Genomic DNA, 44,078 nt, shown 5'->3' on the forward strand with positions numbered 1-44,078 from the left:
TTGGGGGGGAGGGGGTAGTCCTGCCCCCTGTCCGGCAGCCACCATCAGATGCGCCGCGCTTGATTTCAATCAGGGCCACGCGAAGAGGAACGCCCGAAGATGTCTGCCATGAGCTTCCACGTTGACGAGAGCGAGGACACTGCGCTGCAGGCGGCATTGCTGCGGCAGCCCCGGCACGTGCTGTTTCCGCCGGCTGACCAGTTCAGCACCGGCTTTGGCGAAAGCGGGTGGCGCGCCGCCGTGCGCGCCAGCAACGAGCACCTGATTCCGCGTGGCTTGACGCTCGGCTTCCAGGCCGGCCGTGGCGGACGCGATGCGCCACCGCAGGCGTATCTGGATACCCTGCTGCTGGCGCTGCGGCTGCAGGCCGACGCGCTGGCCGAGGACCGTGAAGTGGTGGCGATGGTGCTGCAGCTGGGGCTGGCCGAGACGTTGCCGCCGCCGCAGCTGGGCCAGCTGCTGGATGCGGTGCCGCAGCACCTGCGCACCGTGGCGCGGCCCCAGGTGGAGGTGCGGCTGGACGCAGGCAGCGCGCTGGCGCCGGCGCAGCTGCGTGCGGTGGGCTGCACCCGCTTGAACGTGATCGATCGTGCCGATGCACCGGGGCCGACCCTGCTGGCACAGGCGCGACAGGTGGGCTTCACCGCGCGCTACTACCAGTTGCGGGTACCCGGCAGCGAGGACGCCGGCTTCATTGAACGGCTGCACGAGGTGCTGGCCGAGGCGCCGGAGCGCATCCTGCTGCCGGCGCCGTGTGCGCTGCCGGAACATCCCTCGGCCGTCCATTGGCTGCAGGCCTGGCGCCTGCTGCGCGCTGCGGGTTATGAACCGATCGGTGGCGATCACTATCAGCGCGGCGATCTGCCGAACCCGCACGGTCCGGGCGATGGCCAGCGCCATTGCGATCTTGCCGGTGTGCCACGCCGCGACCGCAGCGATTTCATCGGCCTTGGGCTGTCCGCCTGCAGCCAGATCGGCGAGGTGTTCTACCGGCTGGAGGACGAACTCGGCGAATGGCGTGCGCGGCTGCAGGCCGGGCACATGGGCGTGTCTGCCGGGTTGATCCTGTCCGAGGACGAGCGGTTGGTGGCCGAAGTGGCGCAGAGCATCGCCTGTGACCACGCCCTCGATGCGGCTGCCTTCGAGTGGCGCAACGATGAACCGTTCGAGGAATGTTTTGCCGAACAGCTGCCCGCGTTGTCGCCGTTGCTGGCACGCGGCTGGGCGCAGTGGGATGCGCGCGTACTGCGCCTGGCCGAAGAAGGGCGCCTGCTGTGGCGTATGATGGCCGCATGCTTCCGGCCGGCGGCCGCCATCGCTTGAGTCTTGCCCCGATGTCTTCAATTCCGCCTTCGCAGGGCCGTCTCGGCCGGGCCACACCCAACCCCGCCGCCGCCGATGATGGCGACGCACTGCACTTCTGCAGCACCTGTGCGTTCTCCGACGCATGCATGTCGCAGGGTTACGACAAGACAGCACTGGGCGATCTGCACGTGCTGGTGGACCATGTCGGTCCGTTCCATGCGGGTGACTACATTTTCCGCGCTGGCGAATCGTTCGATTCGATTGCTGCGGTGCGCGCTGGCATGGTCAAGACCTTCGTCGATGACAGCCAGGGCAACGAGCAGGTGCTGGGCTTCAGCCTGCCGGGTGAAGTGATCGGCCTCAACGCGATCCACGGTTCACGCTTTCCCTGCAATGCGGTGGCGCTGGACACCGTGCACCTGTGCCGCATCTCGTTCCCCAAGCTCAGCCTGTTGGCCACCCGCATGCCGGGGCTACAGGCCAAGCTGTTCAGCCTGCTCAGCGCGGAGATCGGCAAGGTCGCGACCCTGGCCGCCAACCACCGTACCGAAGAACGCATGGCTGCGTTCCTGCTGGACATGTCCGAGCGCTACGCGCGGCGCGGCTTTTCCGCCAGGCGCTTCAACCTGACGATGGCGCGTACCGAGATCGCCAATTACCTGCGGATGGCGCCGGAAACCGCCAGCCGCGTGCTGCGCCGCCTGAGCGATGATGGGATCATCGCGGTGAAGCAGCGCGAGATCCTGCTGCTGCAGCCCGAGCGCCTGGCAGCGCTGGCGGTGGCCGACGAATCCGATCCGAACTGAACCTGGCCGGGAGCCGACGATGAAGCGAGCTGGACTGTTGTTGCTGGGCCTGCTGGCCACGGTGCCGGCCTGGGCGGCCGAGCTGACGGTGTCGGCGGCATCAAGCCTGACCGAGAGCTTCCGCGAACTGGGCGCCGCCTATGAGAAGGCGCACCCGGGGACCAAGGTGGATTTCAACTTCGCCGCGTCCGGCGTGCTGCTGCAGCAGATCAGCCGCGGCGCGCCGGTGGATGTGTTCGCCTCGGCCGACGAAACCACGATGGACCAGGCCCAGCAGCAGGACCTGCTGGCGGCCGGTACCCGCGAGGTGTTCGCGGTCAATGCGCTGTGGGTGGTGGTGCCGCCGCAGGCCAAGGCTGCGCCGCATACCTTGAAGGACCTGGCCGGTGCCGGTGTGCAGCGCATCGCACTGGGCAACCCGGACAGCGTGCCGGTCGGCCGCTATGCCAAGGGCGCGCTGGAAGCGGCGGGCCTGTGGCCGTCGGTGCAGGGCAGGATCATCACGACGCAGAACGTGCGCCAGTCGCTGGATTACGTGGCGCGGGGTGAAGTGGATGCCGGCTTCGTCTATGCCACCGATGCGCAGGCGATGCCCAACCGCGTGCGCCGTGCCTTCGCGGTGCCGGTGCCCGGGCGCATTGCCTATCCGCTGGCCGTGATCAAGGCCAGCCCACAGCAGGCGGAAGCCAGGCGCTTCACCGCCTTCTTGCGTTCGGCACAGGGCCAGGCGATCCTGGTCAAACACGGGTTCGGCAAGCCCTGAGGCATGGATCTGGACTGGAGCGCACTGTGGTTGTCGCTGAAGGTGGCCGGCTGGGCCACCGCGATCAATCTGGTGCTGGGCGTGGCACTGGGCGCATTGCTGGCGCGGCGGCGATTTCCCGGCCGTGAGCTGCTGGATTCGCTGCTGACCTTGCCGATGGTGCTGCCGCCGACGGTGCTGGGCTACTACCTGCTGGTGCTGATCGGCCGCAATGGCCCGATCGGCGCGTGGCTGCAGTCGTGGTTCGGTATCAACCTGGTGTTCACCTGGCAGGCTGCAGTGATCGCGGCGGCGGTGGCTTCGCTTCCGCTGGTGTTCAAGCCGGCGCGCGCGGCGTTCGAGGAAGTGGACGGGCAGTTGGAACAAGCCGCACGCACGCTCGGTGTGTCCGAAGCCGCGGTGTTCTTCCGCATCACGTTGCCGCTGGCTTGGCGTGGCATTCTTGCCGGGCTGCTGCTGGCATTCGCACGCGCCATGGGCGAGTTCGGTGCCACGCTGATGGTGGCGGGCAGCATTCCGGGCCGCACGCAGACGCTGTCGATCGCCATCTACGAGGCGGTGCAGGCCGGTCAGGATGGCAAGGCCAATGCGCTGGTGATCCTGACCTCGGTGGTCTGCATCGTGATCCTGTTGCTGGCTGCGCGGCTGGTGGGCGGGCGTCGCCGGGAGCTGCGCGATGTGGCTTGACCTGCAGGTGCAGCGTCGCCTGCAGGCGGCCGGCCAGGATTTCGTGTTGGACGTATCGCTGCAGTGCACGCAGCGCCAAGTGGTGTTGTTCGGGCCCTCGGGCGCCGGCAAGAGCCTGACCTTGAAGGCGGTGGCCGGGCTGCTGCGGCCGGGCCAGGGTCATGTGCGCGTGCAGGGGCAGACCCTGTTCGATGCGGCCACCGGCGTGGATCTGCCGCCGCAGCGCCGCCGGCTGGGCTATGTGTTCCAGGACTACGCGCTGTTCCCACACCTGAGCGTGCGCCAGAACGTGGCGTTCGGGCTGCAGAAGGGCTGGTTGAATCCGGGGCTCGGCCAGCGTTTCGATGCGGTGGAGCAGTGGTTGCACGCCTTCCGCATCGACACGGTGGGCGATCTGCTGCCCTCGCAGGTCTCCGGTGGCCAGCGCCAGCGCACTGCATTGGCGCGCGCCCTGGTGACGCAGCCGCAGGCGCTGCTGCTGGATGAGCCGTTCTCCGCACTGGACCACGACCTGCGCCAGCACCTGCGCCAGGAGCTGGAAACGGTGCTGGACCGGACCGGCATCCCGTTGCTGTTGATCAGCCATGACCCGCAGGATGTGGCCATGTTCGGCCAGCAGGTGGCGCGCGTGGTGGACGGCCGCATCGTCGGCGATTGACCGGCGCCTGTAGAGCCGAGCCCATGCTCGGCTGCTCTGCGCGACACCGCCAACAGCGGCCGAGCATGGGCTCGGCTCTACAGGATCAAAGGATCAATACAATTCGCAGTGCGTGCGGCCTTCGCCCCGCAGTGTGTCCCAGTGTCCTTCACCACCGATGGCATCGATGGCCTCGCGCACCGCGCCTTCCAGGTGGCGCTTGCTGCCGCACAGGTACAGATGCCCACCGCGGGCCAGGACGTCGCGCACTTCGCTGGCGCGCTGCTGCAGCACATGCTGCACATAGACCTTTTCGGTGCCATCGCGCGAGAACGCGGTATGCAGGCCGGCCAGCACGCCACGCGTGTGCCAGTCCTGCAGCTGGTCGCGGTACAGGTAGTCGTGCTGGCGATGCTTCTCGCCGAACACCAGGTGCACTTCACGTTCGCAGGCGTTGGCCTGCAGCTCCTGCATCAGGCCCATCAGCGGTGCGATGCCGGTGCCGGTGCCGACCAGCAGCAGCGGCGCTTCGCCGGTGTCAGGTAGATGGAATCCGGGGTTGGAGCGGCAGTACACACGGGCATGGTCGCCGCCATGCAGCAGGCTGCCGGTGGCAGTGCCGAAGCGTTCGCGGCCGCGCAGGGTGTAGCGCACTTCGCGCACGCATAGGCTCAGCTGGTCGTCGCACGGGTGCGAGGCGATGGAATAGGCGCGCGGCAGCCGCGGTGACAGCAGTTCGCGCAACCGGGCCAGCGGCACGCTGTCCGGCGTGGCGTGGTCCTGCAGCACATCCAGCAGGTCCAGGCCGTGCAGGTAGGCGTCCAGTTCACGCTTCTGGCTGACCTTCAACAGGTCCTTCAGCAATTCGCTGCCACTGAGCCGGGCCAATTCGCGCAGCACCCCCTTGCTCAGCAGGCGCAGCTCGCGGTCATGCAGGGCGGCCACGGCGGTGGTGTCGCCGTACCAGGTGGCCAATGCCTGCAGCAGGGCAGGATCGTTCTCGGGTACTACGTGCAGGGTGTCGCCCGCGCGATAGGCCATGCCACTGCCGGCAATGTCCAGTTGCAGGTGCCACGCGGCCGGGTCGCTGCTGTTCAGGCGGCGACGCTCGAGAATGGGGGCGGCAAAGGCATTGTCTTCGCCATAGGCGGTGACCTGCAGGCGCAGGTCCTGGCCAGCGCTGAGGTCACCCTCCAGCACCTGGCCCAGCACCGGCTGCCATTGCTGGAAGAACTGCTCGTAGCCCAGATCGGCGTCCACGCGGTGCAGCAGCGGCTGGGCCTGGCGCTCGCTTAGTGCTACATCCAGCGCCTTGGTGAAGCCGCAGAAACTGGGGTAGCCGGTGTCACCCAGGCCGAACACCGCATAGCGCAGGCCGCGCAGCGTCGGGGTCTGGCGCAGTGTTTCGAAGAACTGCTCGCCATTGGCCGGCGGTTCGCCATCGCCGAACGAGCTGGAGATCGCCAGCAGCACATCGCCGTGGCCGAGACTGGCCACGTCGATGTCGTTGAACGGGAGCACCTGCGGCCCGTGCGGCTGCAGGTCCGCGCCCAGGCGCTGGGCCAGGGCGCGGGCGTTGCCCGACTCGGACGCGAAACCCACCAGCAGGCGGCTGAAGGGCGTACTGGCCGGGAGGGCGTTCACGCGGCCTCGTAGAAGTCGTCGAACTTTTCCTTGCTGAACTCGACCAGGTCGTAGTTCTGCATCAGGTCGTTCACCACGCGGCGGATGCTGATGTACGAGGTGATGTTGCCGTCGGCGTCGAACAGCGGCTGCACGGTGGTATCGACCACATAGAGCACGCCGCCCTTGCCGAGGTTGGGCACGATGCCGGTCCAGGTCTTGCCGGCCTTGATGGTGTCCCACATGTCCTTGTAGACCGCCTTGGGCACATCCGGGTGGCGCACGATGCTGTGCGGCTGGCCGATCAGTTCCTCGCGGGCGAAGCCGGTGAGCGTGCAGAACAGGTCGTTGGCATAGGTGATATTGCCCTGCAGGTCGGTGGTGGAGATCACCATGACGTTCTGCATGGCGTTCAGAAGCTGGACGTTGTCGGGGGTGTAGCTCATCGCAGGGTCCTTGTGGATGCCGGTAACGCCGGCGTGTTCGGGTCCTGCATAGAAATACGCCCGCGCGGCGGCGGGCGGTTTGACATTGATCAAGCGGATGGCGCGATGGACTGCGACCGGGTGTCGCAGGCGCGGGTTCGAACTGTAGAGCCGAGCCCATGCTCGGCTGCCGTTCGCACAAGCCGAGCGTGGGCTCGGCTCTACAGGAGGGGTGAGCGCCTCAGCCCATCAGATAGCGCAGCACGCCGGCCGAGGCCACGCCGATCAGCACCGTCGGCAGCATCGACAGCCGCGTGGCGGCCAGCAGGGTGATCGCCAGCGCGCCGAGGTCGGCGGGCTTGTCGGCGACGAAGTCCGGGGCGATCACCGAGATCAGCACGCAGCCCGGCGCAGCTTCCATCACCGTCACGGCGCGCTTGCTCAACGTGCGGTTGCGCAGCGCGAGGAAGCCGACGATGCGGGTCAGGTAAGTGGCGGCGGCCATCAGCACGATGGTCAGCACCGAGGTCCAGTGGATCAGTCCATTGAAGATCATTCCGCGTCCTCCGCCAGCAGCCAGGCGGCCGCCAGGCCGGCCAGTGCGCCGCTGGCCACGTACCACGCGCCCGGGATCAGCAGGTAGGTGGCGGCGGCCACGATCAGGCTGACCAGCCACGGCCGTGCTGCCTTCATGCCCTGCCACATGCTGCGCAGCAGCACCAGGAATACCGCAGGGAAGGCCATGTCGAAACCGTAGGCATGGATGTCGCCCAACATCGGGCCGACGATCGCGCCCAGTGCCGTGCAGGCCACCCAGACCGTGTACAGCCCTGCCGAAACGCCCAGGTAATAGGCCAGGCTGAAGCCGAGCGCACGGCGGCGCGCATCGGCCACGCCCATCGCCCAGCTCTCGTCGCACATGAAGAACAACGCCGGCAGCACCCGGCGGCGCGGCAGATGCTGCAGCAGCGGGGCCAGGCTGGCGCCCATCAGCAGGTGGCGGCTGTTGACCAGCGCGGTGATCGCCACGATCAGTGCGATATGCGGCGGCGAGGTCCACAGTTCGACGGCGGCGAACTCCGAGCCGCCAGCGAAGTTGAGGCCGGTCATCAGCGGCACTTCGAGTGCGCTCAGGCCCTTCTGGGCGGCCTGGGCGCCGAGCACCAGGGCGAAGGGAATGAAGCCGATCATCACCGGCACGGCGGCACGCAGGCCGCGCAGGAATTCGGCACGCGGGGCGGTATCGCAGGTGTCGGGCAGGGGGAGGGTGGTACGGGCGTCCATCGAACGGCACAACAAGGTGGGGGTGGCCCATGCTAGCGGTCCAATCGCGAAATCGGGTTGCGTTGATGCCACTGGATTCTGGATGATTGAAATTTCATGCGGCTGAAGGCGTCCAGGGCGAAATTGCATGCAGTATCAACTCGACAACCTCGATCGGCGCATCCTCGACGCCCTGCAGCGCGACGGCCGCCTGCAGAACCTGGAGCTGGCCCGGCTGGTCGGGCTGTCGCCGTCGGCCTGCCTGCGGCGGGTACGGCTGCTGGAGGAGGGCGGCTACATCGACCGCTACGTTGCCCTGCTGAATGAGGCCAAGGTGGGCCGTGGCTTCACGGTGTTCGTGCGGGTCTGGCTGCGCGGGCAGGACGAGGACACCACCAACCACTTCATCAACAGCATCAAGTCTTTCCCGGAAGTGCTTGAATGCCATCTGATGGCGGGCGACTGCGATTTCCTGCTGCGGGTGGCGGTGGCGGACCTTGATGCCTACCGGCAGTTCCAGATGCAGCACCTGAACCGGATTGCCGGGGTGCAGAACACCAAGACCGAGATTCCGATGCAGCGGATCAAGCAGACGACCCAGCTGCCGCTTTGAGGGATGGGTGGTTGCGGCCGGGTTGCACCCGGCACCCGCGGGTAGTGCCGGCCGCTGGCCGGCAACCTCAGGCGCAACAGCAACAGCAACAGCGATTCTCCGTGGGGCGGCGGGGCGGCATGGCCAGGCAGGACACGCCGTAAACCCTTCCTTGGGGGCTCGATGGCGCCATCCATGGCGCCAACGGTCCTGCCTGGCCATACCGCCCCGCCGCCTGACAGTTTCCGCGATCTGTCGGGGTCGGATCCCGTGCGCAGATGAACCTGTCTGCTCGGTTCATTGATTCCTGATGCATGACTGGCGCCACGGAGTCTGCCTCGGCGTCAGCCGTGGCGGCGGTCATCGCAATGACATCTGGCACCGGTACGTTTTGAGCCCGCTTGCGGGTCGCGCGCGGGCCGGGGTTCCGGTCGTGGTGCGCGTCCACTGCAGCTGCTGTCGCTGCCGAGGGTCATGTGTTCTACGTCAGGGGGCTGAATGGACACCATGCGGTCAGAACTTGGAAGGTGGCCATCGCCGCATGGCTGCTGCTGTCCTTTGCCGCCGCCGCGCAGGACGGTGTTCATGCCTACGACATCCCTGCGCAGCCGCTGGAACAGGCGGTCGAGCGCTTCAGCGTCATCAGTGGGTGGTCAGTGATGTACCCGGGCGATCTTGCCGCAGGCCGCAGCAGCCATGCGCTGCGCGCCAGCCTGGCGCCGCTGCCTGCGTTGCAGGTGCTGCTGCAGGACTCCGGTATCGAGGCCGAGGTGATCGGCGAGCAGCGCGTGGTGCTGCGCCGGGGCGCGCCCTCGGCCGCTGAATCGGGTGTTGGCGCCGAACTTCCCGAGGCCGAACGTCGGCGTCTCTACGGCGGCCTGCAGCAGCGGCTGCGTGCGGCGTTCTGTGACGACCCGGAGATCGCGCCCGGCCGCTATGCCGCGACGCTGCGCTTCCGCATCGACGGCGCGGGCCAGGTGAGCGAGCCCGAGCTGCTGTCCGGCAGTGGCAGCGATCGCCGCGATGCTCACCTGCTGCAGGCAATGCAGGGCCTGGTGCTGGCGACCGAGGCCACCGCGCTGCCACAGCCGGTGACGCTGCAGATCCTTCCATCCGGCACCGACCACGACTGTGGCGGGCGCGCGCCCCTTCCATGACTTCAAGGATTCGAACATGAGCAACGGTACGGCTGGGGCAGTTGACCTGATGGACCACCTTCTGGGTGCCTACGATGAGTTGAAGCGCCGGCTGGTGCGCAAGCTGGGCTCGGAAGAGCTGGCTGGCGACGCGTTGCAGGACACCTGGATGCGCCTGAGCGCGCGCCGTGACCGCCTGGACGCCGTGCAGAACCCCGCGGCCTACCTGCTGCGCATGGCGATGAATACCGTGATCGACCGCCAACGTGCGGACCACCGCCTGCTGAGCCTGGAGGAGGTGGATACGCTGATGGACATGGCCGACCCGGCACCCGGCCCGGCGCAGGCGGCCGAACTGGACTTCGCGCTGGAAGACATGGTCGGCCTGCTGCAGCGCATGCCCGAGCGCCGTCGTCGCATTCTGCTGGCAATCCGCGTCGATGGCCTGCAGCAGCGCGACGTGGCCGACCACCTCGGTGTGTCGCTGCGGCTGGTGCAGCGTGAGCTGAAGGCGGCCCAGGACTACCTGGCCGAGCGCAGCGGGCAGGGGCGCCAGGTGCGGTTCTGAGCGACGGCATCCGTCTACACTTTGACGCCGAGCAGAACCCCGCAGCGTGCGGGTCCGGCATGAGCCCCCATGGATCCTGACGATCGCCCGCAACGCCCGTTGGATGCCGTTGAGCGTCAGGCGCACGCGTGGGTGGTGCGGCTGACCTCGGGCGAGGCGACCGCCGCCGACGGGCGCCGGTTCCGCGCGTGGTGCGAGTCCGACCCGCGTCATCGTGAAGCGTTCGGACGTGCGCGCCGGCAGTGGGAGCAGGTGCGGCTGGCCGGCGAGCAGCTGCCCGCCGCCGCGCGCCAACCGGTCGCGCCGTCGCCGGCCCAGCGCTGGAGCCGGCGTGCCTTCCTGGGCGCGGCGATTGCCGCGCCGGCCAGTCTGGTGGTGGTGGCGGCGATCCGTCCGCCGCTGGGATTATGGCCCTCGGTGACGGCGATGGCGGCCGATTTCCACACCGGCACCGGTGAGCGACTGCAGATCGCGCCCTCGCCGCAGCTGAAGATCGAACTGGATACGCAGAGCAGCCTGCGCCGCCGCGCGGACACGCAGCGCGAAGGCTTCGAGCTGGTGCAGGGCCAGGCTGCGATCGAGACCCAGGCTGGCCTGCGCCTGGCGTTTTTCGCGGGCCCGGGCTGCGTGATTGCCGATGAGGGAGCGGTGCGCCTGGACGTCCGCAACACCCATGGCCAGGTGCGGGTGACCTGCCTGCAGGGCAGTGCCCGCATCGAGCATCCGCAGGGCCGGCTGCAGCTGCAGGCGGGCCAGCAGACCCAGTACGACGAGCGCCTCAGTGGTGTGGTGGCCGAGGCCGTGGCGTCGGAAGTGAGTGCCTGGACCGAGGGCATGCTGGTGTTCCGCCGCGCACCGCTGCGTGAGGTGGTGGAGGAGATCAACCGTTACCGCCGCGGCAAGGTACTGCTGGGCGAATCGGCGTTGGCGCGCGCACCGGTCAGCGGTCGTTTCCGCATCGATGATCCGGACGCGGCACTTGAGCAGCTGCGACTGACGATGTCGCTGGATCTGCGTCGCTTTCCGGGTGGCATTGCCGTCCTTGGATAGATGAAGACGCTGGCCGTGCGCACCGCGCAGGGCTGTTGCAAGCAAGGAGAAGCCAAGGATGCGCAACGAGACCATCGGTGTGCTGGATCTGCGTCGCAATCTGTCGGCGTTGCTGGAAACCACGCAGCGACGGCCGTTGATGGTGCATCGATATGGCTCGCCCTGGGTGTGCGTGGTGTCCGATGCGCAGTGGCAGCAACAGGCGGTGCTGCTGGATTTCGATCCGCAGTCGCACCCGCTGGCGATGCTGCTGCGCCTGCAGCAGCAGGCGCTTCCCCTGTCTGAAGCCGGTGCGTTGTCACCTGCGGTCCTCGCGCGCGCCCTGCTGTTGACGGGGGTTCATGGCATTGACGATCTGGCGCAGCTGCACGAGCAGGTGCTGCACCATCGGCTGTGGCACTGGTTCGTGGCGGGCACCCACGGTGTGATGGACAGCTGGCAATTGCCGGCGCTGCGCGTTGCGATGGGGGCATGGTGCGATGACGCGGAGATGACCGATGCGCTGGCCGCGTTCGCCGCGCGCAGCGACGTGGCGATACTGGCGCGCCGTTGCGGAGGCGACGCACCGCGACTGGAGCGCGAAGCCTGCAGGCAGATGACGCTGCGATGACGTTGGCGATGAAGCGCCACGCAGCGCACAGAGCTGCGTGTGCGCTGTCGCTTCACCTGCCTTGCTGACGTCTTCTCCAGAGTACGGCGCACCACGCGTCGCGGAGCACGGGCGGCGCCGATGGCAGACAGTCGCAGGATCAGCATGCTGGAGCTGGATCGTCACCTGAGCCAGTCACTGGAGCAGGCACGGCATACGCCATTGAACGTGCAGCGCTATGGGCACTCCTGGGTCTGGGTGTTGTCCAGTGACGCCTGGGCAGATGCGGCGCGCTGGGCGGCACTGGATGGTAGTGCGCACCCACTGGTGGCGCTGCGAAAAGCCATCGATCTGCAGCTGCGGCCCTGGCCCGAAGCGGCCATGAGCCCGCTGCCGCTTGATGCAGGCGATGCGCGGCTGCTGCAACGCGCGGCCCTGCTGGTGGTCATGCGCGATCTGAATAGTGCCCAGCGCGTGTACGACGACCTGCGCTATCACCAGGCCTATCGGATGTTCATCGGCCTCGATCATGGAACAGCGTGGTCTCCGATGCAGTGCGTGCGGCTGCTGCAGGCCTGCGCGCATCCGTTGCTGCGCGGCTGCATCGACGATGCGCTGGCCAGCGTACCGCGGCATCTGTTCGAGTCTGCATGTGCACCGGCTGCGCGTGGTTCGCCCGCACGGGCACACGCGCAGCGAATTGCCGGCGGATGTTTATCGTACTGACACATGCACCGCTGACCATGGCGCAGCGGTCTCTTCCAGGATGACGAGGGCGGAACAATGGCAAGGCAGGTTCGTGGTCGCAAAGCTCGGCAGAAGGGTTTCAGCCTGATCGAGATCATGGTGGTGGTGGTGATCATCGGCATCCTCGCCGCGCTGATCGTGCCGCGGTTGATGGACCGTCCCGACCAGGCACGCGTGGTGGCGGCGCGCCAGGACATCGCCGCATTGATGCAGGCCTTGAAGCTGTTCAAGCTGGACAACGGTCGCTATCCCAGTGCCGAGCAGGGCCTGCAGGCGCTGGTGAAGCCGCCGCAGGGCAGCGGTGGGTTGCCGGTGACGCCGTACCTGGATCGCCTGCCCAATGACCCGTGGGGCCATCCGTACCAGTACCAGATTCCCGGAACCCATGGCGACGTCGATGTGTTCTCGCTGGGGGCGGACAGCAAGCCCGGTGGCGACGCCGGAAACGCGGATATCGGCTCCTGGCAGCTGTGAGGCGTGCTGATGACAGCCCGGACGCGTTCGGTCTCGTGCACCCGCCAGCGTGGCATGGCGGTGATCGTCGCCCTGCTTGTGGTGGCACTGGTGGCGGTGATTGCCACGGCACTGCTGACCCGGCAGTCGGCCCAGTTGCGTGCGCTGCGTGGTGACCAGCTACGCGCGCAGGTGCGCATGGCGGTGGACGCAACGCTGGAGCGTGCGGCGCAGCAGCTGCGTGAGGATGTAAGGGAACAGCTGACCACGGTGCGCAGCGGGCGCTGGGCGCGCCCGTTGGAACTGCAGGCGCCGTTGCCGGTGCAGCTGCAACTGGTCGATGCGCAGTCGATGTTCAACCTGCGCAACCTGCTGGCACATGGCAGGCCGGACCCCGAGGCGCGGCGCGCGTTCATCGCGTTGTGTGCTGCACAGGGGCTGGGCCAGGGTGCCTGCGCATCCGCGGCGGACCACATCCAGGCGCGCCTGCGCGACGGTGACATCCAGGCACAGGCCCCACTGCCGCGCGAATCACTGATCGCGCAGGCACTGGCCGGTGCCGATCCGGTGGCACTGCAGGCGCTGGCGCGACGCACCGTGGTGCTGCCGGCGCAGACCCTGGTCAACGCCAATACCAGCGACCTGAGCGTTCTGCAGGCGGTGACGCCTGCGGTCGAGCCCGCACGGCTGCAGGCGCTGCTCGGTGAGCGCGACGGCGGTCATTGGCTGCTCAACCGCGGCGACATCGCCAATCGACTTCAACTGAGCAACGAACAGATGGCCGTGCTTCCCCTGGGTATCCATAGCGAGTGGTTCCTGGCAGTCGGCCAGGTGCAGGCTGACGGCAGCGCGGTTGATTTTCGCGCGCTGCTCTGGCGCGAGTACCGCGACGATGGCGTGCGTGTGCAACGCGTGTGGACGAGGATCGGCGCATGACCGTGCAGCTTCGGGTGCGCTTGCCGGCGCTTGAGCGTCTGCGCGCCGACAGCGCGGTGGACTGGGCGCAGCTGCACAAGGGCGAGGTGCTGGCTCACGGCCGCGACACGCTGGCGGCGCTGGGCCTGCGCCATCCGCAGGCTGCGGTGCATGCCTGCCTCGATCCGAACGACCTGATCCTGCTGGAACTGCAGTTGCCACCGTTGTCCGGGCGCCGTCTGCAGTCGGCGCTGCAGGGTGAGGTGGAGGCGATGCTGCTGGATGACCTGCAGGAGGTAGCGCTGGCCCACGGTGTGCAGGCGACGGACGGCACGGTTCCTGTGGCCTGGCTGGGCCAGCAGGCGCTCCTGCAGGCGCAGCAGCTGCTGGCTTCGTGTGCACTGCGGTTGCAGGCGCTGTATCCGACGCCGCTGCTGCTGCCCTGGCAGGACGGTCATGCCACGCTGCAGGTCAGCGGCGAGCACCTGCTGGTACGCAGCGGGCGCGACCGGGGTTTCGTTCAATGGTATGGCGGACGTGATGCCTGTGCGGTGATGCATGCGTTGGCAGTGCGCCTGCAACAGGCCGGCATGCAGGCCGTGCAGTGGATCGATGGTGTGCCGCCCACGTGGCCGGACAGCCTGCCGGCCACCGCCATCCCCCATGAACGGCAGGCCTCTGGCCCCTTGCCAGGCTGGTCATTGCCGCTGCCCGGGGCGAGCCAGAAAGCGCCGCGGCTTGCGATCGGGCTGGCATTGGCGGCGATGTTGCTGGCCGCGCTCGGTCTGCAGCTGCAGGTCTCGCGGTGGCGAAGTGAGGGCGAGGCCCTGCAACAGGACATGGCACGCCAGTTCAGCGCACGCTTCCCGGAGGTCACCGATGTGGTGGACCCGGTGTTGCAGGCGAGGCGAGCACTTGCGGTGCCACCGCCGGCGCCGCCATTGCCGCCGCTGCAGCGCCAGGTTGCCAGCACGCTGCAGGCGGTCCCGGAGCTGGCGGGGCAGGTGCGCAGCCTGCATTACCAACCGGGCCAGCTGGACATGGAGCTGGATGCCGATGCCCAGGCATTGGCCGATGATCCACAGCGACTTGAACGCTGGCAGCAGGCGGTGCAGGCGCAGGGCCTGCAGCTGGCGCGCGAAGCCGGTGGACGCCTGCGGGTGAACGGGGCTGGACAGTGACCACCCGAACCTTGCGACTGGGCGAGGGACTGGCAGGCCTGCAGCAACGCTGGCAACGCCTGCCACCGCGCGACCGGCTGATGCTGTGGGTGATGGTGGTGGCGCTGCTCGCGGCGGGTCTGTGGATGTTGTGGCTGGAGCCGCTGCTGAAGCAGCGCACGCACTGGCAGGCCGAGCTGCCGCGGCTGCAGGCACAGGCGCGTGTACTGGCACCACTGCTGCAGGCACGCGAGCGCCAGCAGCAGACGCAGGGGCAGCGCCCGACGATGGCCGGGTTGCGTGATGGAATCAAGTCAGCCGGCCTCGCCGACGGACTGCATATCGAAGCGCGCGACGGGCGTTGGCACCTGCAGGTGCACGCGGTGCCCGCTGACGCGCTGTGGAACTGGCTGCTGCCCGTGCTGGCCGATCCGGCCATCGAACTGCAGCAGCTGCAACTGACACGCACAGGGGATGCGAACATGCCGGCGGCGCGGATTTCCGGAAACATCGTGATGGCGCTCAACGTGGGTGCCCATCCATGAGGGCGATGCGCAGCCTTGCCTGCAGTACCGCACTGGCCTTGATCGTGTGCATGGCCCACGCACCGGCGTCGGTGCTGGCGCAGGACGCCCGCGATGAGCCGGTGCAGTTGAACCTGGTCGACACCGATATCGGTGGCGTGTTGCGCATGGCCGCACGCTTCACCGGCCGCCAGTTCCTGGTCGACCCACGGGTGACCGGCAAGATGACAGTGGTTTCCGATGGCCCGGTCAGCCGTACCCAGGCCTACCAGTTGCTGCTGGGCGCACTGCGCATGCGTGGCTTCGCCGTGGTAGAGAACGGCGGCGTCAGCCGGGTGGTGCCGCAGGCCGATGCCAAGCTGTTGGGAGGACGCGTCGGCACTGGTGGTGCCGGCGGTGAGGTGACCACCCGCACCTTCACGCTGCGCTACGAGAACGCAGCGGCGCTGGTGGCGGTGCTGCGGCCGATGATCAGTCCGGACAATCCGATCACCGCCAATCCGGGCAACAACACCCTGGTGATCACTGACTACGCCGACAACCTGGAGCGCATCGCACGGGTGATCGCAAGCGTCGATACACCGGCCGGCATGGATACCGATGTGGTGAAGCTGCAGCAGGGGATTGCCGTTGACGTCGCGGCGATGGTCGCGCCGCTGCTGGATGCGCAGGGCGCCGAGCCCACCCAGAAGGTGGTGGTGATGGCTGACCCGCGCAGCAACAGCGTGCTGCTGCGTTCCAGCAGCCCCGGGCGCACCCGCCTGGCGCGTCAGCTGGTGGAGAAGCTGGACCGTGCCCAGGATGAATCCGGCAACCTGCATGTGGTCTACCTGCGCAATGCCCAGGCCAACCAGCTGGCCGGTGTGCTGCGAGGCGTGGTGGCGGGTCAGAGCGATGCAGCGGCGATGGGCAGCAATGAAGGCATCACACCACTGCTGGGTGACGCCAACCGTTCCGCGCCCGCGCAGCCGTCGCAGCCGCAGCAGGCCAAGACCGGAGGCAATGCGCTGGAATCGCAGCGGCTGGACCCGAGCCGGCGTGACCCGATCGATGCGGGAAGCACCGGCTTCAGCCAGAACGGCATCTCGGTGCAGGCGGACGTGGCCACCAACACGCTGCTGATCTCGGCGCCGGAGCCGGTGTACCGCAACCTGCGGCGGGTGATTGACCAGCTCGACCAGCGCCGTGCACAGGTGCTGGTCGAGAGCCTGATCGTGGAGGTCAACCAGACCGACGCGGCTGAGCTGGGCGTGCAGTGGATGCTGGGCAATGGCCGTACCTTTGGTGGCACCCACTTCGGTGGTGCCACCGGCGGCAGCGGGCTCAATACCGGCGCGCGTACCACGCTGGACGTGCTGCCCAAGGATGGCCTGAAGATCGGCGTGATCGACGGCACCATCAACCTGCCCGGTGTCGGCCAGATCCTCAACATGAAAGCGCTGGCCACTGCGCTGCAGAGCAAGGGCGGTGCCAACATCCTGTCCACGCCGAACCTGATGACGCTGGACAACGAGGCGGCCAGCATCATGGTCGGCCAGACCGTGCCGTTCGTCAGCGGCCGCTACGTCACCGACGGCGGTGGCGGCAGCAACAACCCGTTCCAGACCATCGTGCGCGAGGACGTGGGCCTGAAGCTGCGCGTACGCCCGCAGATTTCCGAGGGCGGCACGGTGAAGCTGGACATCTACCAGGAAGTCAGCAGCATCGATGCGCAGAGTGCCAACAGTGCCGCCGGCATCATCACCAACAAGCGTGCGCTGGATACCAGTGTGCTGCTGGATGATGGCCAGATCATGGTGCTCGGTGGCCTGCTGGAGGACAACGTCAGCCATGGCCGTGATGCGGTGCCGGGCCTGGGTAGGATCCCGGTGCTGGGGGCGCTGTTCCGCAGTGATACGCGCAAGCGCTCCAAGACCAACCTGATGGTGTTCCTGCGCCCGCACGTGGTGCGTGACCCCGCCGCCGGCCAGCGTTTGACCCGCGACCGCTACGACTACATGCGCAATGCGCAGGCCGGTGCGCAACCCGTGCAGAGCTGGGCGTTGCCGGCGCTGTCGGCACCGCAGTTGCCGCCGCAGGACCTGTCTGTGCTCGGCCAGGGCAATGCGCGCGATGGCCAGGGCCAGCCGTTGCAGAACACCAGCCTGGCAGCGCTGTATCCGGCCGGTGACGGCGATGCTCAGCTGGTGCAGTTCGCACAGGGGCTGGACCCGGCGCGTGCCAGCCAGGGCGTGGCGCAGGTGCGGGCACTGGGCTTGCAGGCCTATGCCGAAGCGATGCCGGGCGAGAGCGGGCAGCGCCTGCGCGTGCGATTGCCGCGCGATCCGGCAACGCTGGACCCGGCACTGCAGCAGCTGCGTGGGCTGGGCTACACGCCGGAACTGGTGATTGGGCCGTGAGCGCCGCCGCGCCGCTGCCGTACGCCTGGGTGCGCAGCCATGGCGTGATGCTGTCCGAGGCCGGCGGCGAGCCGGTGCTGCTTGGCACCGCCGACACCGCGGCGTGGGCCGTGGCCGAGCTGCGCCGCCGGCATGGACCGCTGCCGTTCCAGACACTGGATGCCGCGACCTGGCAGCAGCGGCTGGGTGAGCAGTACCGTGACGGCGGTGATGCCGCTGCCGTGGTCGGTGCCGCCGAAAGCGAAGTCGACCTGGACCGGCTGATGCAGGACATGCCGGAGGTCACCGATCTGCTGGATGCGCAGGACGATGCGCCGGTGATCCGCATGATCAATGCGCTGCTGGCACAGGCTGCACGCGATGGCGCCAGCGATCTGCACATCGAGCCGTTCGAGACCCATTCGGTGGTGCGCTACCGGGTGGACGGCACGCTGCGCGACATGGTGCAGCCCCGGCGCGCACTGCATGCGGCGCTGGTGTCGCGCATCAAGATCATGGCCCACCTGGACATCGCCGAGAAGCGCCTGCCGCAGGACGGGCGCATCGCGATCCGTGTGGGCGGCCGGCCACTGGATATCCGTGTCTCCACGGTGCCGACGGGGCATGGTGAGCGTGCTGTGCTGCGCCTGCTGGAGAAGGATGCCGGCCGGCTGCAGCTGCAGCGACTCGGCATGGCCGATGACACCCTGGCCACGTTTACCGGGTTGATCCGGCAGCCGCACGGCATCGTGCTGGTCACCGGGCCGACCGGCAGCGGCAAGACCACGTCGCTGTACGCCGCACTGGGCCAGCTCGACAGCAGCACCAGCAACATCCTCACCGTGGAAGACCCGGTGGAGTACGACTTCGCCGGCATCGGCCAGATCCAGGTCAACGCGCGCATCGGCATGAGCTTTGGCACCGCGCTGCGCGCGATTCTGCGTCAGGATCCGGACACGATCATGATTGGTGAGATCCGCGACCTGGAAACCGCACAGATTGCGGTGCAGTCGTCGCTGACCGGGCATGGCGTGCTGGCCTCGCTGCACACCAACGATGCGATCTCGGCGGTGACCCGCCTGGCCGACATGGGCGTGGAGCCGTTCCTGCTGGCTTCGTCGTTGCGCGGCGTACTGGCGCAGCGGCTGGTGCGGCGGCTGTGCACGCAGTGCCGTCGTGCCGAGGTAGACGGCGAGGGTCGCACCGTATGGCGCGCGGTGGGCTGCGCGGCCTGCGCCAACAGCGGCTATCGCGGACGCACCGGCATCCATGAGTTGTTCGTGGTGGACGACCGCGCGCGCGCGTTGATCCATGAAGGGCAGGGCGAGCCTGCGCTACGAGAGGCGGCACGGCGTGCCGGCATGCGGACCCTGCGACAGGACGGCCAGCGCTGGGTCGACAGCGGGGTGACCACGCTGGAAGAAATCCTGCGCGTCACCGGCGACGACTGAGGTCTGCATGGCACTGTTCGACTACCAGGCTGCCAACGCGCAGGGCCGCATCGAGAAGGGTCAGCTGGATGCCGACAGCCCGCGCGGTGCGCGCCAGCTGTTGCGCGGGCGTGGGCTGACGCCTGTGCAGGTCAGCGCGGCGCGCAGTGCCGGCAGTGGCTGGGGCGCTCGGCGGCTGTCCGCCAGCGAGCTGGCCTGGGCCACGCGCCAGCTGGCCAGTCTGCTGGCCGCCAGCCTGCCGTTGGAAGGCGCATTGAGTGCGGTGATCGAGCAGGCCGAGCGCCCGCACGTGGCCCAGGCACTCACCGCGGTACGCGCCGACGTGCGTGCCGGCCAGCGCCTGACCGTGGCATTGGCCGCGCGGCCGCGCGATTTCCCACCGATTTATCGGGCACTGGTGGGGGCAGGTGAAGACTCCGGCGACCTGGCGCGAGTGATGGAGCGCCTGGCCGACTACATCGAAGAACGCAACGCGCTGCAGGCCAAGGTGCTGACCGCCTTCATCTACCCGGCGGCGATCAGCCTGGTATCGGTGGCGATCGTGATTTTCCTGCTCAGCTACGTGGTGCCGCAGGTGGTGACCGCGTTCGTGCAGGCGCGGCAGACGCTGCCGATGCTGACCCAGGTGATGCTGGCGGCCAGCGCCTTCGTGCGCAGCTGGGGCGTGTGGGTAGGGCTGGGCATCGCTGCGCTGGTGGTGGTGTGGCGGCTGGCGCTGCGCCGGCCCGAGCTGCGCCTGCGCTGGGACGCGATGCTCATGCGGGTGCCGATGGTCGGGCGCTTCGTGCTGGGGGTGAACAGTGCGCGCTTTGCTTCGACGCTGGCGATCCTGCTGGATGCGGGCGTGCCGCTGCTGCGCGCGTTGGAGGCCGCGCGGCAGACCCTGGGCAACGCGTTGCTGGCGCGTTGCGCCGACGACGTGTCCGCGCGCGTACGCGAAGGCGCTGCGTTGGGTTCTGCATTGAAAGTACAGAAGGTGTATCCGCCGATCCTGGTGCATCTGGTGGCCAGTGGCGAGAAGACCGGTTCGCTGGCGCCGCTGCTGGATCGCGCTGCGCAGACGATCTCGCGGGAGATCGAGCGTCGCGCGATGGCGCTGACCGCGCTGCTGGAACCCACCATGATCCTGGTGATGGGCGGCGTGGTGCTGACGATCGTGCTGGCGGTGCTGATGCCGATCATGGAAATGAATCAGCTGGTGCAGTGATGCGCAACGCGCAGCGCGGCACGATTTCGATTCTCCACACAATCCTCCACACCTTTTTCTGATCTTCCAGAGGTTTCTTAAGCGGCCTGTCATCGGCGCGGACCAGCATAGCCACGTCGCCGCAGAGTGGGCTGGGAGGCCCTCGGCGGCAGCAGGCGTGTAGTGACCGTTCCTCCCTTGGTGTTTCCCTTCGCAGTAAACCCTTCAGGAGAAGATCATGAACAAGTACAAGACCCTGGCCGCGCTGGTTGCCACCGCGCTGCTGGCCACTGCCGGTGCCGCTTCGGCCCAGACCGCCGTCACCGGCGGCGGCGCCTCGCTGCCGGCCGACCTCTACAAGGGTTCGGCTGACAGCATCCTGCCGGCCAACTTCAGCTACGCCGTGACCGGCTCGGGTACCGGCAAGAAGGCCTTCCTGGAAAACAACTCGGCGCTGTTCTCCACCACCGGTACCGTGCACTTCGCCGGTAGCGATTCGGTGCTGAGCAGCACCGAGCTGAACACCTACAACAGCACCTACAACGTGTCCGGCGATGCCAACCGCTACGGCGCCCTGGTGCAGATCCCGTCGGTAGCCACCTCGGTCACGATTCCGTTCAACAAGGCCGGTTCGGCCGTTGACCTGTCGGTGACCCAGATCTGCGGCATCTTCTCCGGCAAGATCACCAGCTGGTCGAGCATCGACAGCGCCCGCAGCGGTGCCATCCAGGTGGTCTACCGTGGCGAGAGCAGCGGTACCACCGAGCTGCTGGCCCGCTTCCTGACCAGCGCCTGCAAGCCGGCCGACGTCTCCGGTACCGCGCTGAAGCTGACCAATGGCGTGCCGGCTTTCTCGGTGCAGTCGACCTTCGCCAACCTGTTCACCACGGTTCCGTCGAACTTCGTCGCTGCCCCGGCCACCGGCGGCACCTCGGTGTACAACGCCGTGTACGCTGCCGATGGCCGCATCGGCTACGTCGGCCCGGACGTGATCCCGAGCCTGACCGACGCCACCAAGGTCGCCAAGGTCAAGGGTTTCTCGCCGGACGAAGTGAGCGTGCAGGCGACCTTGGAAACCGTCGCTCCGCCGACCGATGCCGCCGCTGAGAACCCGGCCAACTGGGTGCCGGTGTTCGGCAACCCGAACGCGGGCTACCCGATCGCGGGCTACACCAACTTCGTGTTCGGCCAGTGCTACAAGAACGGCACCGTGGGCGCCAACATCCGCGGCTTCCTGACCCGCCACTACGGCAGCACGGTGATCAACGGCGTGGAGCAGGGCCCGAACGACGCCGCCATCCGCGCGCACAAGTTCATCCCGCTGACCAAGGCCTGGCGTGATGCGATCCGCACCCGCTTTGCGACCGCCACCAACGCCGGGGCCGTGAACAACCCCAGCACCTGCTCGGGCATCGGCCGTCCGCTGTAACTGCGATTGCTTTGGTAGTTGCAGGAAACGCACAAGGGCGCCGGCAGCAATGCCGGCGCCTTCTGCGTATGTCCGCTGCATGACAGTGATGCGCCTGTCGCCTTCACGCCGCCGCCACCGTCTATGAGGTGCAGGGCGTGCCTGGCGCAGGCCCATCCGTACACGCCGCCGCCAGCGCGGCCCATCAGGTTGACGAGGTCCCCGATGTCGCACCCGCATTCGCCCACCGCCCATTTCCCTGCTGCCCTGTGGCGAAGCCACCCGATGGCCTGGGCCGTCGCAGTGGCCCTGGGCAGCGTGGTGGCTCCGGCCACTCAGGCCCAACAGGCGTTCAGCCCCGGCTGGTTCGCCGAGCGCGGTGCGGCGCAGGGCGCGGCCGCACAGAGCGGGCGCATGCCCAATGGTGTGCCGATCCAGTTCCAGCTACCCGCGCAGCAGCAGGATGCGGCACGGCAGAAGCTGCAGCAGTCGATCGACAATCTTGGTACGGCCGCGCAGGCCATCGCCCTGCAGCAGCGCCTGCAGGAACAGGCACGGCAGGCGCGCCGCGAGGCGGGATTCGTAGTGGCCGATGGCCTGGGCAAGGATGGCCTGAAGGTTGACGAGAATCCGTTGACGCGTGGCTGGATCAATGCGCGCGACGCGATCCAGTCGCAGGCGGCCGACGGGCGGGTGCTGGTCAACATCGAGCAGACCGCCGACCAGGCGATCCTGAACTGGGAAACCTTCAACATTGGTGGCAACACCACACTGAATTTCCTGCAGAACCCCGACTGGGCCGTGTTGAACCGGGTCAATGATCCCGCCGCAAGGCCCAGCCAGATCCTTGGCCAGCTGAAGGCCAATGGCACGGTGTTCGTGGCCAACCGCAACGGTGTGGTGTTCGGCAACAACAGCCAGGTCAATGTCCGCAATCTGGTGGCAGCGGCCGCACGCATCAGCGATGCGCAGTTCCGCGAGCAGGGCCTGTACAGTGCCGACGCGAACACCTCGGCGCTGACCGACGCCGTGGGCAAGGTCATGGTCGAACGCGGTGCGCGCATCACCACGCACGAACCGACCACGGCTACACGGGGCGGCGGTTATGTGCTGCTGGCTGGCCACAGCGTGGAAAACGCGGGCCAGATTGAAACCCGCAAGGGACAGACCCAGCTGGCCGCCGGTGACAGTTTCGTGATCCGTCGCGGCGTGGGAACCGCCCAGAACACCGCGTCCACCACCCGCGGCAATGAGATTGCCCCGCGCTTCGTCGCTGACAGCACGGCGGGCAGTGTTCGCAACAGTGGTCTGATCCAGGCGCGCGAAGGCGATGTCACGCTGGCCGGCCGCACCGTCGAGCAGGCCGGCGTTGCGGTTGCGACCACCACGTTGAACCAGCGCGGTACGGTGCACCTGTTGAACTCGGCGTCCGATGCGGCCGGCAGCGTGACCCTGGCCGCTGGCTCGACCACGGCAGTACTGCTGGAAGACGATGGCAAGAGCACGGCGCTGGACAGCCAGCGCAACGCGCTCATCAAGGAATCGGCCGAGCAGGACAAGCTGCGCGGTTCCAGCAACAGTGGCACCTTCGACAATCTCTCGCGCCTGCAGGACCGCCGTGAGCAATCCCGCATCGAAGTCGTCTCCGGCGGCGATGTGAACTTCCAGGCCGGTTCGCTGGCGGTGGCCACCGGCGGCCAGGTGATCGCCGACGCCAGCCGGCGCAGCTATCTGGATGATGGCGCGCGCGTGGACGTCTCCGGTGCGGTGGGTGTGCAGGTGGCGATGGAAAGCAACAACGTCAAGGTGAAGGTGCAGGGCAATGAGTTGCGCGATTCGCCGGACAACCGTGACAGCGGCAAGCTGATCAGCAGCGAGGTGTGGATCGACCGCCGCCAGTTGACCGAAGTTGCCGCCGGTACCGGCGGTTATGAAGGCACGCGCTGGTATGCCGGCGGCGGCCTGCTGGAAGTGGGTGGCTACCTGGACAATCAGGGGCATTCGATCAGCGAATGGGCGGCGCAGGGCGGCACCGTCCAGCTGGCAGGCAAGGAAGTGGTCAGCCACGCCGGTTCGCGCATCAATCTGGCCGGTGGCAGCCTGGATGTGCAGTCCGGCGTGGTGCAGCAGAGCTGGCTGCGTGGCCGCGACGGGCAGTTGTACCGGCTTGATGATGCACCGGCCGAGATGCTGTACGACGGTCTGTACCAGGGCTATGAAGTGAAGCAGGAGCGGTGGGGGGTGACCGAATCGTTCCGCAATCCGCTGGTGGCACCCACCCAGCGTTTCGACAATGGCTATACCGTGGGACGCGATGCTGGCCGCCTGTTGATCTCGGCGCCCACGGCCGTTCTGCAGGGCCAGGTGGATACGGTGGCCTTCCAGGGCGCACAGCAGACGCGCCGGCCCGATCAGGAGCAGGAGGGCTACGCGCAGGCACAGACGGCGGCGGCCCGCAACGCCCAGCTCTGGCTCGGGCGTTTCGACAACAGCGGGCGCAGCGCGGTGTTCGACTCGAATGTCCGCATTGGAGCGCTCCAGGCCGACACCCGGCCGTGGACGCTGCAGGCGCCAGTCGGGGAAGCACAGCGCAATACCGTGTGGCTGGACAGTGAGGTGCTGAGCGCCCAGCGATGGGGGCAGGTGGACCTCGCATCGGCCGGTCGTATCGACCTCGACGGCACGCTCAGGTTGCAGGAGGGCGGCCGGCTTGGACTCACCGCAAGCCGCGTCAACTTTGGTGGAACGGTGCAGATTGCCGGCGGGCAGGTGGAAGCCGGAAATCTGCTTGCGGCGCTTGGCGGGCCCACGGCATTGCTGACGTCCGGACGTGGTGCGGTGGATGTTGCGGCCGGCGCACGGATCGATCTTGGCGGCGGTTGGGGCAACGCGCTTGCTGCGCCGGATGGCGGTCCCGCACAGGCGTGGATCGACGGCGGACAGGTGCGCTTCAACAGCAGCCACGACATCCATGTGGGCGAGCGGGCCGCGATTCTGGTCGATGCCGGCGGCGCGATCGATGCCAGTGGCAAGGGGCGCGTAGGCAAGGGTGGCAGTGCCAGCCTGCTCGCGGCCAGCACCGAGGTTGGCACTGACGGCAGCGGACGGATCCGTATCGGCGAGGACGCACGCTTCAGCGCGCTCGGCAACGGCAGCGGCAACTTCACGTTGGCAACCGGCGGTGTGGTGTCCATCGGCGCGCCTGGCACGGATGCATCGGCGGCGTCGTTGCGATTGCAGCCAGCACTGTTCAGGAGTGGCTTCGCCGGCTATGACATCGCCGGTCACAACGGCTTGACGGTTGAAGAGGGTACCCAGCTGCAGGTCGAACGACCGGCGCTGCGCCTGGCCGAGGGCGCACAGCAGGCACTGGCCCGCGAGCAGGGCGTTCAGGCCTGGACGCCGTCGCTGTATGAGGCGGATCCGGCCAGCGGGCGTGTATCGCAGCGCGGCGGCGCGAGCTTGGCACTGCGCGCAGGGCATCTGCTGTCCACGGCCGATCTGCGCGTTGGCAAGGGTGCAAGGATCGAGGTCGATGCCGGCCAGTCGATCGAACTGTTCAGCGCCGGCAACCTGGACGTGGCTGGCGGTCTGAAGGCGGCCGGCGGCCGCATCCGCCTGGATGAGGCATTCGATCCGTCGGGCGTACGCGGCGATGCACGCCGCGAGCGCCAGTGGACAATCGCTGAAGGCGCACTGCTTGACGTGAGTGGCGATAGCGTTTCCCTGCCCGACGCGCGCCGGACATTGCGCGGACAGGTGCGCAAGGGTGGAACGATCGAGATCGGGGGGGCGCTGGACTGGGAAGACCAGGACAACGTACGCCACCTGCCGCCCGATACCTTCGTGGTGGTGGAGCGCGGTGCGCGGCTGGACGCGTCCGGTGCTTCGGCGCTGCTGGACATTGATGGCAGCGGGCGCACCCGGGTGGACAGCGATGGCGGCAGCATCGTGCTGCGCGCGGGCAATGCGCTGTACCTGCAGGGCGAACTGGACGCAGCAGCGGGCGGCGACGGCGCGCGCGGCGGCACCCTCGGTGTTGCCTTTGGGGGCGGCACCTACGGCAGAACGGCATTGGGCAAGGACGTGCTGGCGCCGCGGGTGATCTCGCTGACCCAGCACGCCGCGCAGACGGCGGACCTGCCTGCACGCCTTGAGTACGGCCATGCGGCACTGTCGGTGGAGCAGATCGAGGCCGGTGGTTTCGATCATCTGGCCCTGTTCGGCGACTTCCGCGCCCAGGGAGATGTCGATCTGCGCATGGACCAGAGCCTGCGCATCCATGGCATGAATGAGCGCGCCCTGGGGTTTGCGGAAGGCAACAGCGAGGGCAGCCGCCTGTTGCTGAGCGCGCCCTACGTGCGCCTTGCGCAGGGACGCTGGTGGCAGCCGGCGGGGGAGGGCACGCTGCGGCCGGTCGAGGCGCGGTTCGACGAAGGGAAGCAACATCGTTTCGATGTGAAGGCGAACCTGATCGACCTGCGCGACGTTAGCTGGCTGGCGGGCTTCGACCATGTCAACCTGGACAGCCGTGGCGACATCCGCCTGCTGGCACCGGCAGCCAGCAGCGCCCAGGAAACTTCGTTGTCGTCCCCGGGTTCGATCGATATCAGTGCAGCCCGTCTGTACCCGGCGGCCCGGGCGCGCGGGCGCATCGTCGCTGGCGTTGCGGACATCGGTCCGTCGGGACAGCCTGCCTGGCAGAACCCGGAGGCTGTATTGCGCATCCACGGCGTTGGCAGTGCCACGCAACCGGCACCGGATTCGGCATTCGGCCGCCTGGAACTGGTCGCGGCGACGGTGGTGCAGGGCGGCAACGTGCAGGCGCCGTGGGGCCGCGTCCAACTGGGTGGCGGTGAAAGAAGCACCAATCGCGCCAGCCGCGTCGACCTGCTGGGTGGCAGCGTGACCTCGATCAGTGGCGCCGGCCTGGCGCTTCCGTTTGGCGGTACCGTGGACGGTGTGACATGGCGCCGGAACGGCGCCGAGTTCGATGTGCTGGTTCCTGGATCGATCGATGCCCCGATCGGTGTGGACATCGTCGCCAACGCCTTCAACGGTGCCGCTGGCAGCATCGTGGATGTCTCCGGCGGAGGTGAGTTGACCGGCGCTGCGTTCGTCGCCGGGCGCGGTGGCTCGGTCGATGTCCTGCGGCATTCGTTGGCGGATGCCAATCCACGCTATGGCTTCAGTCGCGCGGGCAATGCGGTCTACGCAATCGTGCCGGGCCGAGCGGACGTGCAGGCACCGCTGGCGACCGGTGACGGCAGCGTCGATCCCCGTGTCGGCCAGGAGATCGTCATTCCGGACGGCGTGCCTGGACTCCCGGCGGGAACCTACACGTTGCTGCCGGCGAACTACGCATTGCAGAAGGGCGCATTCCGCGTCGAGATCGGCGCCGAGAGCGCGCTGGGCAACGTCTCGCCGGTGGCGACCGGCACCGGCTCCTGGCGCATCAGCGGGCACCGCGCGCAGGGCCTGGGCGGGGCGGTGTCGCCGTTGCTCACCGACCTGGTGCTGACACCAGCGGAGGCGGTTCGCCGCCACGCCGGCTACAACGAAACCTCCTACAACGCGTTCGTGCACGGCGTGGCCGAGCGGCGTGGCGAAGCGCTGCGCTGGCGGACGGTGGATGCCGGGAGCCTCAACCTGGTGTTCGGTGAAGGCGCAGGACGGTCGGGTACCCCGGCGGCAACCTTCCTCGGCCTGTCCCGCTTTGGCGCCGGCAGCAGTGACGGGCTCGGCGGCACGCTCTCGGTCAATCTGCGTGTCTCCAATGGTGCAGCGCTGGAGATCGCCAGCGAGGGCGCCGATGCCGCCAGCGGGCGCGGCGCTACCGTCTCCGATACCACGCTCAATGCATTCCGTCCGGTAACGATGCTGATCGGCGGCACGCTGCGGCGCGATGCAACCACCTATGCGCTGGAGGGCGGCGCACAGCACATCGTGGTGCGCAACGGCGTCAACCTGACGGCGCAGGAAGTGCTGCTGTCGGCCGCGTTCGGAGGCAGGGGTATCCTGGTCGAGCAGGGCGTTTCGATCGACACCCTGTCCCAGTCGGGCCCGTCGAGCGTGGCGCAGCCCACGGCGCCCTACCTGGTCGCGGGCGGCCTGCTTGCCGTGTCCAACCAGCGCCTGACGGCGCTCAGTGCACAGGGCGGAAGTGCCGGCGGGCCGGTAGCGATCGACATCGGCGGTTGCGAGGCGGACTGCAGTGGGCAGACCCGCTTGCTGTCGGCGGGCAGCATCAACGTGGTCACCGACGGCGCCTTGAACATGGGTGACTCGCTGAGCTATGGCACGCGCCAGCTCGGCCTGGGCATGTCCGCACTCAACCTGGGCAGCACCGAGGCCATTGCGATGGCGTCGGCGGCCGGCGGCCTGCCCACGGGCATGACCATGAACCAGGAGGTGCTGCAGCGGTTGCTGCGCGGAAACACCGCCATCGGCGCTCCCGCACTGGAGGCGCTCAGCCTGACCGCGCGTGATGCCATCAACGTGTTCGGCAGTGTTGACCTGGATACGCGAGATGGCGCGACCGGTCGCAGCAGCCTGCGCAATCTGGTGCTGGGTGCGCCGGCCATTCACGGCTATGCTGCCGCCACCGACCGCGCGCGCATCTTCGCCGACACGCTGGTCTGGGATGGGACATTGGCCGGCACCGACCTGCCCGGCGGCGAGCTGGCACAACCGCCCGGCGAGGCGATGGTGGGCCGGCTCGGCCAAGGGCAGCTGGAGATCAATACACGGGTGCTGGAACTGGGGCGTGCGCCGTTCACCCGCCCCAACTCGTCTGTGGCGGCCGGTCGCCAGGTGCTCGGCTTTGCCGGCGTTACCCTGGCAGCGTCGGACCGCATGCTGTTCTCGGGCAAGGGCAGCCTCGATGTGTTCCAGCAGCAGGGCGACTACCTGCCAGGCAGCGGCTGGCAGTTCAGTGGCGGCGCGCTGGACATCGTCACTCCCCTGCTGACCGGTGATGCCGGTGCGCAGCTGGCAATCCGCAATGGCGGTACGGTGCAGCTGCGCGGCGCCGCGGCGACCGCGGGCAGCGATGCGTTGGGTGCCGAGTTGTCCATCACGGCCGAACGCGTTGTGATCGACAGCAGGGTGGCGTTGGCGTCCGGCAGGTTCGAGGCCAACGCACGCCAGGGCGTGGTGCTTGGCAGCAATGCAGTGCTGGACATGGCAGGGCGCAAGGTCAGTCTGTTCGACGTGGACAAGTACAGCTGGGGTGGTGACGTGGCGCTGTCGAGCCGCGAAGGTGACATCGTTGCCGACGCGGCGTCGCGGATCGATCTTTCCGCTCGCAACAACCGCGGCGGCCGCTTGACCGTTGCTGCGCTGGGCCCGCAGGGCGGCCGTGTCGATCTGGCAGGTACGTTGCTTGGCGGTGCCAGCGGCCGCTACGACGCCGGTGGCACCGAAGTGCCCTATGACGGTGGCGAAGTGGTGGTGCGCGCACGCCAGTTGCAGGACTTCTCCGGGCTCAATACACGGCTTACCGCCGGTGGTATTACCGGTGGCCGGACCTTCCAGTTGAGCGAAGGCGACCTGGTGATCGGCGATGAGGTGAAGGCCCGCAACGTTGATATCAGCGTCGATGGCGGCAGCCTGCAGGTCAATGGCCGCGTTGATGCCAGTGGCGAACAGGTCGGCAGCATCCGCCTGTCCGCCCGCGACGTGCTGCGTATCGATGGCACATTGGACGCGCATGGCAGCGCCTTGCGCGTGGACAGCTACGGCAAGATCATCGACAGCCCGAACCGGGCCATGATCGAACTGACCTCGGCCAACGGCAGCCTGCAGCTGGGTGCGGCTGCCTCGATGGACCTGCGCGCCGGCACGTCGGTGGCCACCGGTAGCGGGCCGGGCCAGAACGACGGCCGCGCACGCGGCAGCGTCAAGCTCAACGTGCCCCGCGTGGGCAGCAACGATGCAGCGATCGAGGTGGCCAGCGGCATCCGCATCGCCGGTGCCGGCGACGTGCAGGTCAACGCCTTCCGCAGCTATGATTCGGCGCCTTTGGCCAGCGCTCCGGACGTGCATGGCCATCGTCCGCAGGTGATCAACCAGCAATGGTTGGATACGGTGGTGGATCCGGACAACAGCCAATGGATGAACGCCGCGCTGGACAATACCGGATTGCAGCAGCGCATCTCCGCACTGGGCAGCTATCGCCTGCGCCCCGGTGTGCAGATCATGGCGCGAACCAGCAGTGACAACCCGCGCGGTGATCTGGTCGTGGCCGGTGATATCGATCTGTCCGGCTACCGCTACGGACCGCAGTCGAACCGGGCCGATCCTGCGCGCCGTGGCTTCGGTGAGTCGGCCGCGCTGGTACTGCGTGCCGAGGGCGACGTCAATGTCTACGGCAGCATCAACGATGGGTTCGCGCCACCGCCTGCCAATCCCGATGAAGACGGCTGGGTGTTGCTGGAAGGACGCAGTACGGGTTCACCGAACACCGCGTTTGGCGGTGACCTGATCGTGCCGGGCGAGGGTGTCCAGCTCCAGGGCGGCACCGAGTTCCGCGCCGGTGCCACGCTGAATTATGCGCTGCCCTTCGAGGCGGTAACCCTGCCGGCCGGAACCGTGCTACCGGCGGAGATGGTGTTGTCCGGGCCGCTGCTGCTGCCGGCCGGTACCGTGCTGGGCGCGGTAGTGACCACAGACAGCGGACAGGTGATGGTGGCCGGCACCGTGCTGGCACAGGCGCTGGCGTTGCAGTCCGGTGCCCGACTGGGTGCCGGTTTCCGCCTGCGCACGCCGGCGCCGTTGGCCGCACAGGTGTGGCCGGCCGGCGTCGCCCTGCCCATGGCGATGAAGCTTTCAGGCGCGCTGAACCTGCATGCCGGTGCGATCATCCCGTCGATGACCAAGGTGGAGCTGCCAGGCGATGCACCGGTGAAGCTGCGGGCGGCCGATGCCAGCGGACGCCAGGGCCGCAACTGGGCGCTGGCGGCCATGCTGCCCGAAGGCACCACCTCGTGGGACCTGACCGCGGTGGCCGGTGCTGATACGACCGCCGCCGATCCGCGTACCCGGCGCTGGGGGAGTGACGGCAGCATCGTGCTGGCCGACAGCCACTACAGCACCATCGGTACGGTGACCACGACGACGGAATGGAAGGGCGACCGCGTGATCACCGTGGATGGCTCGCTGGATCTATGGGGCGATGAGTCGTGGGTCGGAAAACCCGTAGCGGATCTCGCTCGGGAGCTTGGCATGACCGAGAGCGATGTCTGTGATTCCGGACCCTACTGCGGTCCGGCCCCGCGCCTGGTCGACAAGGAAGGCTCGCTGGCATGGTGGGGCGATGAATCGTGGGTCGGCCGCCCGGCTACGGAGCTCGGGGCCGAGATGGGCATGTCGGAGGAAGAAATCTGCGCGGCGATGGGCTACTGCTATGGCGGTGGCACGTTGACTGAAGTCACGACCTATGGCAAGCGCCTGGGTGCACCGGCCTGGAGCGTCCTGCGCACCGGCAAGGGTGACCTGGCGCTGCTGGCCGCGCAGGATGTGCGCATGAAGTCCGGTTTCGGTGTGTACACCGCAGGTGCGCCGACGGCGCTGGGTGATGGCCGTGACACGCAGTTCACCCCGGGGCGGGCCCCAGTGCCCAGGAACACCGCGCTGCTGGGCCCGGTCCAGGCGTCCGGCCGCTACGATGCCGCCATCGCCACTTACCAGGCGTGGTATCCCGACCAGGGTGGCAATCTGCACGTGCAAGCGGGCCGCGATATCACCGGTGATACCTGGAGCGCGCGCGCAGAGGCGGGCACGCCGCAGCGCGACCAGGCCGGGCATTCCAGCGCCGCGGTGGGCAACTGGTTGTGGCGCCAGGGATCGGGCACGACTGCTGGTGTAGTGCAGAGCGCAACCAGCTGGTGGATCAATTTCGGTACCTACAGCACGGTGGGCCCTGAGCTGGATGCGACGCCTCGCCTGGTCGGCTTTACCGGTTTCGGCACGCTGGGCGGCGGTAATCTGTCCCTGGAAGCAGGCCGCCACTCGGGCGTGATCGCGCCGATGGGCAATGCTCTGGGATTGTTGACGGCGCCCCATTCCAGCGCGATCGTCGCGGCGGTCGGGTCGACCGGACGGGTCAGCAACGGTGAACTGCATCTGACGGGGGGCGGAGACCTGACGCTGCGAAGCGGCGGAGCGGTCAACCCCGGCCTGCGCGCAAGCGCGCAGCAGCCCGAGGGTTTCCAGCAGGATCTGGATCTCAACGGCACCGTGACCAATCTACGCGGCAGCACGCTGCTGCAGGCGGCGCGCATCGGCGGTCTCAGCGCGATACAAAGCAGCTACGGCACGTTGGGCCTGCACAATCCGTTCGTGGCCGACGCACCCGTTGCGATGGCCGGGCCGGTGCTGGTGCTGGGCGATTCCACCGCCCAGGTGCAGGCGCGCGGCGATGTGGTACTGGGTAGTGCCGCCGATCCCGGCCGGGTTCCCGTGGCCAATTTCAACGATATCCTGCTGGAAGGGGGCGGCCACGCGTCGGGCACAAGCTGGTTCTCGCTGTGGACGCCGCGCACCGCGCTCGACCTGTTCTCCGCAGGCGGAAATCTCTCGCCGGGCCTGGTTGGCACGCAGCACACGACCGGCAGCAACCAGGGTAGGGAGGTGATCAGGATCAACCCCAGCAATGGCGATGCCTATCTCAACTACTGGTTGTATCCCTCCCGGTTCACGGCCATCGCGGCCTCCGGGAACATCAATCTCGCCAGTCTGCGCAGTGGCAGCGTGCCCGATGCCCAGGACGTCATCGTGCTGGCGCCCTCGGCGTCGGGTCGGCTGGAGGTATTGGCGGGAGGATCGATCCTGGCTACCGACCGGGCCACTCAGATTGTGCGCTCAAGCAGTGATGCCCGTGTCCCCGGCCCATTCAATCCCGGCTTCATCGCGCAAGGCCCCGGAAACGCAGGAACCGTGCGCAGCAATGTACCCGCGGACGGGAACGGCGCCAGTCCTGGCACTACGCTGCCGTACTTTGCCTTCGGTCCCAATACCGCGCTCGGCGTGCTGTTGCCAACCACACCGACCGTGGCCAGCCGGTTCTATGCAGTGGCCGGCGATATCATCGGGCTGGGAAGCGGCGACAGGCGGCAACTGTCGCGCAATGCCGAGAACGGCGCGCGTACCGTATTCGACTGGTACGAAGCGGGCTCGGCGGTACAGCTGCGCGCCGGTCGCGATGTGATCGGCGCGGATGTCACCGCGCTCAACACCAGCGGTACCGATATCAGCGGGATCGAAGCGGGCCGGGACATCATCCGCAGCAACCTGACGGTTGCCGGCCCCGGCAACGTCGAAGTGAGTGCGGGCCGGCAGCTGCGCCAGGAAGAGGCCGGAAGCATCGTGAGCCTGGGCGGCGTCGTGCAAGGCGATGCCCGTCCCGGCGCCAGCATCGCAGTGACTGCCGGCAACCAGGGCATTGATTTCGATGCACTGCGCACGCACTACCTGGATCCGGCCAACCTCGCCGATTCCTCGCAGTCGTTGGCTGCGCAGCCGGGCAAGGCGGTGAAGATCTACGACAAGGAGTTGAGGGAGTGGCTGCAGCAGCGCTTCGGTCTGGCGGTTGATGGCGCCGAGGCCCTGGCAGCATTCGACCGGCTGCCGAAGGAACAGCAGCGCATCTTCCTGCGCCAGGTCTACTACGCCGAACTGCGTGAAGGTGGCCGCGAGTACACCGATGCCGAAGGCCCGCGTTTCGGTTCTTACCTGCGCGGCCGCGAGGCCATCGCCACGCTGATGCCGGACAAGGATGCGACGGGGGCGACGATCCAGCGCACCGGCGACATCCTGATGTACGGAGGCTCCGGCGTGCGTACCGAAGCCGGCGGCAACATCGAGCTGATGGCGCCGGGCGGACAGATCGTGGTGGGTGTGCAGGGCGTGGTGCCGCCGGCCAGTGCCGGGCTGGTGACCCAGGGGCAGGGTGACATCCGTCTGTTCAGCCAGGACAGCGTTCTGCTGGGGCTGTCTCGGGTGATGACAACGTTCGGCGGAGACATCCTGGCCTGGTCGGAGCAGGGTGACATCAACGCCGGTCGTGGTTCGCAGACCACGTTGTTGTACACGCCACCGCGTCGCGTCTATGACGGCTGGGGTAACGTGATCCTGTCGCCGCAGGCCCCGGCCAGTGGTGCAGGCATCGCAACGTTGAACCCCATTGCCGAAGTGCTGCCGGGCGACGTCGACCTGATCGCGCCGCTGGGCACCATCGATGCGGGCGAGGCTGGCATCCGCGTCTCGGGCAACATCAACCTGGCCGCGCTGCAGGTGCTCAATGCCGCCAACATCCAGGTACAGGGTGAAAGCAAGGGCCTGCCCGTGCTGGCCACGGTGAACGTCAACGCGCTGGCCTCGGCCAGTGCAGCAGCCAACAGCGCCAGCCAAGCGGCACAGGATGTGATGCGCAAGAGCCAGGATGATGCGCGGCGCAACCAGCCATCGGTGATCAGTGTGCAGATCCTCGGTTTCGGCAGCGGCACCAGCAGCATCAACCCGCCGGCGCGTGGCAATACTGCCAACGCTGGCTATGACGCCAACAGTGCCTTCCAGTTCCCGCAGGCAAGTCGCGACGAGGGCACGCAGCGCCGGTAGGCCTCTTGCAAGCGTGCCGACCAACGGTCGGCACCAAGGTAGATCCACGCCTTGCGTGGATGCGATCGGGCCGGAAGAACGGACAGCATCGGGCCAGCCGCCACGGAGCGGTGGCGGCCCCAGCCAGGACGGCACGGAGGGCAGGGAGCGGCCATCAGCGGTGAGGACCACCGACACAACGCCGCCGGGTGCAGGAGAGTGCCCGGCGGCAGGCGGGGGGATCCATGCAATGCGCGGATTCCGGAGCCAACAACAATGCCGACCAACGGTCGGCACCCACCAAGGCACGGTCGGCACCCACCGTAGATCCACGCCGTGCGTGGATGCTTTGCCTGGGAAGAATCCTACAGCTCCAGCACGCGCCGGTAACTCAACGGCCCACGCCCATCGCGCAGGCCCAACCGCAGTTCAAGTCCGGTGGCCGGCATTACCTCGCCTTCGCTCGGCAACACGGCCCATCCCGTTCCTGGCTGCCAGGCCCGCACCTCGAACCGCTGTACCTCGCGCGCCACGGCAATGCCCTTCGACAGATCCGGCGCCGGCAGGGGATACCGATCCGTCGCTGCGCCGCTGGCCCGCCAAAGCGTACTTCCCTGCCGCCACCAGCGCACCCGCTGCCAGTGCAGCCCATCGCTGCCGACACTGCGGGTGATCTCCAGCGCGAAGCTCCCATCCGGATGCCGCTCGCTCACCAGTGAAGGAGGCAGCAGCCGCTGCGGTTGATCGCCCGGGCGCACGGCACCGTTCATCAACGCATCGTCTGCGCGCATTTCGATATCACGCTGGAACTGCTGCAGCATGCGCAGCGCCGTCGTGGTTTCTGCATCAGCCTGGCGCAGGCGCTGGTCGCTGTTGGCCACGCTGTCGAGCGCCCGCCAGCAGATCAGTGCCAGTACGCCCATGATGGTGATCGCAATCATCACCTCGATCAGGGTGAAGCCGCGGACGGCGCGCCTCATTGCGCCGCCGTCCATGGCAACTGCATCCGCGCCAGCGACTGCCGGGGAGCTTCCTCGGCAACCACACTCAGTTCCAGCTGCGGCTGGCCATCGTTGCCCGTGCCCAGATGCTGAAGCACCAGGAAGCTGCTGCGCCCCTGCACACAGCGCTGCCGGGCATCCTGCGGTGCCTGTCCGCTCAGGCGCAGTTCCTGCCAGCGATCCTGCGCACACATCAGTGCCAGGCGACGGTCACGCAGCCGTGACTGATCGTCAGTCGCCACTGCCACCGAGCGCATCACCGCCGCCAGTGCAATCGATACGATCGCCAATGCGATCAGCACTTCGATCAGGGTGAATCCGCGCGCCGCCTGCTTCATTGCACGACCTGCAACTGTCCGCTGCCATCATCACGAAGACGCAGTTTGCGACCCTCCAGCGACAAGCCAAGCTCCCAGGCGATACCGATCCACTCCGGGCTCAGCTCAATGGGGTTGGCGGGCTGCACCGCGATACCCGTTGCCTGCCACTTCTGCGGTCGCAGCAGATCATCGCGTTCAACGGTCACCCAGCGGCTGCCTTCGCGGCGGCTGAAACGATAGCCGTTGGCGTCGGCCTGCCAACGCAGGGGGCGGCCATCGATGCGCGCCTCATCGCGCGCCACCTGCAGGCGCTGCGCCAACCGCTCGGCTTCCTGTCGCAGCTGCCGGCCCGGGTCGAGCAGGCTGCCCAGGCCCAGCCCGATTCCGGCCGTGCAGATGCCGATGATCACCAGCACCACCATCAGTTCCAGCAGGGTGAAACCACGCGGCACGCGCTGCATCGACGTTGCCTCCTGTCCGGGTCGATACCTGCCAGCGTAAGCCGGCATGATGAAACAAAAGCGTCAGCCACAGCTGCTAGCGTGGGCGGACACGAACGTGGCGGTGGTGCGGAACATGGATGGCAGGCGCTGGGATCGCAATCGCATACTGACCCTGCTGGCGGCGACGCTGCTGCTGGCCGTGGTGACCTATTGGGGTGTCACCCTGTCTGCCGTGGCGCCAGCGGCCGCGGCCAGCGAGGCGAAGGCCGTGGCGCCGGTACGGCCGATGTTCGATGCAGTGGCCAGCCTGCCGCTGGTGCGGCTGCTGTCCCCCGGTGCAGTGCAGACCGAGGTGGTGGTGCTGGGCGTGATGGCCGGTGACCATGCGCCATTGGCCCTGCTCTCGGTGGATGGACGCCCGGCGGAAGCGTATGCGCCCGGCCAACGGCTCGGACCTTGCACGGTGCTGGCCAGCATCAGTGCCAGCGCGGTGGAACTGAACCAGGCCGGGCAGTCGCGCAGCCTGCCAGTGCCCCAGCTGCCGCCAGTGCCGAGCGATGGCATCGTGCCCGCCGCACTGTAGAGCCGAGCCTGCGCTCGGCTGCGCCTGGAAGAACAGTCGAGCATGGCTCGACGCTACAGAATCCTGCCGGGCTGGGGCTCTGCACCGCGACTGTGCAGGCTCAGCGCGCCGGGCGCTGCGGTACCACCGAACGACCAAAGGCATCGCCCATGCGCTGTCGTGTGCCTTCCAGGTTGTACTGCATCAGTTGGTTGCCGGGCTGCCGCATCAGGCGTTCGGCTTCAGGTAGAGCCGGTGACTTCGCCGATTTCGGCGCCGGGGCCAGTTTGCGTTGCAGACACTCCCAGGCGGGGATGCGCTCGCCGTTGACCTGTACTTCGATGCAAGGCGCGGCATCGTCCTGCTTCTTCGCCTCGTCGGCGCGCACCGGGGCCAACGCCAGCAGCAACGCAAGGGTGAGGGCAGCGCGCAGTTCCGCCATCAATGATTCACGCATCTCGAATCTCCCGCAGCAATCGACGTTCTGCAATGAAGACGTGTGGAGAAGGCAGGGTCCGCCTGCGTGCATTGCGCTGCCGTCAAAAGATGACAGTGCTGTCATAAAACTGTTGGCGGTTTTGACGCGACGTGCACGTCCTGTTGGTAGACCCACGCGCCGCTCCATGGCCATTACCTTCGATACGACGCGATGCCTTCGATGACTCCTGTTCCGTGCCGAGCCGTCCGCCTTCCCTTGCGCCTGCATCCCTTGGTGCTGGCCCTGGCCGCGATGCCGCTGCCGTTGTTCGCGCAGGAGGCAGCGCCTGCGCCCAGCGTGAACATCAATGAATACATCGTACGTGGCAATACCGTGCTCGATCCGCGCCAGATCGAGCGCGCGGTCGAGCCCTTCCTCGGCCCGGGAAAGACCCTGGCCGATGTCGAGAAGGCACGCGATGCAGTCAATGCGCTGTACCAGCAGGCGGGCTACCAGTCGGTCTATGTGGAGCTTCCCGAGCAGCAGGTCAGTGGTGGCGTGGTGCTGCTGAAGGTACAGCAGACACCGATCGGCCAGCTGCGGGTCGTGGGAACGAAGCACGAATCGCCCGAGCGCATCCGCGAACGCGTACCAGCGCTGGCGGAAGGCAAGGTACCGGACTTCGACCAGGCCCAGAAAGAACTGACCGCGCTGAATGAGGGCGGGCGTCGCCAGGTGATGCCGCTGGTGCGCGAAGGCCAGGTGCCGGGCACGATGGATGTGGACCTGCAGGTCGAAGAAAAGTCGCCGTGGCGTGCCAGCGCGTCACTCAACAATGACCACAGCGCCGACACCGAGAAGCTGCGCCTGAGTGCATCGCTGGCCTACGACAACCTGTGGAAGCGCGGGCACAGCGCCAACATCGGCGTGTATCTGGCACCGGAAGACACCAAACAGGCCAAGGTGTTCACGGCCTCGTACACGATGCCGTTCGAAGGCACGCCGTGGAGCCTGGAAGCGTCCGGCTACAAATCCGACAGCCGCGTGCTGAACGCGGGTGGGCAGGTGGGTACCGGCACCGGTACCAACGTGATCGGCAACGGTCACTCGATCGGCCTCAAGCTCAACTATCGACTGGCCGGCAGCAGCCAGTGGTGGCGCCAGCTCAGCCTTGGTGTGGATTTCAAGGACACCGAGGAAGATACCCAGATGGGCAAGGACAGCCTGAAGACGCCGCTGAAGTACGCGCCTATCACGCTGGCCTTCGTGGGCGTGCGCCAGGGCGAGCAGGATCAGCTGAGCATCAATACCCAGCTGGTGGCCGGCACCCGCCGCCTGTTCGGCTACGGCAGCGACGCCACCGCCTTCGGCCAGAAGCGCTATTGGGCCGACCCGAGCTTCGTGGCCTTCAAGGCCGACGTGGCCAACACCCACACCTTCGGCAACGACTGGCAGTGGTACGCACGTGGCTCGCTGCAGGTGACCGACGCGCCGCTGGTGTCGGCCGAGCAGTTTGCCGCCGGTGGCATGTACACCGTGCGCGGCTATCTGTCGGCCGAGGCGATCGGCGACTACGGCGGCCTAGCCAGCCTGGAATGGCGCACCCCGGCGTGGTCGCTGTGGAGCGGCACTGATCTGCGCGTCTACAGCTTTGCAGACGCGGCCTACCTGCGCCTGCGCCAGCCGCTGCCCGAACAGCGTGACAAGTACAACCTGGCCTCGGTCGGCCTGGGCGCGCAGATGCGCCTCGGCGAACACCTGCAACTGCGCCTGGACTACGCCTGGCCTTATGCCGATGGCCCGGTCACGCGCAAGGACGACCCGCGCCTGCATTTCAACATCAGCACCAGTTACTGACCCTTCCCTTGAACATGCGTTCTCCGGAGACCCTTCGCATGGACCGTTTGCTTTCCCGAGTGTTGTTGCTGCTGGCCGCGCTGGTTGCGCTGCCGGTCGCTGCGGCCGATGCCAATTGGTGGCAGGCCGAATGGAAATACCGCAAGCCGATCACCGTCGACGCCGGCCCGCAGGGCGCGGGCCTGGCCGGTGACCCGGGTCGCACGCCGCTGCTGCTGCGCCTGCATACCGGCAACTTCGGTTTCGACGGCACCCAGGACGCGGGCAACGACCTGCGCTTCGTCTCGGGTGATGGCCGCACCGTGCTGGCCCACCAGATCGAACAGTTCGATCCCAGGCTGGGCCTGGCCCTGGTCTGGGTGGACGTACCGGCGGTCAGCGCCGCAGCACCGCAGACGATCTGGATGTACTACGGCAACGAGAAGGCCCCGGCCAGCGGCAATGGCCAGCAGGTGTTCGACCCGGACTACACGCTGGTCTACCACTTTGCCGAGGCCAATGCGCCGGCACGCGACACCACCGCCTATGGAAACAACGCCGGGGCCGTGGCGCCGCCGTCGGAAGGCTCGGTGATCGGCCGCGGCGTTCAGTTGGGCGCAGCCCCGCTGCCGCTGCCGGCCAGCGCATCGCTTGCGCAGGAGGCGGGCGCGCCGCTCACCGTCTCGGCCTGGATCAAGCCGGGCAGCAACAACGCCGCACAGGCGATCTACGCCCGTCGTGACGGTGCTTCCGAACTGGTGCTGGGCATCGAGAACCGGGTGCCGTTCGTGCAGCTCAATGGCCATCGCAGCACGCCGGCACAGCCGATTCCGGAAGGGCAGTGGGCGCATGTGGCGCTGACTGCGGAGAAGGGCGCTCTGCAGCTGTACCTCAATGGCCGCGTGGTCGCACAGCTGAGCGGCGAATTGCCGGCGCTGGGCACCGCCCCGGTGGTGGGCGCCGATGCTCCTGGCGCGGCGCAGCCGCTGGCCAATTTCGAGGGCGCACTGGATGAGCTGCGTATCTCTCGCGTGGCACGACCGGCGGCACTGCTGCTGGCCGATGCCACCGCACAGGGCGCCGACTCGCGCCTGATCAGCTACGGTGCCGACGAGCAGTCCGCCGGTCAGAGCCACTTCGCCTTCATCCTCAAGGCAATGCCGTTCGACGCCTGGGTGGTGGTGGCGATCCTCGGCCTGATGATGCTGCTGTCGTGGGCGATCATGATCGCCAAGGGGCGCCACTTCGGCCGTACCAGCAAGGCCAATGCGGTGTTCACCGAGAGCTTCGGCAAGCTGTCCGGCGTGCCGCTGCGCACCCTGTCCGACATGGACCGCCAGGGCAAGGCGCCGGCCGCGATGCACGACGGTTCGCTGTGGCGGATCTACCAGGTGGCCATCGATGAAATGCAGCAGCGCCACCAGCGCGATGGCAACAGCGGTTACCTCAGTGGCGCCACCATCGCCGCGATCCGCGCCTCGATGGATGCGGTGATGGTGCGCGAGCAGGAAGCGATGGCACGGCGCATGAACTGGCTGTCGACCACCATCGAAGGCGCGCCGTACGTGGGCCTGTTCGGTACCGTGATCGGCATCATGCTGGTGTTCGTGGTGGCGGCGATGGCCGGCGCGGTGGACATCAATTCGGTGGCACCGGGCATGGCCGCGGCGCTGCTGTGTACCGCAGCCGGCCTCGGCGTCGCGATTCCGGCGCTGTTCGGCTACAACTACCTGGGTGCACGTGCCGAGGCGATCGGCGCCGACATGGCGGTGTTCATCGACGAGTTCGCCGCGCGCCTGGCCGAAGAGCAGGACGGGCGCGGCCCGGCCGCGGTCCAGGGCTGAGGGGCGCGCCATGGGCCAGAAGGCGAAGTTCGGCATCAAGAAGCGCGAGAAGGGCATCAACGTAACGCCCTTCGTCGACGTGCTGCTAGTGGTGCTGGTGATCTTCATCCTGACCAGCAACGCCTCCATCCCCGGCATCGAGGTGAACCTGCCGAAGGCCAGCAACAGCGTGGCGCTGGAAAAGCCGAAGACCAAGGCGATCACCATTGACCCCAGTGGTCAGGTGTTCCTGGATGCCTATCCGGTGACGATGGCCGAGCTGGAAGATCGCCTGCGCACCGAGCGCGCGACCACCCCGGATTTCCCGGTGATCGTGCGCGGTGACGCGCAGGTGCAGTACGCCCGTGTGGTCGAGGTGCTGGACCTGCTGCGGCGGCTGGAGCTGGCCCAGGTTGGCCTGGTCACCGGCAAGGCGCAGGGCTGAGGCATGACGGCCCATCAACCCCCTCGGCCGGAGCCCGGCATGCGCGGTCGCCAGTTGCTGGTGACCGTCGCGCTGGTGCTTGCCGCTTTGCTGGTGCTCGGCATCGCCGTGTGGTGGATGCTGTTCAAGGACACCGCCAGCACCCGCAGGCCGGTGGTGCAGCCGCCGATGCTGGCATTGCCGCCACCCCCTCCGCCGCCGCCACCGCCGCCGGAAAAGCCACCGGAGCCGGAGACGCCGCCGGAAGAAACGATGCCCGAACCGGAGCCGCTGGATCAGCCGACGCCCGCTGAAGAGCCCACACCGACGCCGGACAATGCAGACCCGGTGACGATGAATGCCGATGCGCAGGCCGGTGGTGACAACTTCGGCATCCAGTCCGGCAGTGGCGGCGGTTCGTCCGGCGTCGGCCGTGGCGGCGCCGGCAATGCCACCTATGGGCGCTATCTCGGCTACCTGATGCAGCAGGCGATCTCGCGCGACGACAAGGTCAAGCGCCTGGCGTTCCAGCTGCAGGTGAATGTGTGGCTGTCCAACGATGGCCGTCTGGAAAAGGTCGAGCTGGTGCGTGGCAGTGGCAACGAGGAGGCCGACGCGGCCGTGCTCGATGCACTGCGACGCATCGGCAAGATCGACCAGGCACCGCCGCCGTCGCTCGATTTCCCCGCCCGCGTGCTGATCCAGGGCCGCCGGCCCGGGGCCTGATTCCCGACCTCCGTGATTTCCCTTCTTTCGATGAGAACCGTGATGAACGACCACGTCCGCGCACGAACCGACTCCCGCCGCCCGCGGCCGGCCCGACGGGCGCTGCTGTGCTGCGCCGTGCTGCTCAGCCTGGCCGCCCCGGCCGGTGCGATGGCCGCAGAAACCACCATGGTCAAGCTGATCAAGGGCCTGATCGCCAGCGGCGCGCTGAAGCCAGAAGACGGCCAGGCACTGCTGGTGCAGGCCGAGGCTGAAGCAGCGGCCGCATCGCGCACTACGACCACCGCACCTTCGGCCGCCAGCGGTGGCGTGGCCCTGGAGGCCGGCGACGTGCGCGTGCCCTACGTGCCGCAGAGCGTGCGCGACGGCATTCGTGACGAAGTACGCCAGGACGTGATGGCGCAGGCCAGGTCCGAGGGCTGGGCGGCACCGAACGAAGTGGCTGAGTGGACCAAGCGCATCAAGGTCACCGGTGACATGCGCGTGCGCAGCGAGTCGCGCTTCTTCTCCGAACGCAACAGCGACATCGTGAGCAACTGGTCGTCGATCAATTCCGGCAACGGCTTCGACACCAACACCAACACCAACCTGCAGCTGCCGCCGCTGCTGAACACCCGCCAGGACCGCCGCAACCTGTGGCGCATCCGCGCCCGCCTGGGCATCGAGGCGACCATCGGCCAGCACACCACGGCCGGTGTGCGCCTGGCCAGCGGCAGCAGCAATGGCCCGGTGTCGACCACCGAGCAGCTGGGCGGTGGCCTGAGCAAGAAGGACGTGTGGCTGGACCAGGCCTGGCTGGCCTACAGTCCGGCCGACTGGGTGACGGTGCGCGGCGGCCGCTTCGGCAATCCGTTCTGGACCAGCGATACGCTGTTCTCCAACGACCTGAACTTCGACGGCCTGGCCGCCAACCTGCAGTATGACTTCGACGGTGGTGACCTCGGCCTGTTCGCCAACCTGGCGGTGGTACCGCTGGAGTACACCTCCGATAGCGCGCCCAGCCAGAGCCGGGTCAAGACCCCGAACGAGAACAAGTGGCTGTCCGGTGCACAGGTCGGCATGAACTGGCGCTTCAACGACGACAATGCGCTGCGCGCCGCACTGGGCTACTACGATTTCAAGAACATCAGCGGCCGCCTGTCCTCGCCGTGCGCGCTATATGCGGGCGCGGTGGGCTGCGATACCGACTGGTCGCGCCCAGCGTTCATGCAGAAGGGCAATACCCTGATGCTGATCCGCGACATCGCGCGCAACCCGCTGGACCCGGCCAACACGCCGACCCCGCAGTATGTCGGCCTGGCCTCGGCATTCCGCCTGACCACGCTCAACCTGCGCTGGGATACGCAGCTGGCCCAGGGCATCGGCCTGCGCCTGGATGGCGACTACATCCGCAACCTGGCCTACGACAAGCAGGCCATGTTCAGCCGCGCCAACAACGGCATCGTCAACAACTATGGCGCCGGTGGCACCGCCAGCATCGATACCTTCCGCAGCGGTGACACGGCGTGGATGGTGCAGGCCACCTTCGGTGCGACCGAGCTGAAGGAGAAGGGCCAGTGGCAGGCGCTGCTGGGCTACAAGCACATCGAGGCCGATGCGCTGCCCGACGCCTACAACGATCCGAATTTCCACCTGGGCGGCACCAATGCCCGTGGCTACTACGTGGGCGGTGCCTATGCGCTGGATGCGCGCAGCTGGATCAGCGGCAAGTGGATGGCGGCCAAGGAAGTGTCCGGTGCGCCGCTGTCGATCGACGTGTTCCAGCTGGAGTTCAATACCGGCTTCTGAGTAGCGGCGTGATGCGGATCACGTAGTGCGTGGCGGGGGCGCAGCGATGCGCCCGTCTAAGGAAAGGAGACCACGCGTTGTTCAAAAGGAGAAGTGGATGAGCCGTCGCAAGCTGTTCGAGAGTCCCGAAGCGTCCAGCCAGATGCTGGGTGTTGGACCGGCCTATGTTTCAGTGGAGGGCCTGCGCCAGCACCTGGCCGAGTTCCTGCTGTATGCGGGCCGGCCGGTGGTGATCATGCGCGGTCGCAGCGAAGTGGGCTATTTCCTGCCGGCGCGCTGCTGGCGCCAGCGCGACGATGATCCGCTGGCGGCCGCCGCCGCCGACCAGCTGCTGGATGCGGCCGGCTTCCAGGCCGAAGACATCCAGCAGGTGGAGCAGGAATTCAACGCGATGCGCCAGCGCACCGTGCTGCATTCACGGCGCTGAGTGGCCGCAGGGGAGGGGGCTGAGGTGCCCCGAGGGCCCGAGGCACC

General features: G+C 67.7%; 35 protein-coding genes. 27 read left to right on the forward strand and 8 right to left on the reverse strand.

Annotated features, from left to right (window positions below):
- The first annotated feature begins 108 nt into the window (after positions 1–108).
- The 5 genes from ACTJJM_RS00550 to ACTJJM_RS00570 are packed head-to-tail and all read left to right on the forward strand — an operon-like array spanning position 109 to position 4,219.
- Positions 109–1,323, forward strand: a complete 1,215-nt coding sequence (locus ACTJJM_RS00550) for a coproporphyrinogen III oxidase (protein WP_010485316.1) — start codon at positions 109–111, stop codon at positions 1,321–1,323.
- An 11-nt stretch (positions 1,324–1,334) separates the two neighbouring features.
- Positions 1,335–2,111, forward strand: a complete 777-nt coding sequence (locus tag ACTJJM_RS00555) for a helix-turn-helix domain-containing protein (protein WP_109814269.1) — start codon at positions 1,335–1,337, stop codon at positions 2,109–2,111.
- Between the two features lie 19 nt (positions 2,112–2,130).
- Positions 2,131–2,874 (forward strand): molybdate ABC transporter substrate-binding protein, encoded by a 744-nt coding sequence (gene modA / locus ACTJJM_RS00560; RefSeq protein ID WP_440865037.1) that lies wholly within the window; start codon positions 2,131–2,133, stop codon positions 2,872–2,874.
- 3 nt (positions 2,875–2,877) lie between these two features.
- Positions 2,878–3,561, forward strand: a complete 684-nt coding sequence (gene modB, locus ACTJJM_RS00565; RefSeq protein ID WP_005413347.1) for a molybdate ABC transporter permease subunit — start codon at positions 2,878–2,880, stop codon at positions 3,559–3,561.
- Complete coding sequence (locus ACTJJM_RS00570; RefSeq protein ID WP_134729019.1) at positions 3,551–4,219, forward strand: sulfate/molybdate ABC transporter ATP-binding protein; 669 nt, start codon at positions 3,551–3,553, stop codon at positions 4,217–4,219. Before modB ends, ACTJJM_RS00570 begins: the two co-directional genes overlap by 11 nt.
- Before the next feature lie 93 nt (positions 4,220–4,312).
- Here ACTJJM_RS00570 and ACTJJM_RS00575 read toward each other — a convergent pair whose 3' ends face one another.
- The 4 genes from ACTJJM_RS00575 to ACTJJM_RS00590 all read right to left on the reverse strand — a co-directional run bounded on the left by ACTJJM_RS00575 (position 4,313) and on the right by ACTJJM_RS00590 (position 7,530).
- Positions 4,313–5,842 carry a diflavin oxidoreductase gene (locus ACTJJM_RS00575; protein WP_010485320.1) on the reverse strand — a complete coding sequence of 510 codons (1,530 nt, stop codon included), beginning with the start codon at positions 5,840–5,842 and terminating at the stop codon, positions 4,313–4,315.
- Positions 5,839–6,267, reverse strand: a complete 429-nt coding sequence (locus ACTJJM_RS00580) for a PAS domain-containing protein (protein ID WP_010485321.1) — start codon at positions 6,265–6,267, stop codon at positions 5,839–5,841. The genes ACTJJM_RS00575 and ACTJJM_RS00580 overlap by 4 nt, the downstream gene beginning before the upstream one ends.
- A gap of 220 nt (positions 6,268–6,487) precedes the next feature.
- The gene (locus ACTJJM_RS00585) at positions 6,488–6,802 is read right to left on the reverse strand and encodes an AzlD family protein (RefSeq protein ID WP_019337800.1); all 315 of its coding nucleotides are present in this window, start codon (positions 6,800–6,802) and stop codon (positions 6,488–6,490) included.
- Positions 6,799–7,530 (reverse strand): AzlC family ABC transporter permease, encoded by a 732-nt coding sequence (locus tag ACTJJM_RS00590; protein ID WP_019337799.1) that lies wholly within the window; start codon positions 7,528–7,530, stop codon positions 6,799–6,801. Before ACTJJM_RS00590 ends, ACTJJM_RS00585 begins: the two co-directional genes overlap by 4 nt.
- A gap of 127 nt (positions 7,531–7,657) precedes the next feature.
- On the opposite strand from ACTJJM_RS00590, the gene ACTJJM_RS00595 reads away from it, so the two are divergent.
- The 15 genes from ACTJJM_RS00595 (at position 7,658) to ACTJJM_RS00665 (ending at position 34,284) form a co-directional block, all read left to right on the forward strand.
- Complete coding sequence (locus ACTJJM_RS00595) at positions 7,658–8,122, forward strand: Lrp/AsnC family transcriptional regulator (RefSeq protein WP_005413654.1); 465 nt, start codon at positions 7,658–7,660, stop codon at positions 8,120–8,122.
- Between the two features lie 455 nt (positions 8,123–8,577).
- Positions 8,578–9,258 carry a TonB-dependent receptor gene (locus ACTJJM_RS00600; protein ID WP_329836766.1) on the forward strand — a complete coding sequence of 227 codons (681 nt, stop codon included), beginning with the start codon at positions 8,578–8,580 and terminating at the stop codon, positions 9,256–9,258.
- A 16-nt stretch (positions 9,259–9,274) separates the two neighbouring features.
- Positions 9,275–9,805: an RNA polymerase sigma factor gene (locus ACTJJM_RS00605; protein ID WP_019337777.1), complete on the forward strand. Its 531-nt coding sequence runs from the start codon at positions 9,275–9,277 to the stop codon at positions 9,803–9,805.
- Positions 9,806–9,874: 69 nt separating this feature from the next.
- Positions 9,875–10,855: a FecR family protein gene (locus ACTJJM_RS00610; RefSeq protein WP_440865038.1), complete on the forward strand. Its 981-nt coding sequence runs from the start codon at positions 9,875–9,877 to the stop codon at positions 10,853–10,855.
- A 58-nt stretch (positions 10,856–10,913) separates the two neighbouring features.
- The gene (locus ACTJJM_RS00615) at positions 10,914–11,465 is read left to right on the forward strand and encodes a hypothetical protein (protein WP_049437569.1); all 552 of its coding nucleotides are present in this window, start codon (positions 10,914–10,916) and stop codon (positions 11,463–11,465) included.
- Between the two features lie 120 nt (positions 11,466–11,585).
- Positions 11,586–12,170 (forward strand): hypothetical protein, encoded by a 585-nt coding sequence (locus tag ACTJJM_RS00620; protein WP_019659868.1) that lies wholly within the window; start codon positions 11,586–11,588, stop codon positions 12,168–12,170.
- Positions 12,171–12,227: 57 nt separating this feature from the next.
- The gene (gene gspG / locus ACTJJM_RS00625; protein ID WP_019337773.1) at positions 12,228–12,665 is read left to right on the forward strand and encodes a type II secretion system major pseudopilin GspG; all 438 of its coding nucleotides are present in this window, start codon (positions 12,228–12,230) and stop codon (positions 12,663–12,665) included.
- Between the two features lie 9 nt (positions 12,666–12,674).
- Positions 12,675–13,580: a type II secretion system minor pseudopilin GspK gene (gspK, locus tag ACTJJM_RS00630; protein ID WP_440865039.1), complete on the forward strand. Its 906-nt coding sequence runs from the start codon at positions 12,675–12,677 to the stop codon at positions 13,578–13,580.
- Positions 13,577–14,740, forward strand: a complete 1,164-nt coding sequence (gspL, locus tag ACTJJM_RS00635) for a type II secretion system protein GspL (RefSeq protein WP_043396239.1) — start codon at positions 13,577–13,579, stop codon at positions 14,738–14,740. The genes gspK and gspL overlap by 4 nt, the downstream gene beginning before the upstream one ends.
- The gene (gene gspM, locus ACTJJM_RS00640; protein ID WP_019659865.1) at positions 14,737–15,264 is read left to right on the forward strand and encodes a type II secretion system protein GspM; all 528 of its coding nucleotides are present in this window, start codon (positions 14,737–14,739) and stop codon (positions 15,262–15,264) included. Before gspL ends, gspM begins: the two co-directional genes overlap by 4 nt.
- Positions 15,261–17,642, forward strand: a complete 2,382-nt coding sequence (gene gspD / locus ACTJJM_RS00645) for a type II secretion system secretin GspD (protein WP_440865040.1) — start codon at positions 15,261–15,263, stop codon at positions 17,640–17,642. The genes gspM and gspD overlap by 4 nt, the downstream gene beginning before the upstream one ends.
- On the forward strand, positions 17,639–19,072 hold the full coding sequence (gspE, locus tag ACTJJM_RS00650) for a type II secretion system ATPase GspE (RefSeq protein ID WP_019659863.1): 1,434 nt from the start codon (positions 17,639–17,641) through the stop codon (positions 19,070–19,072). The genes gspD and gspE overlap by 4 nt, the downstream gene beginning before the upstream one ends.
- Positions 19,073–19,079: 7 nt before the next feature.
- Positions 19,080–20,279 (forward strand): type II secretion system inner membrane protein GspF, encoded by a 1,200-nt coding sequence (gene gspF, locus ACTJJM_RS00655; RefSeq protein ID WP_049455120.1) that lies wholly within the window; start codon positions 19,080–19,082, stop codon positions 20,277–20,279.
- A gap of 217 nt (positions 20,280–20,496) precedes the next feature.
- Entirely contained in the window at positions 20,497–21,687 is a 1,191-nt protein-coding gene (locus ACTJJM_RS00660; protein ID WP_010485337.1) for a substrate-binding domain-containing protein, read from the forward strand.
- Positions 21,688–21,891: 204 nt separating this feature from the next.
- Positions 21,892–34,284 carry a filamentous haemagglutinin family protein gene (locus tag ACTJJM_RS00665; RefSeq protein WP_440865041.1) on the forward strand — a complete coding sequence of 4,131 codons (12,393 nt, stop codon included), beginning with the start codon at positions 21,892–21,894 and terminating at the stop codon, positions 34,282–34,284.
- A 344-nt stretch (positions 34,285–34,628) separates the two neighbouring features.
- Here ACTJJM_RS00665 and ACTJJM_RS00670 read toward each other — a convergent pair whose 3' ends face one another.
- The 3 genes from ACTJJM_RS00670 to gspH are packed head-to-tail and all read right to left on the reverse strand — an operon-like array spanning position 34,629 to position 36,045.
- Positions 34,629–35,243, reverse strand: coding sequence for a prepilin-type N-terminal cleavage/methylation domain-containing protein (locus ACTJJM_RS00670; RefSeq protein WP_235650569.1), 615 nt, complete (start codon positions 35,241–35,243; stop codon positions 34,629–34,631).
- A complete protein-coding gene (gene gspI, locus ACTJJM_RS00675) occupies positions 35,240–35,602 on the reverse strand; it encodes a type II secretion system minor pseudopilin GspI (RefSeq protein WP_043396226.1) in 363 nt (120 codons plus the stop codon). Before gspI ends, ACTJJM_RS00670 begins: the two co-directional genes overlap by 4 nt.
- Positions 35,599–36,045 carry a type II secretion system minor pseudopilin GspH gene (gene gspH, locus ACTJJM_RS00680; protein ID WP_043396223.1) on the reverse strand — a complete coding sequence of 149 codons (447 nt, stop codon included), beginning with the start codon at positions 36,043–36,045 and terminating at the stop codon, positions 35,599–35,601. Before gspH ends, gspI begins: the two co-directional genes overlap by 4 nt.
- Positions 36,046–36,160: 115 nt before the next feature.
- Between gspH and ACTJJM_RS00685 the strand changes: the two genes are divergently transcribed.
- A complete protein-coding gene (locus ACTJJM_RS00685; RefSeq protein WP_440865042.1) occupies positions 36,161–36,610 on the forward strand; it encodes a hypothetical protein in 450 nt (149 codons plus the stop codon).
- Between the two features lie 100 nt (positions 36,611–36,710).
- Here ACTJJM_RS00685 and ACTJJM_RS00690 read toward each other — a convergent pair whose 3' ends face one another.
- Complete coding sequence (locus tag ACTJJM_RS00690; protein ID WP_440865043.1) at positions 36,711–37,046, reverse strand: hypothetical protein; 336 nt, start codon at positions 37,044–37,046, stop codon at positions 36,711–36,713.
- Between the two features lie 201 nt (positions 37,047–37,247).
- Between ACTJJM_RS00690 and ACTJJM_RS00695 the strand changes: the two genes are divergently transcribed.
- From ACTJJM_RS00695 to ACTJJM_RS00720, 6 genes are all read left to right on the forward strand, one after another.
- Complete coding sequence (locus ACTJJM_RS00695) at positions 37,248–38,864, forward strand: ShlB/FhaC/HecB family hemolysin secretion/activation protein (protein WP_197597800.1); 1,617 nt, start codon at positions 37,248–37,250, stop codon at positions 38,862–38,864.
- 38 nt (positions 38,865–38,902) lie between these two features.
- The gene (locus tag ACTJJM_RS00700) at positions 38,903–40,687 is read left to right on the forward strand and encodes a DUF2341 domain-containing protein (RefSeq protein WP_109814251.1); all 1,785 of its coding nucleotides are present in this window, start codon (positions 38,903–38,905) and stop codon (positions 40,685–40,687) included.
- A 10-nt stretch (positions 40,688–40,697) separates the two neighbouring features.
- Complete coding sequence (locus ACTJJM_RS00705) at positions 40,698–41,111, forward strand: ExbD/TolR family protein (RefSeq protein ID WP_005409874.1); 414 nt, start codon at positions 40,698–40,700, stop codon at positions 41,109–41,111.
- 39 nt (positions 41,112–41,150) lie between these two features.
- Complete coding sequence (locus tag ACTJJM_RS00710; RefSeq protein ID WP_197597801.1) at positions 41,151–41,816, forward strand: TonB family protein; 666 nt, start codon at positions 41,151–41,153, stop codon at positions 41,814–41,816.
- A gap of 42 nt (positions 41,817–41,858) precedes the next feature.
- Entirely contained in the window at positions 41,859–43,604 is a 1,746-nt protein-coding gene (locus ACTJJM_RS00715; protein ID WP_440865044.1) for a putative porin, read from the forward strand.
- 97 nt (positions 43,605–43,701) lie between these two features.
- The gene (locus ACTJJM_RS00720; protein WP_043396200.1) at positions 43,702–44,031 is read left to right on the forward strand and encodes a hypothetical protein; all 330 of its coding nucleotides are present in this window, start codon (positions 43,702–43,704) and stop codon (positions 44,029–44,031) included.
- The last annotated feature ends 47 nt before the right edge of the window (positions 44,032–44,078 follow it).

The sequence above is a fragment of the Stenotrophomonas sp. 22692 genome (assembly GCF_052045015.1).
Classification (GTDB): domain Bacteria; phylum Pseudomonadota; class Gammaproteobacteria; order Xanthomonadales; family Xanthomonadaceae; genus Stenotrophomonas; species Stenotrophomonas geniculata.

Excerpts from the sequence above, each read along its gene's own strand:
- ACTJJM_RS00550 (WP_010485316.1), top strand. The coding sequence starts at position 109 with ATGAGCTTCCACGTTGACGAGAGCGAGGACACTGCGCTGCAGGCGGCA.
- ACTJJM_RS00555 (WP_109814269.1), top strand. The coding sequence starts at position 1,335 with ATGTCTTCAATTCCGCCTTCGCAGGGCCGTCTCGGCCGGGCCACACCC.
- modA (WP_440865037.1), top strand. The coding sequence starts at position 2,131 with ATGAAGCGAGCTGGACTGTTGTTGCTGGGCCTGCTGGCCACGGTGCCG.
- modB (WP_005413347.1), top strand. The coding sequence starts at position 2,878 with ATGGATCTGGACTGGAGCGCACTGTGGTTGTCGCTGAAGGTGGCCGGC.
- ACTJJM_RS00570 (WP_134729019.1), top strand. The coding sequence starts at position 3,551 with ATGTGGCTTGACCTGCAGGTGCAGCGTCGCCTGCAGGCGGCCGGCCAG.
- ACTJJM_RS00580 (WP_010485321.1), bottom strand. The coding sequence starts at position 6,267 with ATGAGCTACACCCCCGACAACGTCCAGCTTCTGAACGCCATGCAGAAC.
- ACTJJM_RS00585 (WP_019337800.1), bottom strand. The coding sequence starts at position 6,802 with ATGATCTTCAATGGACTGATCCACTGGACCTCGGTGCTGACCATCGTG.
- ACTJJM_RS00590 (WP_019337799.1), bottom strand. The coding sequence starts at position 7,530 with ATGGACGCCCGTACCACCCTCCCCCTGCCCGACACCTGCGATACCGCC.
- ACTJJM_RS00595 (WP_005413654.1), top strand. The coding sequence starts at position 7,658 with ATGCAGTATCAACTCGACAACCTCGATCGGCGCATCCTCGACGCCCTG.
- ACTJJM_RS00605 (WP_019337777.1), top strand. The coding sequence starts at position 9,275 with ATGAGCAACGGTACGGCTGGGGCAGTTGACCTGATGGACCACCTTCTG.
- ACTJJM_RS00610 (WP_440865038.1), top strand. The coding sequence starts at position 9,875 with ATGGATCCTGACGATCGCCCGCAACGCCCGTTGGATGCCGTTGAGCGT.
- ACTJJM_RS00615 (WP_049437569.1), top strand. The coding sequence starts at position 10,914 with ATGCGCAACGAGACCATCGGTGTGCTGGATCTGCGTCGCAATCTGTCG.
- ACTJJM_RS00620 (WP_019659868.1), top strand. The coding sequence starts at position 11,586 with ATGGCAGACAGTCGCAGGATCAGCATGCTGGAGCTGGATCGTCACCTG.
- gspG (WP_019337773.1), top strand. The coding sequence starts at position 12,228 with ATGGCAAGGCAGGTTCGTGGTCGCAAAGCTCGGCAGAAGGGTTTCAGC.
- gspK (WP_440865039.1), top strand. The coding sequence starts at position 12,675 with ATGACAGCCCGGACGCGTTCGGTCTCGTGCACCCGCCAGCGTGGCATG.
- gspL (WP_043396239.1), top strand. The coding sequence starts at position 13,577 with ATGACCGTGCAGCTTCGGGTGCGCTTGCCGGCGCTTGAGCGTCTGCGC.
- gspD (WP_440865040.1), top strand. The coding sequence starts at position 15,261 with ATGAGGGCGATGCGCAGCCTTGCCTGCAGTACCGCACTGGCCTTGATC.
- gspF (WP_049455120.1), top strand. The coding sequence starts at position 19,080 with ATGGCACTGTTCGACTACCAGGCTGCCAACGCGCAGGGCCGCATCGAG.
- ACTJJM_RS00660 (WP_010485337.1), top strand. The coding sequence starts at position 20,497 with ATGAACAAGTACAAGACCCTGGCCGCGCTGGTTGCCACCGCGCTGCTG.
- ACTJJM_RS00665 (WP_440865041.1), top strand. The coding sequence starts at position 21,892 with ATGTCGCACCCGCATTCGCCCACCGCCCATTTCCCTGCTGCCCTGTGG.
- ACTJJM_RS00670 (WP_235650569.1), bottom strand. The coding sequence starts at position 35,243 with ATGAGGCGCGCCGTCCGCGGCTTCACCCTGATCGAGGTGATGATTGCG.
- gspI (WP_043396226.1), bottom strand. The coding sequence starts at position 35,602 with ATGAAGCAGGCGGCGCGCGGATTCACCCTGATCGAAGTGCTGATCGCA.
- gspH (WP_043396223.1), bottom strand. The coding sequence starts at position 36,045 with ATGCAGCGCGTGCCGCGTGGTTTCACCCTGCTGGAACTGATGGTGGTG.
- ACTJJM_RS00685 (WP_440865042.1), top strand. The coding sequence starts at position 36,161 with ATGGATGGCAGGCGCTGGGATCGCAATCGCATACTGACCCTGCTGGCG.
- ACTJJM_RS00690 (WP_440865043.1), bottom strand. The coding sequence starts at position 37,046 with ATGCGTGAATCATTGATGGCGGAACTGCGCGCTGCCCTCACCCTTGCG.
- ACTJJM_RS00695 (WP_197597800.1), top strand. The coding sequence starts at position 37,248 with ATGACTCCTGTTCCGTGCCGAGCCGTCCGCCTTCCCTTGCGCCTGCAT.
- ACTJJM_RS00700 (WP_109814251.1), top strand. The coding sequence starts at position 38,903 with ATGGACCGTTTGCTTTCCCGAGTGTTGTTGCTGCTGGCCGCGCTGGTT.
- ACTJJM_RS00705 (WP_005409874.1), top strand. The coding sequence starts at position 40,698 with ATGGGCCAGAAGGCGAAGTTCGGCATCAAGAAGCGCGAGAAGGGCATC.
- ACTJJM_RS00710 (WP_197597801.1), top strand. The coding sequence starts at position 41,151 with ATGCGCGGTCGCCAGTTGCTGGTGACCGTCGCGCTGGTGCTTGCCGCT.
- ACTJJM_RS00715 (WP_440865044.1), top strand. The coding sequence starts at position 41,859 with ATGAACGACCACGTCCGCGCACGAACCGACTCCCGCCGCCCGCGGCCG.
- ACTJJM_RS00720 (WP_043396200.1), top strand. The coding sequence starts at position 43,702 with ATGAGCCGTCGCAAGCTGTTCGAGAGTCCCGAAGCGTCCAGCCAGATG.